The following is a 54,112-nucleotide window of genomic DNA, read 5'->3' as shown; positions in this document are numbered from 1 at the left end:
GAATATATATCAAATGGGGTAGTTAAACAAAATTTATCCTGCTTTTCAATATCATAGACTTTGAGACATTCACAAAAGCCTTTATATCTGTCCATGTTTGTTCTTGCGTAATGAATATCACCGATAAATCCAATTTCTCTAATGCCTTTTTTACTACCGACTCAGTAATATTATAAGTGGAATGGTATCCTTCAATTAGCAAAAGATCACCGTTTATATCGGCAAACGTAAGAGCAGGAACATTATCAAGGAAAAGGTATGAAGATTTATCAGGTTTATAGAAAACTGGTCAAATGACCACATAGGACAAAAACAGAGATATTAGTGTCCTCGCTGGGGTCTCTTTTTTGATTTTGTTGAATCCCTGAAAATAACCTCGGGACAGATGTAAATCAGTTCACGATTTGCCTTGGGGTGCTGGATTCTGTAGAGAGCCTGTTTTGCAAGCCTTAAACCAAAATTTTCACTACTTACATTTGCTGTGGTAAGAGGAACGGGATAGTTTATGTCTGATTGATTATCAAAGCCTGAAACCATGATGTCATCCGGTATGGAATAACCCTTTTCAGACAGGATGTTGCAAACGATGTTAGCGACAAAATCACTTGCGCAGACAAAAGCTTCGGGCATGTTGCTTATTCCGTTAAGGAAAGAAGATATTTCTTCTTTATAGGTGTCTGCTCCAATGGGGCTTGTCAGGCAAATATTTCCATCTATTTCCAAATTACTGCTTTTCATTGCTTCTTTGTAGCCGTAGTAACGCTCAAAGTTGGTTTGGGCATAATTGATATCACCAATGAAACCGATTCTGCTTTTACCCTGTGAGATAATGTGGTTGGTTATCTGGGAGACTGATGATCTACCCTCGATAAGAACCAGATCACCATTTAAACTTTCAAATGGATAATATGCAATGGTATCCATGAAAACTTTTGGAATAGGAAGTTCACTTAACTTTTTGATAAGATTCTTGTCATATACATTAAGGACTACCACGGCCTGTGTGCTGCCATCTGAGAGAGATGAAGGAAGTTCATAGTCTGATGACGCATCTTTTGGGAGATAGGTGTACATAACATTTGCGTTTGAATTGGAAGCTTCTCTTGCTATTTCGTGTATCATGTTAACCCAGAATACAGATGTTTCCGGCCTTGATACCGCAACGGAAATAGTCGCCTGCGGGGCTTCCGGTAATGAACCGTCGCTGTCAAAAAAACCGGTAGGCATGTTGTAGCCCATTTCAATCGCCTTAGATATTATTTTACTCCTAAGGTCATCTGAGACGCCTTCTCTGCCTGTAAAAACTTTCCAGACAGAAACTCTTGATATTCCAAGTGCGTCTGCAATGTCTTGAATTGTTACTTTTTTCATTTCTATACCCTCGACTTATTTACAGGTAAAGCTATCGTTTTGCCATCGGCATAAATTCTGACAGCTTTTTCATAATCGCTTGTAAAGGCTGATGCTTCAAAGAAAGTAGGAGTAACTGTAAGTTCGTAATCATCAAGCTTTATTTCAGATTCTTTTTCGCAGCGGGAACAGTCTTTGACGATAGTGCTTATTAATTCCTTATCATCAGTATAATATCCTTTTTTATCAAAAAAAGCATTTTCAGCATAATATATTTTTCTAAGTTCCCATTTGATAAGTTCTGTCTCGGGAATTACCGGGGTATCGGACTTATCATCACAGAAAAATACAAACCCCCATAGCTCCGGATAATGAATGTTTATTACACCTGTGGGAGACCATACCCAATTGTCCTCGGAAAGCGGCTTTCCGGTATTTATGTCCTTGATTTTCTTTGAAAAGATCGGTATACGGAGCGTCTTTCCAGAATTCTTTATCAAGATCGCCATCAAGCACGGGGGCAGAATCTGCTTTTGTGCAGGCATAGACTGGTGGATTAAAAGGAACTCTTGGGAAGGGAATCCTTAATGTGTTTTTGTTGATCATTACATACTCCTTATAATTATTTCTATAAACTTGTTAAGGGTTTCATATTATTACGACCATTATTATTGAGAAGTTTATTATGGGAAATTATATCATCAAAAAACAAACAAAAGCAATTTAGATTTAATATAAATTAACATTTTGTTTACATACATAAAAACGAGGGACTAAAAACGTCAAAGTGCATATATAACGTATAAAATTGACTTTTGCACTAGGAAAAATTTTTAAAAAAAGTTAGAATGTAAATGGATTGGCTTTAACAGGTGTTAATCATGGTATAAACGTTATTAAACATTCAGGATGATATGGAGGATAAACGCAGAATGGGAAACGAAGCGGTATATCTTGATCCCCAAAAAGCACCTTTGGACCGTGCGATGGATCTTTTATCAAAAATGACACTAAATGAAAAAGCAGGGCAGTTAAATCAAAGGCTTTATGGTTTTTCAATATATGAATATGAAGGAGAGAATTTTGTTCTCAGTCAGGAATTTAAAGATGAAGTGGAGAAATGGGGAGGCATTGGCACTTTATATGGCCTTTACAGAGCAGATCCCTGGTCCGGAAGAACTGAGGAAAACGGAATAACTCCGGATAAAAGTATGGATGCATATAACACCGTTCAGAGATATGTTATAGAGCATTCAAGGCTTAGGATTCCTGCACTTATGTCGACGGAATGCCCTCATGGACATCAGGCTCTTGGGGGAGGAATACTTCCTGTAAACACAGCAGCAGGATGCACGTTTGATGAAAAACTGCTTGAAGATGCATATGAAGCATGCGGACGACAGTTATCTGACGGACATGTGGACCTGGCTCTTATGTCCATGCTGGATGTTTTAAGGGATCCCAGATGGGGTAGGTGTGAAGAATGCTATTCTGAGGATCCTGTGCTGTCTTCAAAAATGGCTTTTGCTGCAGTAAAGGGTATGAAGAAAAGTGGAACAGGTGTTGTTGCCAAGCATTTTTGTGCACAGGGTGAAGGTACGGGCGGAGTTAATGCCAGTGCGGCAAGAATCGGTGAAAGGGAACTACGTGAGATACACCTGCCATCTACCGGGGCTGCTGTAAAAGCAGGATGTGACGGAATAATGGCAGCTTATAACGAGATAGATGGAATATACTGCCATGCCAATTCTCATCTTCTTAAAGATGTCCTTAGGAAAGAGATGGGCTTTAAGGGAGTGGTCATGGCGGATGGTTTTGCCATAGATAGTCTTGATAAGGTTACTGATGATAATGTTGAGAGTGGAGCACTGGCTTTGAAGAGTGGTGTGAACATAAGCCTATGGGATAAAGGGTTTACAGAGCTGGTTCAGGCAGTGGAGAGAGGAATCATATCTGAAAAGGATATAGATGAAGCGGTACTCCCTGTTTTACTTTTGAAGTTTGAAAGAGGGCTGTTTGAGAATCCGTATATGTCTAAAAATATGGAGTCTGAGAAATCCTACGGAATAGACAAACTATCGACCAAAATGGCTGAGGAATCTGTAGTAATGCTAAAAAACACGTCTGCTATTTTGCCTGCAAAAAAAGCAAAAAAGATAGCGGTGCTGGGAGAAAATGCAGACTCAGGATATGCGCTAATGGGTGATTACACACCTCCAAGATGTCCGGAGGAGATGGTAACAATATTACAGGGGTTAAAGAGGACGTATGGAAATGATGCTGTAGATGAGTTTGATTTTAATTCGCCTGAAGATAAGAAAAAACTGACAGAAGAAATAAATGAGTACGATATTTTGGTCTTTGTTACAGGAGGAAGCTCCTCCAGATATTCCGGAGCAGAATTTGATAAAAACGGTGCTGCAATCTCAAAAGGCGGGAGTATGGAATGCGGTGAAGGAATGGACAGGGCAGATATTGATGTTGGTTCAAAAGAGGCTAAATTCATCAGACAGGAATTAGGTGGAAAAATACCGGTAATAACGGTTTGCGTTGCAGGAAGACCGTATGCTGTTTCTGAAGTATCTCAAATAAGCGATGCCTTTCTTTACTCGTTTTACCCAGGACCATATGGCGGAGATGCGATTGCAAGAATTATAAAAGGAGAGATAAGTCCTGTGGGTAGATTGTCTGCATCGCTTCCTGTAAGTTCAGGTCAGCTTCCTGTCTATTACAATTTCAAGTCATCCTATGACGGAATGAAATACTGTGATCTGGAGAAAAAGGCGGCCTACAGCTTTGGAGAGGGACTTATGTATGCTGATATTTCCTATAAGGCTGTCCTGTTTAAACAAGTAAAAGAGCTTTCTTCAAAGATTTATGATCCTGGGAATGAAACGGTTAAAAGAAAAGAAGCCAATGAGGAGCTTGGTGAAGTGGTTCTCAGGGCAAAACTAAAGGTCAAAAATGAAGGAAATATAGAGGTCTGCGCAGTTCCGCAGTTGTATATAAGACGGCATGGAGGACTTGTTACTGCAAGAGAACTTGAGCTTAAAAAATTCAAGAGATACCGAATAATGCCTGGAGAAGAGGCAGAAATTGAGATGGAACTTACAGTCGGAGATTTTACATTTTATGACTATGAAATGAAGCTTTCCACTAAAGCAAAGAAATATGAGGTTATTCTTATGGATCAGGGAAAGGAAATAGCAAGAACGTTAATAAATGAAGGCGTTTTAAAGGAGGGTTAAAGATGAGTTATAAGAAAAACACATTTGAGTATTTGATACCAAGACCGGTTGAAATAAAGGAGGTAGAAGGGCAATTCAGAATTTCTTATGATACAAAAATTGTTCTTCTTGAAAGCACAGATTCTTCGGATTATAACAGCGCTTTAATACTTAAGGGTTATATAGAGGACAAGCTTGGAATCAGGCTTGAGATTACCAGAAGTGCAAGTGAAGAAGATGTTTCAAAGGTAATAATACTCGATAGGTCTGATGATATAAAAGAAGAGGAAGGATATAGTCTTAACATTAGTGATGACAAAGTAATTGTAAAGGCGAGAACAAAGAGAGGACTCTTATATGGTGTCGCTACATTCAGGCAATTGATAGCGTTAGGTGGCGCTTTGATTCCTGCCTGTGAAATCTCAGATAAGCCAGTACTTTCTAACAGAGGGTTTTATCATGATGCATCAAGGGGAAGAATACAGAAGCTTTCTTCATATAAAAAGCTGGCAGATCTTTGCAGCTATTTTAAACTGAATCAGCTTCAGCTATATGTAGAGCATTCATTTTTGTTTAAAGGATTTTCTGAAGTTTGTAGGGATGATACCCCGCTGACTGCTGAAGATATTCTGGAGCTTGATGAATACTGCGCAAAACTTGGAATAGAACTCATTCCTTCGATTTCAACCTTTGGACATCTCTATAAGGTGCTTAGAACAAAAACTTTTGAGGAGCTGTGTGAGCTTGATGATCCAAGAGACAGCGAGTTCTCTTTTGATCAGAGAATGCAGCATCATACCCTGGATGTGACAAATGAAAAATCCTTTGAATTTGTTAAAAAGGTGCTTGATGAATTCCTTCCGTTATTTAGAAGCGATTATGTAAATATATGTGCAGATGAGACCTTTGATCTTGGAAAAGGTAAGAGTAAAGAGCTTGCAGACAGGGAAGGTGTAGGAAAGGTTTATGTGGATTATGTAAACAGAATCATGGAGTATTGCATAAATAAGGGCAAAAAGCCAATGTTCTGGGGAGATATAATCGTGGGATTTCCTGAGTATGCAAAGCTGCTTCCCAAGGATGTAATCTGCCTTAACTGGGGCTACAGTGACTGCGAGAAAGAGGATAATACCAGAAAACTTGCCGATGTTCCTGTAAGACAGTATCTCTGTCCCGGGGTCCATGGCTGGAGGCATTTTATTAATCATTTTGAGATGGCATACAGAAACATATCTATCATGTGTGAATATGCAGGGAAGTATCATGCGGAAGGTCTCCTGAATACAGATTGGGGCGATTATGGACATTTACAGGATCCGCTTTTCTCAATACCGGGACTTATTTACGGCGCAGCTTTTTCCTGGTCAGGCGTTAGCGAAGAAACTGAGATAAACAGACAAATATCAAGGCTGTATTATGGGGATCGTGAAGAGGAACTAATGAGCGTTGCCAGAGACATAGGAATGCTTGAGGGCAACAGCTGGGATCAACTGGTTCAATTTATAGAACTTATTCGTAACAGACCTGCAGCACAGGAAGCAAAAGAGTTCTATGGCCGGCTTAAAGTAAATGAACCTGCAGAAAATAATAAGCGTATCGATGAAAAGCTGGATGATCTAAGACTCCTTATTACTGGCGTTAACGATGAGGGAAAAGCGTTAATTAATAGATTACTGCTATTTGCAGAAGGTCAAAAGCTTATGTGCAGAGCACTTTATCAGCTTGGATGCAAACTGTTTGACAAGGCTCAGAACCATGATGAATGCGTAAGGATAGCCGCAGAAATTGAAACATGGATGTATCACTATAAGAAAATATGGAGAATTACATCGAGAGAAAGTGAATTATATCGCGTGGAAGAGATCTTTTATCAGTGTGCGGATATTCTTAGAGAGCAAAATGTTAATTTGATCATCAAATAGTACTTAAATTTTATAAACACGGAGGGAGTTTATTATGAGTAAAATAATCGGAAAAGAGCTTAAGAATATTCCATGGCAGGAATGTCCTGAAAATGAGAAGGGACCTGTATGGAGATATTCAGAAAACCCGATAATAGGCAGGAATGAAATTCCTACTTCAAACAGTATATTTAACAGCGCTGCAGTGCCTTTTGAGGATGGTTTTGCGGGAGTGTTCAGATGCGATTCACTGGCTATAAGCATGGATATTTTCGCCGGATTCAGTAAGGACGGCATCCACTGGGAGATAAATCACGAGCCGATCCAGTTTGTCTGCGAGGACGGTGAAATAGCTAAGAGACAGTACAGATATGACCCAAGAGTTGTATTCATTGAGGACAGATATTATGTAACATGGTGCAACGGCTATCACGGACCTACTATCGGAATCGCCTATACATACGATTTCAAGACATTTGTTCAGCTTGAAAATGCATTCCTTCCTTATAACAGAAACGGAGTTCTTTTCCCAAGAAAAATAAATGGCAAATATGCAATGCTTAGCAGACCTTCTGATACCGGACACACACCTTTTGGAGATATTTTCTATAGCCAGAGTCCCGATCTTGAATACTGGGGACATCACAGATATGTAATGGGAACCTTTGGCGGCGACGCATCTGCATGGCAGTCAACAAAAATCGGTCCCGGACCTGTTCCGATTGAGACTGATGAAGGATGGCTTCTGATTTATCATGGTGTGCTTAATACATGTAACGGTTTTGTATATCGCATGGGTTGTGCAATTCTTGATAAGGATGAGCCATGGAAGGTTAAGTACAGATCAAAGTACTATATTCTTGCACCAAGAGAAATTTATGAACTTACGGGTGATGTACCAAACGTAGTATTCCCCTGTGCAGCACTTAGCGATGCAGCTACAGGAAGAATAGCTATTTACTATGGTTGTGCAGATACCGTGACAGGACTTGCATTTACAACTGTTGACAGACTTGTTAACTGGGCAAAAGAGAATAACCTGGAAGTTTGATTTATAGAATGATGTACTGATTGAATTGTTATAAAGATAAAGGATGCAAGAGATTACATTACACTTAAGTTTGTAGGAATATACGAGGTGATGGAATGAGCTATATAAGAGATGATAAAAAAGAAAAAGAAATAATAGCAGCAGTAAGAAAACTTTCAGATGAGCTTGGCGAAAAAATAAGGGAAAAAGGCGCAGATGACAGACTCTGTGAAATGTTTAAAAAATGTTTTGTAAATACTGCTGAAACAACGATGCAGTGTCTGGATGACAAAAAGGTGTTCCTTATCACCGGAGACATTGAGGCTATGTGGCTTAGGGACAGTAGTGCTCAGGTATGTCACTATGCACCGTTTATGATGGAGGACGGTTGTGAACCTATAAAGGATCTTGTAAAGGGAGTCATCAAGAAACAGTTTGAACAGATATGCATAGACCCTTATGCGAATGCATTTAATACAGAGGCGAATGGAAGATGCTGGGCTAAGGACAGAACTGATGACAATCCATGGGATTGGGAGAGAAAGTATGAGCTTGATTCTCTGTGCTATCCTGTTCGCCTTTTGAATCAATATCTTGAAATCACAGAGGATGAAAGTATTCTTGACGAAGAGGTAAAAAGAGGACTTGCGAAGATTCTGGAAGTTATGGAAACTGAACAGAATCATACAGAGAAGTCGGCGTACTTTTTTGAAAGAGATAACTGTCCGCCCTCAGATACACTTACAAATGGCGGAAAAGGAGAACCTGTTGCAACATGCGGACTTATATGGTCAGGGTTCAGACCAAGTGATGACGCATGCAAGTATGGATATCTTATTCCTTCAAATCTTTTTGCCAGGGAAGTACTTACTTACATGGAAAGGATTGCAGATAGAATAAGTGATGAAAACATGAAAAAGGCAGCGGTAATAATCAGAGAAAAGCTTGAAGCTGCAATTAAGGAACATGCATTTATTAAAAATGAAAATGGTGAAACTATATATGTATATGAAACTGATGGGCATGGAAATGTAAACAGGATGGATGATGCAAATGTTCCAAGCCTTTTATCGATTCCATGGATAACAGATATAGATAGAAAAGATCCTGTATATTTGCGCACCAGAGCAGATGTGCTTAGCAGCAATAATCCATATTTCTATGAAGGAAAGGCTGCAAAAGGTATAGGATCACCACATACACCGAAGGATTTTATATGGCATATAGCTCTTTCAATGCAGGGGCTTACCAGTGCAGATGAGAATGAGAGGAAAGAACTTCTTTCCATGTTGACTTCTACAGATGCAGGAACACTTTATATGCACGAAGGCTTCCATAAAGATGATCCATCCAAGTATACAAGGGACTGGTTTGCCTGGTCCAATTCATTGTTTGCACTTTTTGTGCTGGATTATTATGGACTGTGCAATTAAGTTATTTTAGATAATGAGAAATGAGGAATATCATGAGCGATAACGAAAATAAAGAAGTAGTAGAAAACGGCGTCCATAACTACAGCACTGAGGAAAGCTATGTCTGGCCTGAAGACGAGAAAGTAAAGGAAAAACTTGAGTGGTTCAGAGATCAGAAATTTGCACTGATGATGCATTGGGGACCCTATTCACAGATAGGTGTTGTGGAATCATGGGCTTTATCTGACGAGGATGGAGACTGGTCAAGGACAGAAATTGACTGGGCAGACGGAGAAGAATTTAAAAAGCAGTACTTTGATCTTAATAAGACTTTTAATCCAATAAGATTTGTTCCAAAGGATTGGGCAAAGGCAGCAAAAGAAGCAGGGTTTAAGTATTTCATTTTCACGACGAAGCACCATGATGGTTTCTGCATGTGGGACACAGCTTACACAGATTATAAAATTACGGGAAAAGACTGTCCCTTTAACACAAATAAAAGAGCAGATATTTTAAAGCATCTTTTCAATGAAATGAGAAATGAGGGAATAGGAATTACAGCATATTTTTCAAAAGCCGACTGGCACTGTCCGGATTATTGGTGCACCGGCTACGAAAAGGGAGATAAGACCTGGAGAGGCCCATCTTATGACATTGAAAAGCATCCTGAAAAGTGGGAAAGCTTTGAAAAGTATACCCATAATCAGGTTAAAGAGCTTGCCGATAATTACGGACCAATAGATGCATTTTGGTTCGATGCAGGCTGGGTATGCGAAAAAGAAGGAGAAGATATTCATCTTGGAAATCTTATGGATGAAATAAGGAAGAGCCATCCCGGAGTGCTTAGCGTAGACAGAACTGTTGGCGGAAAATATGAAAACTATGTTACTCCGGAGCAGTGTGTTCCTGATGAACCACTAAATATTCCATGGGAGAGTTGCATAACCATGGGCACATCCTTTTCATTCAAATATGAAGATAAATATAAGAGTGACAGGGAAATCATAACTCTTCTTACAAATATCGTTGCAAAGGGTGGAAATCTTGCACTTAATGTAGGACCGCAGCCTGACGGACGTATTCCTGAGGGCGCTCTTAAAGCCATGAAAAACATAGGAAAATGGCTTTCAAAATATGGAGAAGCTATATATGGCACAAGAGTTTGTGCGCCTTACAAGAAAGAAGACGTATGCTTTACCCAAAAAGCAAAAGAGAAAAAGGTATATGCAATAAAGCAGTATCCGGATGAAAACATGGAAGTTAAGAGAGATATTTTCATTCCATATGAAGGAAAGGTCGCTAAGGTTAAGGATCTATACTCAGGAAATGAAGTGAGATTTGAGAATGTTCCCGGTGGCTTAAACGTACATGTTAATGAGGTGGAAGAAGCTGCCATTGCACAGGTTTTTGAATTATCACTTTAAAGAGTAGGACTTTCTGAAGAGATTTGGGAAGTAATAACGACAATCAGGCGGAGAGAACCAGATGATTAACAATAATCTTGCAATTAAGATTAAAGATGAATTTGAAAAAAGAAAAGAATCACTTGGTCAAAAGAAGGACGAAATATCAGAAAAAATTGCCGGGGAAGATGAGTTTACAAAAACACTCATTATGTATATGTATGCAGCTCTTCCGCTGAGTGACCTTGGGGGATACGATTATGAGCTGTTTAAAAAATATGCAGAGCGATTGGGGAGGTACGACTAATGAAAATAATCAGGGCAAAAGATTACAATGATATGTCCAGAAAGGCTGCCAACATAATATCCGCACAGGTTATTATGAAACCGGGAGCAGTACTTGGACTTGCAACAGGGGCTACACCTATTGGAACATACAAACAGCTTATTGATTGGTACAATAAAGGGGACATTGATTTTTCGGAAGTAACTACAATAAACCTTGATGAATACAGGGGACTTCCAAAGACTCATAATCAGAGTTATTGGTATTTCATGCATGAGAATTTTTTCAATCATGTAAATATTCCGGAGGTTAACATTCATGTACCGGATGGAAGCAACCTTAACAGTGAAGAGGTTTGCAAAGAATATGAGGAGATTATAAAAAGAGCAGGTGGAATAGATTTACAGCTCCTTGGAATCGGAACAGACGGGCATATAGGTTTCAACGAACCTGGTGAGGCGTTTGAACTTCTGACACACTGCGTTGATCTGAACCAGAGTACTATCGATTCAAACCAGAAATTTTTCGGAGAGGAAGAAATGCCCAGACAGGCATATACTATGGGTGTTAAATCGATAATGCAGGCCAGGAAGGTGCTGATGGTTGTAAACGGTGAAGGTAAGGCTGATATAGTGAAAAAAGCATTATTTGGAAGAGTGACTCCTGAAATTCCTGCGTCAATTCTGCAGATGCACCCTGATTTTACAATAATCGGTGATGAAGCGGCGTTTTCCAAGATTTGACAATTTGAGGATCAAAGCGTAATTACACTGAATAATGCATTGAGGAGGCAGGATGAAAATATCAGGTGCTTTAGTATATACCAAAGATCATATATTTGAAGAGAAGGATATTTTTACGAAGGATCAGAGGATTTCAGAGACATCAGGCGATGAGACAGAGCTTGATGCAAAGGGGCTTTTGGCAATTCCGGGACTTGTGGATATCCATTTTCACGGAGCAGTGGGACATGACTTCTGCGACGGAGATAAGAAGGGGCTTGAGGAGATTGCAGAGTACGAAGCCCAAAATGGAGTACTTGCGATATGCCCTGCAACCATGACCTTTCCTGAGGAAGTTTTAAGTAATGTGGCTTTAAATGCCAAAAGTTATAAAGAAAGGATTGAAAGCGACAGAACTACACCGGATAACATTAAGAGGGCTGATCTTGTAGGCATAAACATGGAAGGGCCGTTTATCAGTCCTGATAAGATAGGAGCCCAGAATCCTGATTATCTGCAGCTCCCTGATATAGATATGTTTAGAAGACTGCAGGAAAAAAGCGGAGATTTATTTAAGCTGGTAGACATAGCTCCTGAGCTTCAGGGAAGTATGGAGTTTATCAAAGAACATTCAAGTGATGTTAAGATTTCACTGGCACATACCTGTAGCGATTATGACACGGCAATTAAAGCCTTCCAAAATGGAGCCGGTCATATGACACATCTTTTTAATGCAATGCCTGGTTTAAATCATAGGAATCCCGGTCCAATAGCTGCTGCTATCGAATGCAAAGCAGAGGCTGAACTTATCGCTGACGGTATTCATGTACATCCTGCAATGGTAAGGTTTGCCTTCAATGCATTTCCTGAGGATAAGATGATTCTAATCTCAGATTCCATGGAGGCAACAGGCCTTCCAGACGGAGAGTATCAGCTTGGCGGGCAAAAGGTTACTGTGATTGGAAATAAGGCAGTTTTAACAGATAAGCCCGATGTTATTGCAGGGTCAGTTACAAATCTTTTTGATTGTATGAAGAATGCTGTGAAAAACATGGGAATTTCTCTTGAAACGGCTGTCAGGGCAGCTTCTGAAAACCCTGCAAAATCTATCGGGATAGACGCTGACTACGGAAGTATAGAAGTAGGAAAATATGCAAATCTCATTCTTATGGATAAGGATTATAATATTAAACATATAGTAAACAGAGGACAACTGTTATAAGCCTGAAACTATAAAAGGAATAATACAGAATCCAAATGATATTCTGTAAAAGTATAGTGAAAATGCTCCCTAATCCAAACGGGTTAAGGAGCATTTTTTTAAATCGATACTACTTCCTGCTTAACTATGGAAAGAAGAGCGGTATCCAGTTCTTCATCGGTGTCACAGCACTTTGGAAGATAAGTACAGTTCTCAATTTGAGCATTTAATAATTTTTTCGCCCAGGTGCATGCAAGGGCATAGCGTCCATACAGGTAATGCATATGGAATCCGTCGCGGCATATGGATTTTCCACCCCTGGCTACATCGAATTCAGGATGCTTTCTGATATTCTGAATGACATCTCCGCAGGGGATAAGCGGAATATTATATTTATCTGCTATCGTATGATAATTTGCTCTGGAACGTCTGTACATCTCAAGCTGATCGCGATTGTAACGGATAAAACAACCGTGATCGCTGTCAATTTCATAAGCCCAGGTCTGCTGCATACATATCTGAGCGCCAGGGACCTCTTTCTTTATATAGTCAAACATAAGTCCTGCGAAAGGCTCGTATGTATCGAGCCAGCCACTGTCGTGGCTGGATTGCTGAGTTATAATATAATCCCATGGTTTACTATGAAGAATATCCTGTATGCTTACATATCTGTCTGTAACTACGCCGTTTTCCTGATACTGATATGCATGTTCATTTTTCTCTATATTCTCCCAATGACGTTCAAGGGGACATCCTCCTATATATAGATTTACTACATGAACGGGGATGTCCATGCTCTTGCAAACATCATAAAGATACGCTGTTGCATCACGGGAAAAACTGTTGCCAATTGCCAGAATGTAAGTAGTTTTCATATTGTCTCTCCATCAAATTAAAGTATTGTTGTCATTATTCAGATAAGCTTAATGGCAGAACCTTCTGTAATACCATTTTCATTAAAAGAATCGACTCTTACATAATAAGATTTATTCTTAATAAGCGCACCTATTTTCTGTTCATTGCCATAGGTGATACAGCTATGATACAGCTTATCCGGTGATGTTCCCCAGAGTATTGTATGCCCTGTTGCATCATCTTCATTAATTGTAACAATCATGTCAAGGTCACTTATTCTCTTTACGTTAAAGGATGAGGCCGCAGGAGCTTGTCCATTACCTATTCCAAAGACTCTTAAGCCTGAAATACATGGATTCTGGTCGTAGGGAACTTCAACTATGGTGAGCTTTATAAATCTAATATTCAGCCCTTCATTAAAAACTATAAAATCATGGGGGAGATCAGTTTCTGCGTCTGACTTGTCTTTCAAAATTACCCATGAAGTACCGTCAGTTGATCCTTCCAGAATCCATCTGGTTCTCAAGCTGCGTTCTTCTATATATCTTCCACTTTTATCAAAATCTCCCGGAACAGGGGCTGATAGTTTGTCATCTGAGAAATTAATCTGAACCGCATGTACAGTATGGGAACCCTGAAGGTCTATACAGATCCATTCGCCCTGTTTAGAGGATGATGCCTGCCACCATGTGCGAGAGTTTTCATCAACTGCATTTGAAGGGGGATTATTTCCTTTAGTGGAAGATGCAGTTACATTTTTGTTATAGCTTAGCAGATACCAGCATGGGGGAGCCCAGGGATCAGGATTTTCTGAAGATACCTCTCTTGGCCAGTCTGCATACCTTTGATTACAGAATAATTCTCCGTCCTTATCAAATCCGGCAGGCCATAGTCCAACCCTTCGTTCAAATGTGTGGTTTATGCTTATTCTCATGGTGGATGTATGCCAGAAATTACCATACGAATCTTCCAGAGTAGAACCGTGGCCTGCTCCTGTCATAAATCCACCCGGATTATAGGAAAAAGGATTATTGTCTGACGGCTCAAATGGACCAAGGGGACTGTCTGACACATAAACTCCGTCTGCATAAACATTGAATTCAGCGCCGGGACATGCATACTGTAGATAGTATTTTCCATTATGCTTTGTCATCCAGGCACCCTCTATATATGGACGATTACTAAACATATTTGTGACAGAGAGAAGCCTTTTTCTGGTTACGTCAGTGTCAGGTATATCATTTTCTTTAATGTATTTAAGGTATAGCTTTTCGATTTCTTCATCAGTTCTTGGCATAATACTGTGATCATCACCGATGCGTTCATATCCTTTAACTAAGGCATCTCCAAATATCAAAGCCTTTTTTTCATGAAGAGGTAGAAGAGTATCCGGATCAAGCTCTGCACCCCATATGGGATCTGTATTGGTGCATCCCCAGTAAAAATAAATTCGCCCGTCATCATCGACGAAAAGGTTTGGATCCCAGAAAGCAAAAGTTCCATCTATTTTCTCATAGGGGCCTTCTTCTATATTCTTTGTGCGGTAATAATCACAGTTATCGCCAAAACGTGATGCACAATAATAAACGTATTCGCCAATAACGCGCACATCCGGGGCATAGTCATAAAGGGGAAGATTGTCGGGAAGACGATGACTTTCCCAGGTAACAAGGTCATCTGAAGACCATACACTTAATTGCATGGATGCAAACAGATAATATCTGCCATTAAACATAATAAGTGAAGGATCAGCGGCTTCTCTGTTTAAGGTAACTCCCAAACCATCAGAAGTCTTATTGAACTGATAGCGGTAATCCACGTTAATGGGATTGCAATAGTATTTTGGAGATAATGAAGTTGAATTTTCTTTCTTGGTATTCATAAAGTATTCCTTTCCTGAATGTACTGATTATTTGAGTAAGAGTATAGACTCAATACAGGTAAAAGAGGAAACGTTTCCTCTTTTTGGACAATGATAATGCAGTATAAGATTGTTGTCAATTAGGTTTGGTTTGTGAAAAATCAACAGAAATCATAATGAAAAATTAGCAATATATCTGATGTTGACAAAGACAGATGCAGTGTTATAATTTGACACATCCAATAATTCATTCGGAGCAAGCCGGAGGAGTTAGCGGAATTTTTTATGACAATAAAGGGAAACGTTTCCATTTATTAAAGGAGGATAATCAATGAATAGTAAATTCAAAAAAGCTGCAAAGGAGATCAGGAAAAACTGGGTTCTTTTTTTGATGATCGCACCTGCACTTCTGTATTTTTTCATCTTCTGTTATCTGACGATGCCGGGGGCCTATGTAGCTTTTGTAAACTACAATCCAAATAAAGGAATATTCGGGAGTCCTTTTGTTGGATTGAAGAATTTTTCATTTCTTGTGAGAAATGGAGATTTGTTCAGGCTTACAAAAAATACGCTTCTGTATAATTTGGTCTTTTTAGTTTTGGGGCATGCAATACAGGTAGTTTTGGCAATTATGATCTCAGAGATTGGGAATAAGCTTTATAAAAAATTCTCTCAATCGGTAATACTTCTTCCTAATTTCATTTCATACATCATAGTCGGTGTTTTTGCTTACAGCTTTTTTAATACTGATTACGGATTCATAAACAACATGCTTTCTAAAGCCGGAATGGAAGAAATAGCGTTCTATTCAACGCCATGGATTTGGAAATATATCATTACTTTTTTCTATATATGGAAAACAACCGGATATGGAATGATCGTATATCTTGCGACAATAACCGGGATAAGTACAGAGATATATGAGGCTGCTTATGTAGATGGAGCCAATAAGATACAGAGGATAATACATATCACACTGCCTCTGCTGAAACAGACATTTATACTGCTTGTTTTATTTGGACTTGGAGGACTTTTAAGAGGTTCATTTGATCTGTTTTACAACCTTATCGGGAATAATTCTCTTTTATTTCCGCAGACAGATATTATTGATACTTATGTGTACAGAGGACTTTTGGGATCGTTTAATTTCTCTTCAAGTGCTGCCGTCGGGCTTTATCAGTCAGTATTTGGACTTGTGCTGGTACTTATAGTTAATGCGATTGTAAAAAAGGTTCAGCCTGAGAGCGCTTTGTTTTGAGAAAATAATTGGCAATTAATTCATGGGAAGGTTTTAGTATGAACGGAAAAAGAAATTCTTCAATAAAGATGGGCAGGAGTAATACCGCTCTATCGGTTGTGTGCTATGTGATTACAGGTATGTTTACGGTGATGTGTATATTTCCTTTTATTTTAGTTGTTACTTCGTCACTTATGACTGAGAAAGAGATACTTTCTGAAGGGTACAAACTGGTTCCTGACAGATGGACTTTTGCAGCCTATGAGTATCTATTTACCAAATCCTCTGATCTTATAAACGCATATGGTACGACCATTTTTATTACGCTTGTAGGTACACTTTCAGGGCTTTTGATTATGTCAATGGCAGGATATGTACTCAATAGAAAAGATTTTGCAATAAGGGAGAAGCTTTCATTTTTTATATATTTTACTACGTTGTTTAGCGGAGGACTGATACCGACATATATTTTATATGTACGATATCTAGGACTTAAAGATAATCTGCTCGCAATAATTCTTCCATGTATGGTAAGTGCATGGTCAATTTTCCTAATGAGAAATTTCATGAAATCCATACCGGATGAACTGTATGAATCAGCAATGATAGATGGTGCGGGTAATTTCACTATATACAGGAAAATATTTATGCCACTGGCGGGCCCAAGTCTGGCAACTATAGGCCTGTTTCTGGCTCTTGGATATTGGAATGAATGGTATAATGCAAGTCTTTATATCGAGACCTCTTCTAAATATCCTCTGCAGTATTTTCTTCAGAGAATGCTGAATCAGGCAGCTTCAGTAGATAAGCTTTCAAATTCAGGACATGCAATTGACGTTGTTGCACCGACACAATCGGTAAAAATGGCAGCTGCCGTACTTACTACAGGACCAATAATCCTTCTATATCCCTTTTTACAGAGATACTTTGTAAGTGGAATCACAATAGGCTCAGTAAAGGGATAAGGGTTTTGGAATATAAAAATATAACATGTATTTTAAGGAGGTTATTTATGAAAGGGAGAAGATTTATTAGCAGTTTATTGGCAGGGTCAGTAATGGCAACCACCTTTTTATCAGGGTGTGGGCAGAATTCTGATGCGTTGGATCAGGCTGCAAAAGCGTCTGCAGCAGTTACTAAGGACAATTCAGATGAAGAATATGGTGATGTGGATCTTTCTGAGCATGTAACACTTACAATGTATCTGTACGGGTCTGAGTCTGTGGCAGGTCCGCAGGTCATGGAAAAACTAAATGAGAAACTGACTGAGGATATGAATACTTCTCTGGAGATCAAGTATATTGACTGGGGAGATATAGCCACAAAATATCCCTTGCTATGGGCATCAGGCGAATATTTTGATATGGCATATGCGTCACAGGAGGCACCGGTTACTTTTAATACTCTGGCTACGCAAGGTTCACTATATGATTTGACAGATTTATTGGACAAATATGCACCTGTATTAAAGGAAAAAGAGGAAAGCGCAGGAAATATGGATGGAATCACAATAAATGGTTCCGTATATGGCATTTCAAGCCTTTCTCAAGGGTTCAATACGTATGGTTTTGTTTACAATAAAGCTTATTGTGATGAATGGGGAATAGATTACGTTACAAATCTTGCAAGCATGGAAGCATATTGTGATGCTTCAGTTGCTCATGGCATGTATCCGCTTAATTCAAATGCAGAACTTAGCGTATTACTTTATCGTATGCTTGTTGCTGAGACAGGAAAATGGGTTGATGCTCCCGGAATACCGATCAATCAGATGTATCTTGTAGCTGATTATGATGATTATGAGAATATTATTCATCCTGCATTTACAGAAGAATTCGAAAAATATGTGAAGCTGATGGATGAATGGGAAAAGAGAGGATACTGGCCTTCAGATATTCTTTCATCCACTACAGGCGGAAAAGATCAGTATAAGAATGGACAGACAACGGCGTACATAGCTCACATGCCTGACTGGACCGGCAGCTATGGCAGTGTGCACGGTGACCTTGAGAACCAGGATATTGACGCCTGGCATCCGGCAGAAGATAATAATAAGGTAATGGTAACCAATCCGTCACAGGATCTTACCGTAATCAATGCGAACTCTAAGTATCCGGAGAGATGCATGATGCTCATTGAAAAGCTAATGACAGATGAGTCTTATTATGATCTTTTCCAGTATGGTATAGAGGGTGTGCAGTTTGAAAACAAAGAGGGTTACCTGGAGAGACCTGAAGTTTATAACGATGAAACAGATGGATTTGGCCTGGCAGCATGGGCTTTTGGTAATTCCGATTTCACTCTTAAGCAGCATTCAGAGCATCCGGCAAGATATGAACTCAAAGGAAAATGGATGCAGAATCATATTAAAAATCCTTATGATGGTTTTGGGTATGATTCAGGGAATGTAAGTGCTGAGCTATCTGCAGTTGCGAATGTCAATGCTGAATTAGGGAATCAGCTGATGCTTGGAAAGACTGATGATGTTGATTCTGCACTTGAACAATATAGAAGTCAGCTTAAATCTGCAGGAATAGATGATATAATTGAAGATGTAAAGACACAACTTTCAACATATATTGCTTCAAAATAAGAAATGAATCCTATGTAACTTAGCTTTAAACAGCTGGTAAATAGAAAGAAAACAAAGGAAATAATTATTGTGACTGTTGGCATTAAAGAAATTGCAAAGTTATCAGGTGTGGGTATAGGCACAGTATCCCGTGTTATTAATAACACGGGGTACGTAAGTGATAAGACTCGGAAGAAGGTCCTTGATGTAATTGAGGAATATGGCTATGTTCCAAACGAAAGTGCAAGAAATCTTAAACTTACTAAATCTGATAACATTGGGGTATTTGTAAAAAGTATTGCCAATCCCTTTTTTTCAAAAATGATCGATGAACTGTATAGTGCAATGGAATCCAGAGGATATAAGCTTTTTGTCCGTTATGTTCCGGTTGGTGAAAATGAACTTGAGGTAATGATAAGCGAGTCCGTAAGAAACAATCTTTGCGGTGCTATACTTTTCGGGGTAGAGGAGAAGACCAGATATAAAGACAATAAGTTTGCTCAATTAGGTGCGCCTTGTGTTGTATTAACAGCGGATTTGCCGGAAGTAAACGATACAATTTATTCCAGCGTGAAAATAAATGATGAGAAGGAAGCCTATAAAGGGACGAAATACCTTATCGAAATGGGACATACAAGGATTGGTGTTTTCTATAATCCAGTTAAAGACACTCCGGATTATTTTAGATTTCAAGGCTATAGGAAGGCATTGGAAGAAAGCGGGATTCCTTATGATGAGAATCTTGTCGGAAGGATAAGCGTAAATTCGGGTGTAGGATACCGAGGTGCATTTCTTGCAATGAAACAGCTTATGCAGGCAAATCCTGACATGACTGCACTATTTGCATTTTCTGATATTTATGCAGTAGGAGCAGCCAAAGCAGTTGAAATGCTTGGAAAGAAAATACCTGATAATATATCCATAATAGGTTTTGATGGGATAGAAGCTACGGAATATTATTCTCCGGCAATTGATACGATATATCAGCCGGTAAAAGAAATGGCAGAGACAACCATTTCGCTTTTACATAGTATGATCAATGGTGAACAAGGGCAGCATATTGAATATGAAGCTGCAATTATCAAACGCGACTCAGTTAGAAGAATTACAAAATAATATGACTTTTTGTGGGCAAAAGCGGAAATCGCCCGCAAAAATCCTGCCTTCGGCAGGACACGCCCCTCGCTTCGCGAGGACCTGGTCCAATACGATTCCCGTTTTTCTGAGGAAAAACAGGAATCTATGACTTTAGCAGAGGAGGTTTCTATGCTTATAAAAGTCTCGGAAGGCACGGTAATTATCAGAGAAGGTGAAAACAATATGGATATGTATAAAATAGTATCCGGTCATGTCGAACTGTATTCAAAATATGGGACGAAGGATGAATCACTTCTGGGTATAAAGTCAAAAGATGATTATTTTGGAGAAATGGGTCTTTTTACAGGGGGAAAACCTGCGGTCTATACTGTTGTTGCTTACTCGGATTTGCTGCTTATGAGAATTACAAGTGCAGATGTCGATGAATTTATCGTCAATAATCATGTGGATGTATTCAAAATATTACAAAATATGGCTTCTACAATGTATAGCCTTCAGTATGGGATGAACATGATCATGAAGGATATGGAAGCTAAAAATTACGCTAATAATGCTCATTTAAAGGAATTTAGCGGATTTTACAGCAAAGTATTCGCAAAATATAATGTCGGTCCCGATAAAATGAAGGATCCGGGTTCAAAGCGCAAATAGATTATTTCCTGATTAAGAAAAGCTCCACCTGGCATAAAAATTGCCGGATGGAGCTTGTTTTATTCTGCTATAGGGATAAGAGAATTGGTAAAGTCATCTGTTCCTTCGGTAGAGCGAATATGCTTCGTGTCAAATGAAGCATTGTAAGGTTCATAGCCCTCAATTTCGAAAAGTGTATCATCTGTCGCAGGAATAAATTCCATTTCTTTTGTTGTCTTATTGTAATATTGATGGCATAGGTTGAAGTATTTTTCAGTGTCTTTCTTCAGCATGGCAGCGAATTCTTCGTCCTCCTCAAATTCATTGTCATCCCAGGTAACATCGGTTTCGTACCACCTATTATTTATTTTTACAGCATTCCATGCATGATCAGGCTGATCTTTCTCAGAGGAAGGAATTGTGTTGGCGCTTCCTGTAATGTAAGCACAGGGAATACCGGACTTTTGTAGCAGATATTCAAAGGCAAAGGCATAACCACTGCAAACTGCGTGGTTTGTTCTTCCGGCAGAGTCAGCCACAAGTGCGCCATATGCGGTATTTCCCAGATCCCACTGATAGTCATCCTTATCCATTGATTCAAGTATTTCGGAGTCATATGTGACAGTATCCAGGAGCTTATCGTGAATCGCCAGTTCAATTTCTTCATCAGATGCGGTGATATCTATATCTTTAAGAAAATCGTCAGTTGCCTGTTCAAGTTTTTTTACCATAGGATCTTCGTCTGTAGCGGTATCTTTCATATTGAATATATAGGTTATGTAATCATTTTTCTCTACGGTATAGCATTCAACCATAGAAGGATCAATGAGAAGGTAGAAGTATTCCGGGTGGTCATAGCACATGGCATAAAAGACATTCCATAAATAATCGTCGCCAAGCTCTGTGTTTTTTGTTTCAGATATAGAGACTGCGCTTTCATATTTTTCAATATTTTTATTCTCTACGAGATCAAGGAACATATTATATACGCATTTATCGGCATCGTTCAGAGATGAATATAACACGTAAATATCTTCTCTTTTGGAGGGAACATCAGGGGTATCATAGACAAAGTATTTTCCGGTGATCTCTGAACGAATTGATGCAGGGACAATACTGTTATCATCTTCAATAAACAGGACATATATAGCGATTATTAACACAATAAAAATAAGTGTTTTAAAGGGAAATCCTTTTTTGTGTTTTTTAGATGATTTTCTATCCTCAGATAAGTATGAGGTATTTTCGTTATGATTTATAGTTTGCATTCTTGTAAATCTCCGTCTTTTAGCTATTCCAAATATTATACGACGATTTTATGAATCAGGATAATAAAAAACAAATATTAGATTTTTTTTTATTTAATAATTTGTTATCGTTATTCGAACACAAAAAAAGCAGGATAATGATAATGTATATAGTAGGATTTGGGTTTTATTCAATATTGGAGGGACAAAAGGAAGAATGAAGTCAAGAAAGGAATTTATAATGTGGTAATGGATAATTGTACCGTGGATGACAAGGAAAGTGTAAGTGGAGCTATCATTACGATGGCTGACATAAATAATTCTGTTGATATAAAGAATCTTTATGATAAAGCAATGATAAAACAGACAGAGCTTGAGAAGAAGATAAACGGTGATTCAAGCCTTGATCAGCAGACTCTTAATTCTCTTTCATATGAAAAGTTCTATCTATGGGATGCACTTATAAATAAGATCTGGTCATATCTGGGTAATACCCTTGATGAGGAGGATATGACCAAGCTCACGGAAGAGCAGCGTAAATGGATCAATGATAAACAGGCTGCAGCTCAGGATGATGTCATAGAGAATAAAGGTTGACAACTTGGTCTATTTAGAGTAAACTCAGAATATGAAGTCTACACAGAATAGACCAAGGAGGTAAATATGGCAGTTGAATTAGGGGAAGTTCAGATGCAGTTTGCCAGGCTTATATGGGAGAAGGAGCCTGTTGGTTCGGGAGAGCTTGTAAAGCTTTGCACCGATGAATTCGGGTGGAAGAAATCTACCACCTACACAGTTCTTAAGAAACTCTGCGAGAAGGGGTTATTTCAAAATGAGGATGGAGTTGTCTCATCCAAAATCTCACAGGAAGAATTTTATACGAGAAAGAGCGAGGAGTTTGTAGAGGAAACATTTGGGGGATCCTTACCTGCTTTTCTTGCAGCTTTCACTTCTCGTCAGAAGCTCTCAAAAAAGGAGCTTGATGAGATTAGGGAAATCATTGATAAGGCGAAGGATTAAATGCTTGCTTTTGTTGGGATATGGTGCAGGAAAATAAATGAATTACAGAAATAGGTGCTTTCACAGTACCTGGATTACTTGAAAATTGGAGGGAAATGTATGGGGACAGTTTTTATTAAAATTCTTGAGATGAGCATAACAGCCTCATTTCTCATGATAGCAGTTATTCTTTTGAGGTTTCCTTTAAAGAAGGCACCTAAGTGGTTTATGGGTGTGCTTTGGGCTATTGTAGCATTAAAGCTCATCATGCCTTTTCAGGTTGAATCACAGTTTGGGATTTTCCCGGATGTGAATGGGGCAGTAGAATCTCTTTTGCTTGGAGATAACAAAGATGAAGAAGTGCCTGAGGTTACTTATCATGACTACACTCCGGCTTCTGAAGTGGGAGCTGCGTCTATAGGTGGCGATAATATGATAGTGCCTTCTGATGCAGAGTATGACTATCTGCCAAATGAACAGATCATAGCCACCAGCGCAAATAGTGGAGCGCTGGAGGTTTTGTCTGTAAGAAGTGAAATTCTTGCATGGCTTTGGATGGTATGGATTATCGGCGTTTTTGCAGTGGCTTTATATGCAGTTGTGAGCTTTATTTCAATTAAAAAAGATATAAATGTTTCTATTAAACTTGGTAAGAACAATGAGTGTGGGGATGGTGCAAAAGCAGCAGGGAAAGCACATGATGATGTTTTCGTGTGTGATGCTATAGATACTCCCTTTATTCTTGGATTTATAAAGCCTGCAATTTATCTGCCTTCAGGTCTTGATGAGGAGACTGTCGGTAATGTGCTTTTACATGAGAGAGCGCATATTGCAAGGTATGACCACATTAGAAAGCTTATAGGCTTTATTCTTCTTGGAATTCACTGGTTTAATCCTCTTGTGTGGATTTCCTTTACACTGTTTTGTAAGGACATTGAACTTGCCTGCGACGAGCGCGTGATAAAGAATATGTCACTTGAAGAGAAGAAGTCCTATGCTACATCACTCTTAAATTGCAGTACACATAGAAGATATGCCCTCACATATTCACTTGCTTTTGGAGAGGTGGGAGTAAAAACAAGAATTAAACAGATATTCAATTATAGAAAGCCTTCCTTCTGGCTTATCACAATGTTGATCGCGGTAAGCGTTGCTCTCTATGGATGCTTCTTTACAAGTGCTTCTGGTGGAAATGAAAAGAGTGATGATTACTCTGAAAGAGCGGCGTATGATGAACTGCTTTCTAACTGGATTAATGACTTCGAAGACAGGAATGCGGATGCAATTGTTTCTTATTCAAATGAGAAGGCAATGCAGAATCTGATGGACGAGGAGCTTTTGTTTTTTGATGCGGATGGATCCATATCCTTTGGATATTCAAGCCCATGGCCCAGTATGTTTGGAAGTGAGGGAATTCCCAATAAAACAATAATCGATACAGATGATTATAATAAGGCAGAGGTGCACTACTATGCTGCAGATTCAGAGCCTCACGTATATGTATGGCAGGAGACTTTGGAATTTGCCAAGGACAGAGAAGGTGTAGTAATGGTGGACTCCGAGGAGATGAACTTCTGCGAAAATATCGAATCAGTAAAGGATTTTAACAAAGCTTATTGCGAGCATCCTGAGGATTTCAATGCTGTTAATTACACTAAGAACGGCCTTGGTGAAATCCTTAACGGAATCGCAAAGCAGGATACAAACGGATACTACAGTAAGTTGTTTGATCCCAGTGCTTCTGCAAGATATCTTCTCAACCTTTCAGATGATGAAACAAAAGTTAAGATTGAGATTCAAGAGGAGACAGAACAAGGAGTTGTCATTAATCTGCTTTTCCCTGATGGTGCTTTCTATGAAAGCTACGTCATGGTTCAACCTTGGGGCAGTGATGGCATCTATGTTCCTGTAATTACCGGTGGTTATGATTTAGGAGAGGAAGATGAACTTGAAAACCACCCTGTAGAAGATGATACTGATGGATTTATCAACCTGCCTTATGTGGAAGGCTCAGATGATACTGATAATAATGATGTAACAGAGCATATTATAGAACCTGAAGAACATGATGCTATGGATCCTTGAGCATGAAAATGGCTCAGGGTCCGATATATTCTCCAATCAAGTAGATGGTGATAGAATATACATTGGCTATCATTACATAACCATAAAAATTGTCGGAGGGAGAGGAACTACATCATGTTTTGGGACAAAATATCACCACTCTATGATCTATTTGAGAATGTATATAATTACAAGGTTTACTCTGGTACAGGAAAAAGAGTAGCAGAGTTTATTGATGAAAATGATGAAGTGCTTGAATGTGCCTGCGGTACTGGGGCAATAAGCCAGTATATAGCAGAAAAATGTAAGAGCCTTGTGGCAACAGATTTTTCAGAGGGAATGCTCAAGCAGGCAGCCAGAAAGTGCAGCCTTTATCGGAACATCAGCTTCAAGAAGGCTGACATTACAAACATTAAGTGCAAAGATGGAAGGTTCGACAAGGTTGTAGCTGGGAATGTAATTCATCTTTTGCCGGATCCGGGTAAAGCTCTTGCTGAGCTTGAACGTGTAGTAAAGCCTGGTGGAAAAATAATCATTCCAACCTATATAAATAAGTCGAAGAATTCTGCAGGAATTGCAGTGAAGTTTGTAGAAATTCTGGGAGCTGAATTCAAACAGCAATTTGACTTCAATTCCTACAAGGCATTCTTTGAGGATATGGGATATTCAGACGTAGAATATCATATCGTCGATGGAAGAATGCCCTGCGCAATAGCTGTAATCACAAAGAAATAATGAAATCACAGATTGTCCTCACCCCACTTCTTTAATTGCAAAAGAATTGGGATGAGGCTTTTTGCTTTATCAGTGAGATTGTACTCAACACGTACAGGCATCTCGTCATACTGTGTTCTTTCAACGAGGCCATCTGCCTCAAGCTCTTTAAGTGAAGTTGCAAGCATGGTGTTGGTAATTCCGCTGACAGCGCGGCTAAGCTCGCCGTATCTAACAACCTCTTTATTGTCGATGACACAGAGAATCATAATCTTCCATTTGCCTCCGACAATATCAAGGACCTTCTTAAGGCCGCATCCTTTTCCTGCAATTTCTTCACATAATGGTTCTTTTTTTTGCTATTTTACTCATGGTATGGTTTTCCTTACTATGTTTGGAACTATGGTATTTCAGACCTATATGGTATTCTCAGGTGCTGAACATTAAGAAAAGCCGTCATGCATTGTTTTTTTGTGGCAGTGCATCATCTTTTTTTCTATAATTAAGGGGGAGGATTCTTAAATATCACAATCGAAAATATGCTTGCGCGCCAGAGTGATATGGAAGGAGCAACATCATTTACGTCACTGAGGCTGACGTTCCAAGAATGGAGAAGAATGGAATTAATAGAATATCCGGTCACCTATGGGATAATCGGAATAAATGTCATAGTTTTCATACTTTTAAATATTAAAGTACTTAGTATTCAAAGCGTTGGATCTTCTTATATAAATACACTACAAGAGAGACAATATTACAGAATCATATCCAGTGCGTTTTCGCAGAAGGATTTTCTGCATCTTGTTTGCAATATGTACTCCCTATACAACATAGGGCAGGCTTTGGAGTATGCGCTAAAGTCCGGGCTATATGCAATCTGTTATTTTCTCATCATGATTTTGGGTGGAACAGTTTCGGCAAGAATTCACAAAAAGAATTCGCCATTTACCTTTAGTATTGGCGCTTCAGGTGTAATATGCGGACTTCTTGGCATATATATGGTGATCGTTGTTTCCATGAGGGGGATTGCGTCATTAAAAGCCATGATTCCAACAATAGTTTTGCTAGTGATTATGACAACCTCAAAAAAGATAGATTCTATTGGGCATTTTTCCGGACTAATAACAGGATTGATCGCAGGCCTTGTAATAGTTAATATCTACAGATTTGGGTAAGGATTAAAAAGGGGATATGGTATGAGTATGATAAAAAGCGAAGACAGAGCAGTTTTTTATGTAAACCTTGTACTGGTGGTACTTGAAATTTTAGCATTTATCCACGATATTTATGCCTTCCGGTTTGGACTTTTTACATGGTATACAGTTGACAGCAATGTAATGCAGATGGTTGTTTCAGGGCTTGTTATTTACTATGTTGTGAAGGGAAGAACATTTCCAAAGCTTCTTACCGTAGCTCATTTCATAAGTGCAGTGGCGCTCACGGTCACATTTTTGATAGCGGCTTTTGTTTTAGCTCCCGAGGGAGGAGTCGCATATTACTTTTTTAATGACGTTGCACCAATCAACCATTTTATCGGACCTCTATTGTCAGTAATCTCTCTTCTTTTTTTAGAAAAGTCAGAGAAGCTACCATTTTTCACAATAATCTGGCCGGCGGCAGCAAGTCTTCTTTATGGAGTGATTGCTCTTGTGCTGAATGCTGCACGGATAATGGACGGACCATATTTCTTTTTGAAGGTACATGAGCAGCCTGCAGTTACTATTATCACATGGTTTGCGATAATCGCTGTGCTATGTTTTGCGCTTGCTTTTTTGTATTATAAGGTTAAGTGGAGGAACAAAGAATATGTATGACTTTGACTGTCTAACAGACAGAAATACCCCTGATGACATTAAATATACGAAAATAGACGGAATAGATGATCTGATTCCCATGTGGGTTGCGGATATGGATTTTAAATGTCCACCTGAGGTATCAGACGAATTGGTTCGTGTCGCCTCCACCGGATTATATGGCTATTCGGAGGCAGATGACGCATACGATGAAGCCGTAGTAAATTGGTTTGGTAAGCGCTTTGATTGGAGTATAACAAGTGATCAGATACTCAAACTCCCGGGAGTTGTGCTTGCAATTTCTTACGCTGTCCGAGTGCTTACTGATCCTGATGACCATGTTATGATTTTCGAGCCGGTGTACGGACCTTTTAGGCGTTGCGTTGAGGGTAACGGCAGAAAGCTCACAATAGAGTCCCTTAAAAATAACGACGGTCATTACGAAGTGGATTTTGAGGATATGGAAAAAAGGATCATTGAGGATAAGGTCAGAATCCTCGTATGGTGTTCACCTCACAATCCGGGAGGACGTGTCTGGACTAAAGAAGAGCTTCAAAAGGTATCAGAAATCTGCAAAAGTCATAATGTTTTCATTGTAAGTGACGAAATCCACTCTGACCTCATTTTATATGAAAACAGTCATATTCCTATGGCAAAAATTGCCGGCGATAACTGCGTGGTACTTACTGCTCCCACAAAAACCTTCAATATAGCAGGGATTCAGGCTGCTAATATAATATCTTCAAACAAAGAAATACTCAGAAAAATTAAAAGAGAGGCCTATGTAACTGGCGCCTTCGGGCTTAACAAGATGGGAATTGCTGCCACAAAAGCAGCCTATAACTATGGTGAGAAATGGCTTACAGAGCTTCTTTCATATATAGAAGGCAATATGGAGCTTCTTCGAAAAGAACTGGAAGGCACAAAGCTTGTCATGATGAAGCCTGAGGGAACTTATCTTGCATGGATAGATTGTTCCGCTTATGAGGACTTTGCTAATAAGCTACTCAAAGAGGCACATATACGTGTCTCAGAAGGAACTGACTTTGGTAAGGGAGGAGAGGGCTTTATAAGACTTAATGTCGCCTGTCCCAGAAGCGTCCTTGCAGAAGCGCTTGAACGCATAAAAACAATAATGTGACTAATAGATACTAGTTTCTAATTTCTAAAAATATTATCAAAATTGTTGTTAGCGCGAGGGGGAGAAACAGAAGCTTGTTGTTAAGGATGGAGGCAAAAAGTAAACGTTAATAAGCTTAAATTTAAAGTGGATAATTCTTATTATGCTAAAGTAAATAAAAAGGGTGTAATTACAGCTAAAAAATCAGGCAAGGTAAAAATCTACGTTACATTAAAGAATAGTAATAAAAAATGTAATGTAACTTTGAAAATAAAGGCTCCTGTATCCTTTTCACATCTACATAATCACGATTTCGCCACCTTCATGAATGCCGTACTTATCACGCTATAAATCAGATATGTGATGAGTGTTCCAAAACATACATCAGTCAAAAAATGATTAGTCATATGAATACGGTTATAGCCATAGACAATTACAAATATGCAGGCGATCACAAAAGCTACTATGTTCTTTCTTTCGCTTCTGTTTTTAAATACATCAGTCAGCATCGGAAGGGCAAACATCATACTGGCTATGGTCATGTTTCCACTGGGCCAGCTCTTGTAGCTGTCATCACTTCCCGCCAGGTTAGGTACCATCTGCCACCAGTTCCTGAATTCACTCATAGGATCATCAAGAGTTATCAGATATTTGTATCTGGGTCTTGAACCAACCTGCTTAAGCCACAGATTTACATTATCAGCTGCAATACCGGCTACAATGATGGCAGCTCCTACAGCAATAAGCTTATCCGGATCCGCATCGTCAAGTAGCCTTACTACCACAAAAGGCACCCATCCATAAAGCACTGCCCAGAACAGCCAGCTGAGAATAGACAGAAACGGTGAACTTTCACCTGCTGTATAGTTAAAAAGAGCTCTTACAGTTTTTCCGTTGTAACTGTTTGAATAATATACAGCCATAAACCAGCACAAAATAACAAGCACCCATGCCAGCATGTTATATTTCTCACCTTTTTTCTTTAGTCCCACAAAAAAACATGCTCCGGCAGCCGGATACAGACAGTAAGAAAAGTAGGAACCGTATGTTGCAAAAAAAGCTCCAATATCAGTTTTATTGGCAAGTGCCACATTGATGTTAAAATCCCATACCGAACCAATAATTATACCAAGAATACAGACAATAACTACGCTCCAAAAGAATTTCATTGGCATTGTCATAATCTTTTTCTCTTCCATAGCCCTGATCCTTTCTGCTCATACGCTAATCTTTCAGATTTCACATTTTTCTATTCTATCGATGACTCTTCATTAAAATCCTGCTTATGCCGATTAAGCTCAGCTCTTGTTTCTTCAGCAAAAGAATATTGAATCATGTATTTACCATTAAAAGCATGGGTTACTCCCGGATCACCCTCCAGAAACCTGTAATAATCACAGTCCACCTTAGAAATATCAATTCCTACACCCACACGGTCTTTATGTCGTATAATGTCCTCTATACCAACTGAGGCAAACGTATCCCTCAGATCCTTAACATATTTTCTTATTCTTGCCTTGGTCTGTTGATTAGCCGGTTCATCCGGCCAGAGGCAACCAATCATTGTATCATTAGAACACATAGCTCCATGTCGATCCACCAGACAGGCAAGAAGTTCCTTACTCTTGGAATAAGAAAAGTCTACCGGAACTCCGTTATGGAAAACCTCAAAAGTACCAAAACATCTGATTCTAACCTTTCCCCCTGGCTTTCCCTCTTCCTTATTCTCCTGTTCAAATCTCAGCACTGACAGTTGATGCTCCACTGCGCCTTCGGTTATAGGTTTAAGCAAGTACCCGCTTGCGTCCAGTTCAAAAGCTTCTATGGCATATTCCTTATGTCCTGTGATAATGACAATGTTAAGCTTTGGGTAAATCTGCCTAAGCCTTCGTCCCAGGTCAAGGCCATTAACCTCCCCCGGCATTTCAACATCAAGAAATGCTACATCAACTTGTCGGTCTTTTATCTGTCTAAGTGCCTCTTCAGGACTTGTGGCACCTATATGTGTTCCTTTCGGATCAAGTTTTCGCAATATCGAAAGCAATAGTTTGACCGTCAGTTCGCGGTCATCTACAGTGAGCGTGTACATTTACTTCCTCCCCTTTTGTGGAATCATTATTACCACCTTTGTTCCCTGACTATCTGAACTGATTGACAAGCTCCCATCACATAGTGCCTGAAGGCGTTTCTTTGTATTACTGATACCAATTCCTTTTTTCTGCTTCTGAGCATCAGTCAGGTCCACATGTTCAGGTCCATTATCAGTAATAACAATCTGAATATAATCACCCAACATATCCGTAGACATAAACACTTTTCCAGTACCATCGCGATGCACAAGTGCTCCATGCTTTACCGCATTTTCTACCAAGGTTTGAACACATAATGGTGGTACGGAAAAATCCCTGACATTAAGCTCATAATCAAAAGAAAAACTCTGTGACGGATCGGCATGCTCCAATGCTACGTACTGATGAATATGTCGCATCTCTTCGTCAAAGGGTATCAAGCCCTCACAGGAAAGCGCATCAATATTGCCCCTAAGATACCCTGCCAGATTATCAATGCTTTCTTCTGCAGCCTCCGGATCTGTACGACATAATGTTTTAATGGAAGACAACGTATTAAAAACAAAATGAGGCTGCATCTGAATTGCCATCTGAGCCGCCCTGGATAACTCAAGCTTTCTCTCTTTCTCTTCAAGCCGCTCCTGCGTATCTATAAGGTTCATATAGTAGATCAGATTAAGTGAAACAGACCATGCAACAGAGTATAAATGCAGTTTAGGGAGAAAAAGAGATATGCAGAAAGCAAATATCATTGGAATTACCATGCATGCTATCTGCCTTACCGGAATATCACATCCATGAGGAATTGTTAGATTACTATTCTCATCGCAAAATATACTTACTGCTATTATCGCAACAGAAAAATATATAAAAATTCGCGACATTGCGTCACATACAATCTCAACCTGCTTCGCATCGGCAAAAAATATACATAGGTTCCCTATCAGATTGATAAATAAGACATAGTAATGGACCGCCATGGCATATATAAGAAATCGCCCTCTAAGATTATTCTTTTCGCCGATATTTTTCTTAACATATGCCGGTATCAGAAGAAGCAGCAGGATCAATATACCGCAGCTGTCCAGTATCAAATTGCAAGCTATTATTGCATTCATGATATGACCTCTTCAGAGATAACAGAAACTATCCTTGCTACTTCCCTGGCACATAAACATCCCCGTAAATATGCTATAAACGTATATATCCAGACAAAAACCATAAAAACAAAAACGACTACTGTGACCCCCAACGGCATTTCCGGAGCAAAATGGTCAGCTAGAATTACGATTCCGAGTATAGGAAAAGAAATAGCAACTCTCATAGAGAGGGTCTGATTTCGATACACTGCCACTTCCTCTCCTATGCTGCGAAGCACATCCATGTTTCCACGAAGCAACATAAATAAAGAGGCTCCAAGGACTATCTTTATCAGAAAATCTATAACTGCATACAGCGATTCAGACCATGCATAGAAGTCCCCTTCACCGGTTATCAAAGATACTATTTTAATTGTAAGTGCAATTGCATTTACCAGGATCAGCGTAAGAAAGCCTCTTCTGGAATTATTATACGAGGCAGAAAGTTTTAATACCTCATCGAGTCCGCTTATAACAAGTAAATAGCAAAGCGCTGACCCACAGTACCTGAAGATTTCAATTACATAGAGAAACTTTGTAGTCACGCTGGAATACTGCGTCACGCTGCTCATAGTAATCTCACTTGCAGCATACCCGTCATCAATCATCTGATAATTGAGGAGCTGCCCAAACAACAATATTAATAAAGGACTTACCATCATAATAATAATATCAAATAGCAGCCCTTTATGTATTCGCCTAAAATTCGATGCCACTAAACCTTTCAAAAGAATCACCTCTATGATCTAATTATCATAGTACAATTGTACAACATTGACACTTTAAATCGTCAATCATTTAGTATTTAGTTATTGTGGATGCGCCACCGTAGTCTGATACCATCATCAGTGTCCTGTTTAGGTACCTTCTGCCTTTCAACTATGGTTCTTGGCATATCATTCCAGCCTCGAAGGACTGCTTTTTCTGTCAATCTGATATACATTTCCCCGTTCCTAGGTTTAAATATCGAATCTTTAGTAAAACACAGGGCGTTTCCCCTATGTATTAATTCCACATCTGGTAAACGCCCATTTTTGTCATCATTAATTGTTACACAATATTACCCATTTAATTTCTTTATCGTATTGGCAGCTATAAAGATCAGTATAGAAAGTGCAACACCAACTATTGCACCGGCAACACCTTTTGTATCATCTCCAATGCTTGATATGAGAGTTACAATACTGCCTATAACTCCCAAAATTGCAAATATCCATGCCGGCATGATTTTGGCGTTGTCCTTTGAAGCCCTAACTGAGAACCATCCCTCAAGAATCTCAACTATACTGGATATCAATAAAATTATACCAACAATAAGAGATGTCGCCCCCATACCAACTGCAGCTGCTGCTTCCTCTTCGCCAGGTGCTACATCAGCAACAGCGCCAAGAGCACGTGCTCCTATGATAAGTACGATTCCCGCAATCACACCGAGAATTCCAAAGATCAAAGTGATAATACCCGTTACTTTTAATATCTTATTACTGGTTTCAATACTCATGATGCTTTCCTCCTTAAATGGTGCTTTCTGCAAGCTTCTTTAATATAGAGTGTATAGAACCAAGCGTTCCGTATGTGTGAATAAATGTAAAGATTTTGACTACTTATTGTAAAATTTTTATAAAATCAAAAAATCCTCAAATACTATTGTTAAGCTCCAACTCCAAGTTTATTAAGCAGCTCGTCAACTCTTTTCTTCCATCCACCTCTAAAAAACTCACATGCGACCATATCTTTACCTAAATAGTCATCAGGAGTTGTATTCAAGGCCACGGCCCGGCAGCCTCCGCAACACATTTCTGGTCTGATGATATCCTTTCGGAACTTTTCTTCATCAAAGTCACATCCTGTCTGTAGTACTACATAGAACACTCTGATAGCCTTACATGCAACTGCTATCTTTGCCTGCATTCCTCCAAGAGGATTTCTTGTTCTGTTCCTGTAGTAAAGGAACACGTCTTGGAACGCAGGATTCCAGTTCATCAGTGCACGCGCAGATTCATACATTGTTCTTCGTAACTTTCTTCTGCCCCTCTTACTGATTCTTGGCTGTCCTTTTTTCTTACCAGAGCTCTTTTTGACTATCTCTAGTCCTACGAGCTTCTGTATCTGCTTTGGATCGGTGAAACGTCCGATATCACCAACCTCTGCTATAAAGCCAATCACAGTACTCATCCCTCTCTGTAAAGGCATCATCACTTACGTTTTCAGAAAAGGATATAAGTCTTAATCAGGGACAATCACACAGACTCATTGCAACTGTTCTGCCTGATAATACAAGCGATAAAAGTATTGAGTGGGAATCTAGCAATCCATTAGTTGCTTTTGTATCAAATGATGGAACTGTGACAGGAATAAGCAGCGGTAGTACTACAATATGGGCATATAATAGAGTAAATGGAGCATATGTAAGTGATTGCTGCGATGTAAAAGTAAATGCGGCTGTAAATGAGAGTGGATCAGCAGGAGCAAACATAACATACACAGTTACTGGTTATGAGAATGACCTCATACTTTCATTCTATGGCTATGGAAATATGAGAAATTATGATGGTAATTCCCCAGTACCGTGGGATAAACATAAGGATCAGATTACGAGAATTAATGTAGGAGCAGGTATTACATCCATTGGAGACTATGCATTTGGATTTATGGATAAACTTGTAGATGTTTCTTTGCCTAATACTATTACTAGGATTGGTGACTGTGCTTTTACAATGAATGATAGTTTGGCAACAGTAGGAATTCCATCTTCTGTAACATCTATAGGGAATAAAGCATTTTGGGATAGCGATGGATTGACATCGATTACTCTTACGGCAAATCTTACTCATATTGAAGGAGATACTTTTTTGATGTGCGCAAACCTGACAACAGCTACCATATTTTGCGATATAAGTAGTTTGCCAAGTGGGATGTTTGGTTACTGTAAAAATCTTATTAGAGTGAGAATTCCTGCAGTATCCAGAATTGAGTATGGAGTTTTTACTAATTGTCCTAATCTAACGACTATTTATTATGGTGGTACACAGAAACAGTGGAATAATATGGTTGTAGAAAGCTACAATGGTCATTGTCAGGGCAAACTATCATATTTAATTCATAACATATATTTAGAATGAGCGGCATTGTGGTATTCACCATGATGTCGTTTTTACATTAGCATACCATTCGACCAGGCATTTTTATCGCCCTTGATAATTGATAAAATTAGACTGTAGGCTTATTGGAGAAAAAAGGAATATGCATTCTATGGATGTAACTCTCTTACTGAGATCATTGGTGGAAGCGGTCTTAATGAAGTATGCGCTTCAGCATTTACTGCTACTGCTCCATATAGTGCGACAAATATGCTTGATACTTCCTTAAGAACAAGTTCATCAGAGCTCGAAGATTATTACTGGGCTGGTTCAAACAGAAGACTGGGAATTACAGGAACATATACAGTTTCCTTGCCGGCTCTTGTTGAACTTTCCTACAACGAAAATGGATATTGTGCAGAAATGCCAGTTGCAGTTGATGTGTCATACCTTGAATCAGGAGATAAAGTATCTGTTACAGCAGATAATGGGATTTCCCTTACAGGTTCAAACGGAAATACAATTACTGTTGCAACATCCCAGGATAAAACAGTGTGGGATAGCGATAATGCAAGTGATGGCATGGTGTCAATCATCGGAACTGCTTCTGATGAAGTGGATGGAGAGACATTCTCAGGCACACTTACACTTACGATATCATCTGAAAAATCTTTCTCATAATAATCTACAGAGATGCCGTCAGCTCAAAATGCTGGCGGTATTTCTTTGTGTAGTATCGGAGTCATATGTAAGAAAACAATTTTCAAAGTCCCAGTGATTCGATAACAAGTATAGAAATAATTGAGAGGAATAATCGCTGATTTTGTTTGTTATTAGTTAGTATATACATGCTATAATTTAAGAAACTAACAATGTCTTTTGGGGGAATAATATGAATATAAGAAAAGTCTTGGGGATTATTCTGTCTACAGCTATGCTTACTTCAAACATGGTTTCTTATGCTGCGGTTGATGAACCGTTGGCTTCTGAAGAAAATTCAATAATGTCAGAAAAAACTGAAGATGAAACGCAATCAGGACCTACTGATGATAGTACTGAAAAATCCGACGAAAAACAAAATGAAACAGCTGATGTTCCCGCTTCTGATGAAACTGAAGATGATTCAGACAACGCACCTGCACCGGAATACAGTGAAGAAGCTACTGAACCAATTGTTTCTGAAACTCAGGATAGTTCAGACAGCACAACCGCGCCTGAAAGTGACGAGGATGCCAATGATGTTTCAGCAGATAATTCTGAAGAGGAAATAAATATAGATAATAATGATCCAGAAGACCCTCAAAATACAGATAACGAGGAACAGGTTGTCAATGAAGAAAATAAGGAAGAAGTATCTGAGCAGGAACAATCAGAAGAAACCGTAACAGAAATATCTACAACCACGGAAAACCTTGAAATAGTAGTAAAGGGAGATAATCTGTCTGGAATAACTGTTCAGGCTAAAGAAATAGAGCTTTCTGATGAGATATTTGCTGATTATGGGGAGCAAAGTAAGAGTGTAACGATATTACAGGCGGTTGATATTATACTTCTTGACGAAGAGGGCAATGAATGGCAACCAATAGAATATGGTAAGACGGTTAATGTAGAGATAAAGGGAATTAGTCTGCCTGATAGTAATGAAGATATAAGCGTTGTCAGGATAGATGATGATGTCATAGAAGGAAGAGAAAAAGCAAACGAAGACAATATAGAAGTAGTAATTTCAGAAGTATTAGAGGAAACCGAAAGTGTTGAATTTGAGGCTGAGCACTTTACTGTTTATGCAGTATTAAACAATGGGCCATCCATAACTTTTTCGGGAGGAGAAGGAACAAAAGATAATCCTTATATAATTGTAACTCCCGATGATTTTTATAATATTAGAAACAATCTCGGTTCATATTTTGTTCTTGCTAATGATATTAGCTTAAGTGGTTATACAAGCTGGTCTCCAATTGGAAATGCTGATACTCCGTTTACGGGCAATATTAATGGTAATGGGCATGTTATATCAGGATTGACTTTTTCAACGGGATCTTTACAGTCATCTACTTCAAACGCAAACAGTTATGATGTGGGATTGTTTGGCTGTATTGGTAATAAAGTTCACATAGAGAATCTTAAATTGTCAGATGTAAACAGTGTTTTTACTACTGATAAAAAGGTCTCATTTGGTGCTTTAATTGGAAGATTATCTGTCGCCAATGTATCAGATGTTGTAATACAGAATTGCAGTGTTTCTGGTAATATTCAGATTACAATTACTGATCAGAAGAATTCAAGTTCAGATATTGGAGGACTTATCGGGTATATATATACTGGATGTTCGATAATTAACTGTGTCAATAGGTGTCCAATAAATGTCAGTTCAACAAATAGTACTTCTTATGGGATATATGTAGGAGGTATATCTGGAACATCCAATACAGAATTTAATAAGTGCATAAACTATGGAAATATTGAGTGTCATACTTCAAGAGGAGTAGATGCTGGTGGAATTACAGGTGGTGCCTTATATTCAAATATTTATGAATGCACTAATTATGGAGATATATATGCTCAAAACTCATATACGGGGTCATTATGGAATTATTGGGGATTTTGTGATGTTGGAGGAATAGCTGGGCATACAGGGAGTGAAATAAATGAGTGTCGAAATTACGGAAACATATCTTCTGTTGGCAATGAAAAAAATAATAAGCCCTTTGCAGGAGGAATTTGTGGTTACAGGAGGGAGTATGCTCAAAATACGATCGAAAATAATATAAATTACTGTTCAGATATAGTTGCCAGTGAAGAATATTCTGGAAGAATTTGTGGATATATGGTTGGTGGAGGTGGCTTACAAAATAATTACTCTATAGCAACCACCAAGATTAATGGAGTAGCACCTTCAAATGAAATAGGTGTTAACGACAGAAATGGCGCTGATCTTAATTCAATAACCAAAGTAGGAGTAATAAAACTGGTAGATTCGTGGTCACTTGTTTTTACAAATGGAGAAACGTACAGTTTTCAGGAAGACAATAATAGTTCAAACCAGAAATTAATTGATAAGGCAAATAAACTGATAGGGAGAAAAGTCAGATTAACCTTACAAAATGAATTGATAATATCGATTGAAGACTTTTCTTCAACAAATTCCTATGGATCTACCAATAGTAATCAATTGTCAAAAGAAAAAATAGTGCAGAAGGAATTAGAAAACTATGATAAATCAATCTCTGATTATCTAAAAACTTTATCAGACTCTGCAAAAGATGATTATAAAAAGACTAATAGTAAAACAACCAGTGTTGGAAAATCACTAAGAGCTATTGATGAGTCAGATAATACAACAAGAATGATAATGATGACAGCTAATACCCCTTCTGATGCTGTCGACGCAGTCTACGAAATTTTAGCGCAATACTTTGGTGAATGTGTTACTACTGCATCAAATCTGGGTAAAATCAGTCTGTCTGATAATGCTGTGCAAATAGATGCCAAAATAGTAAAAAAAGTAGTTAATAATATGAACATAAAGGAATACACGGGGCGGTATGGCAAATATAGAGTTAAATTTAATACAATAGGATATGGTTCATCATATGCAGGAAGCGTTACGGTTTACGGACCTTCTTATAAACAATATATGGGGACAATTACATCTGGATACAAAGAGAGCGCAGCTGTAATGACTAGATATGTCAATGAGGTATCCGATTTGGCTAAAAATACTTATAGAGAAGCACTTTTAGCTGTTGTTGAGGAATTTGCTTCAAACACTTATATTGGAGAGTTTACACAGGATGAAATTAATAGTTTTATAAGTAGCAGACAGTCTATACTAGAAGCAAAAGGATACGGAAATCTTTCAAATACATTGGGAGTAATGAAAAAGAGCTTTGACAAACTCTATAAGTTATTTAAAGCTGAGGATGAGGATGTCTTTACTACAGAATTAAAAGATGGACAGAAGTATTATGATGCTCTTAAATCATATGATCTGGTGGATGAAAACGTATCAATAAAGAAATTAAAAGATAAAATAGACAAGGTAAAGTATGCCAAATCAAATCTTGAAAACGCATTATTTGATTATCTTTATGATAACAATCTATATCACGAATCATTATGGAATAAAATAAAAAAAGTGTTTATCAATTGCCCAGTTGATGTAACGGTAACTGACGCAGAAGGGAATATACTTGCATATACTTCCGATGATATTGCTTATGTGAATGATAGAGTAAATATAGAAGTAAATGGAGACCAAAAAATCATATATATTCCAAATGATGGAGAGGAATACACTATCAAAATTGATGCTACTGACGATGGTATCATGAACTATACTGTTGAGGAAATTAATAATTTTGAAGTGGTTGGACGCTTGAATTATTACGGGATAGAATTAATATCAGGTAAAAGCTTTTCGCAGACGCTTGATGATAATTGGAATGAATCTGTAAATGATTTTCCAATAGTCGGTGATAACACTATCCTAGCAAGTGAATACATCAAGGCATCAGATGAAAATGCATGCTTTAATATAACATATAACAAAACAGGGGAAGGAACTGTCTTGGGAAGTGGGAAGTATCCCAAAGGCGATCCTGTGACATTAATAGCCTGCCCAGACGAAGGATATACATTCGACGGATGGTATGATGGAGATTATTTATTAGAAACTGATTCAGTGTATAGATTTGCGGCATGCAACGATATTTGTGTCTCCGCTAAATTTAGGAATATACCCTTAAAAGATACCACAAAAACTATAGTTCTAAATGGGATATATGATGAATTTGCAGATGTAAGTGTATATAAGTCTTCAGGGGAACTGTCGAACTTGTGTATTTCTGCTTTTGGAGCAGATAATCTAGCTGTTTTAAACAGCATCACGATAAAACATTTTGATAAAGATAAAAAAATAATATCTGATGAAACTAACAATAGTCAGATTGAAGAAAATGCGTTGTTTTGGTTGTATGATAAAAATTTGAGCAATTCAATATCGGAATTGTACGATTCTAGTGAAACATTAATAGCAACTATTTACAACGGAGATATCCCCACAAATGAACCAGGAACAGATCCTTCAAATGGGGAAGGAGAGCAAGGTGATCCAGGTGGAAATGAATCAGGGAATGATTCACACCAAGAAAGCCCTTCAAATAATAATGAAGAACAAAGTAAACCAGGAGGGGGAGAGTCGGAATCTGAAACAAAACAGGAAGACTCCTCAAATAATTCTAAGCTGGTTAACACCATTTCACTCAATTATTCAAAATTGACATTGGGCAAAGGTGGAAAGTTTACTCTTCAAGCAACTCTATCACCAGATGGCAGTACTACATTAACATGGAAGAGTAGTAACACAAAAGTTGCAACTGTAAATAAAAATGGAACAATTACAGCAAAGAAAAAGGGAAATTGTAATATCACGGTGTCAACTACGGATGGTAAAGTGTCAGCAACATGCAAACTTACTGTGAAAAAGGATCCCATCAAGGTTAAGAAGGCATCTGTGAATAAAAAGAAAGTCACGCTGAAAAAGGGAAAGAGTTATTCCCTGGTGGCAGGCTTTAAACCCTTCAATGCAACTATTAAGAGTATTTCGTATAAAACAAGTAATAAGAAAATAGCTACCGTTTCAAAAAAAGGAGTTATTAAAGGGAAAAAGAAGGGAACTTGTACCATAACAGTAACGGTTAAGGATAAAGCCGGTAAGAGTAAGACGGCTAAATGTAAAGTAACAGTGAAATAGTGAGAAAAACACTGCTGATGGGAGGTAATCTCGTCAGCAGTGTTTCTTAAGAGCAGGTGGCTTAAGGTTGCCAAGAGTTACCAGATCGTAACACCTGATACATATCCAGAATGAGTATCGTTATTATAAAAGATATAACCCTGAGCAACACATTTTCCGGCATTTGTATGTGCATATGGTATTAGGCTGTATTTCATCATCTACTAATAACCGAATGTATTTGTCTAATTCAGTGCGGAATCTTTCAGATTTTATCCTGTTGGCAACAGCATTCCCAGGTTTTCTGGAAGTATCTACGTCACCATTTTCAATGAAAGACTTGATCAGGTTTACAACGCGGATTCTTTGCCGCTGTTTTAAAACTGAAAATTCACCAGTATATACATTATTACAGTCTTTCAGATATTCACTGAATAGCTTATCAGTGGGCTCTTGGATATCTAAGCTTTGCGCCAACTTATTAAGTACATTAAATTTTCGCCTATATCGGCGAATAGTTTCTTCGCTATACTCTTTTTCTCTCAATGACTTCAAAGTTTTTCGGAGTATTTCCTGGATTTTAGTTTCATTATGCATAGAAATATACCTCCTTAAGGCAAGTATATATCATGCAAAAATTTATGCCGATATTTTTCTGAATGAGTAGTAATCATCAGTAGTTTCAGTAAATATCGGCATAATTATTTTATCGGTATAAGTCGTGTAAAAGGCAGTTCTTACATCCATCGAGAACTTGAAAATCGGGGTGATTACATCCCAGTTGTCGTGCCAGCGATTCATTGCATGAGGATAAAGAGGTTGCCAGTTCTTGGCTACTTCATCTAAGCGCTTGAGAGCAGATTTTTCATCAGCAGCGGTATAAATTGTCTTAAGATCTTTAGCAAAGGCTTTCATGTCCTTATTGGCAACATACTTGAGAGTATTTCTTACCATGTGGACAATACAGCGCTGATGCTCTGTGCTAGGAAAAGCAGCCTGAATAGCTTCTTTAAGCCCTGTGAGACCATCTGAACAAAGGATAAGGATATCCTGCACTCCACGGTTTTTTAGGCTGTTTAAAACACTAAGCCAGTACTTGCTGCTTTCATTTTCTCCAATCTCAATGGAAAGAACCTCTTTCATTCCATCTTCGTTAATTCCTAAAACTATGTATGCAGCAAGTTTGCTGACAATTCCGTCATTGCGGACAGAAAAGTGAATAGCATCAATGAAAACAATGGGATAAACAGCAGATAATGGGCGATTTTGCCAATCTTCAATCTGAGGCATCATCTTATCAGTGATGTCCGAAACCATGCCTTCACTTATCTCAAAGCCATAGATTGACTCAATCATTTCAGATATCTGAGTAGTGGTCATTCCCACTTGGCATACATTGCAATAGCCTGATCTTCAATTCCGGAAATATCTTTCTGCCTTTTTTTTACCACAGTAGGCTCGAATGTACTATTGTTAGCGTCGGGGGACTTTGACCATTCAGCATCGGACTATTTTGACCAATAATCATCGATTCCAAATAGCCAATGGTGGTTAATCCCCTTTTTATGTTGTTACTACATGCCAAATAACCGGATTAACAAATCCGCAGGATTTGTATAATGTATAAGGATTACTTTTATTAGCCACACGTCCTGACACAGTGACAAAATCTGCCTTATTTTCCAGTCTTATCAGCAATTTGCATACTATGTATTTACTTAATCCCAGTTTTCGATAATCGGATGAAACTTGTATCCATTCCAAGACACCTTCTCCAATACGGGTATCCAACTCGGCAATACCGGTCGCGACTATCTTTTTACTGTCTGATTCAATTACAGAAACCCATAAATCATGATCATAAACCGGATGTGATTTGTATGCTAACATTTCTTTAATCGACATGTGTTCATGCTCGTAGCAGGAATTTATGTGTTCTGCGTAAGATTTCTCTTCACATTGAACAAGTTCAAATCTGTCAGGAAGAACTGCTTCTTTAAGATTTTTTAAATCATGTATAAGTCTAAAATACTGATCATCAAAGCCATCATATTTACAGTTGGAAAACTCATCATCCCGCAATACTTTCATATGTTCCGGAATGTTTATCGTTTCTGCTTTCCAAAATGGCAATGATGAGGCTTTGCATGGATCTGCAAGATATTCTTTGGCGTTCATCGAAATGCTCCTAAAGTCTGGTTATATATAAATAAACTCTGCTCCGAATTGTACCATAAATAAAGCAGATACTGTTTTTAAAGCCAGCACATCATGCAAAAATGTTACTTTGTCTTTACCGCTTGCTGCTTACTTCTGCTGGTCTCTATGGCTATGGTTTCCAGCTTTCTGCCCCTATAGCTTTCCCCTTTTATCATGAATACTGTGGCATCATCAAAAATACGATCAAGTGCACATAGAAGAGAAGAATCTTCACTGAAGAACTCGCCCCACTTATCAGGGCTCTTGTTACTCGCAAAGATCATAGTGTTTGGACCTTCTTTATTGTATCTTCGGTCAACCATGTCAAAAAACATACGGGTACTTTCTTTATTGAACACACATTTTCCTATCTCATCAATGATGAGGCATGATGGTTTGACAAGTCCGTTAATTGTAGATTCTTCGTGCCCGAATTTAACAGCATCCACAAATTTCTGGTTCAGCTCCGTGGCTTTAATGAAGTAGGATTTTAGACGGTTATTACAGCATTCCCTTCCATATGCCATTGCAAGGTGTGTTTTGCCCACTCCCTGAGGTCCTATAAAAGCAAGGTTTTTTCTTGCATATACAGCACTCAGAGATTTCAGGTTTTTCAGTGCATCCATCTGTTTGCCATGGATTATCGTGTAATCAAAGCTTTCAAAAGTTTTCGGCTCCTTTAATGGAAGGCGGCTCATTTTCAGCAATGTCGCTATGATGGTCTCATTCTTCTGCTTGCAGAGGTGGCTAAGTACTTTGTCTACTGCCTCAAGCTCTTCAGGGCTCATGTTCTCGGAATCTATGAAGCCCGGAAGATTTGATGCATAAGTACCTATCTTTAGTTCATCCGCATGTGAAAAGATGCTTTCAATCAGAGATTCACTCATTCCACAGTCCATCCCCAAAGTTGTATTTTGAGAATCCCGGATCCGGCTCTGACTCCCTGGTTTCAAGCTCAAACATCTTGGCGGTTACCGGCATTGATGGATGTTCTTCAGGCTGTGAAATGGCATCATGTATGTCAGCAAGCAGATGTGGGGGCAGTAGCTATCTCTGTTGGTATGTCTTTTGGGGCATTCCTCATAACTTTTGCTGCAGTTGCTGTTGGAATGGCACTTGAGGGGATTGGTGACAAAATAGGAGAAATAATTGCTTCATGACTGGAGAAGTGGTGAAAATATAAAATATCAAGAGTTGGAATTTGTTTATAAAGGTTTAATAATTTTCAAACGTAATGCAACGATATCCGAAATTAAATGATGATATAATGATATGCGAAAGGGGACTAGAGCTTCCTTTCTTTTTTAGATGGAAAAGATTATGAAGTAAGTGCAAATAAAGAAATGAACTGGTTTTGGATATAAGATTTTTTTTGGAGGCAACATTGGAAAATATTTCTACATTAAGTGCGGATAATATCGTTGTAAAGGCAGAGCAGACACCTGGTCAAGTTAGTTTTTATAATTTTGATGAAATAAAGCAATATATGGACAAAGGACTATCTGTATATAAGACTACTGAATATACAGTGAATAACCTGAAACAGGCCGAGCATGATCTTAAAGAACTCAAGGCAATTAAGAAAAAACTTACAGATAAGAAAAAAGAACTTGAAACAGCTTATACCATGCCAATTGAAGTAGTAAAGAAACAACTGGAAGAGCTGATTGATATGGTAAAGGTTCCACTCAATGCCATAGATAGCTTGATTAAGGAGAACGCCAAAGCTGCCAAAGAACAAGAGATAATGCAATATGCAACATCACATGCATCAGTGCTTGGAGAAAATGCGGATAAGATAATTGGAAGCACTGCTTTTTTTAATCAGAGGTGGCTAAATGCAACATATAAAACAAAAGATTGGCAAGCAGATATAGATACAATCATAAAGGATGCTTCTGATGCTTTAGAAACTATAGAGAGTGTTGGTGGAGAACAAAAATCAGCATTAAGGGCTTTTTATTTTGATAAATTATCTTTAGATGGTGCGGACAAGTTTTTAAAGGAAGCAGCTTCAGATACCAGTGAAGCGGATATCGCTACTGTGGAAGATGAGGATGCTGTTATTGGATATAAGACGTTAAAAATATATGGCACAGAAAGACAAATAAGGCAGGTAATGACGCAATTGGTTCTTTCTGATATTGATTTTGAAGAGATTGAGGATGGAATGCCCAAAGATATGGACGAGATTACCAATCCTGACTTTTCTACCTTTGTGTGTTTTGATATAGAACATACAGGAACTTATGGCATTAACAAAGGAGATGCCGAATCGGAAATAATTGAGATAGGGGCAGTTAAGTTTGTTGATGGGCAGCTTGTTGAAAAGTTTGATATGTTGGCAAATCCTGGCAGGAAAATTGTTCCACGTATTGCTAAACTGACACATATTACTGATGAAATGGTGGCAAATGAACCACCGGTAGATGATGTTATTCGTAAGTTCAAGGAGTTTGTCGGCGATAGTATCTTGATTGGCCATAATATAAAGAGCTGTGATATTCCTCATATTTCAAGAGCTGCCAAGCGCGCAGGAGTTTCTTTTGAAAACAAATATCTTGATACTAAGGTTCTGGCAAAGAAAATCAAGGATAAGAAGGGATGGGACAGCTTAAAACTCCCCTATTTGTCTGAGTACTACGGTATAAGCCAGCAGGAGGCACATAGGGCATGGTGTGATGCTGAAGCGAATGCCTATGTTTATCTTAAACTTATGAACGAACTAGGCGGCAAATTATGAGCCAGTATAATTCTAGATTGCTTGTTATGGTAAATGGAGCATCTGTTTGGAAGAAATTAGAAATATATTGAATTGTAAAATAACTTTACTAGGGGGCTGACATTATGAGTGTATCTGATTACGATAGTGAAAAGCTCAAAAGCGCAATTGAAAGTGAATTATTAGGGGCATATTTCGGAGGAGGATATGGAGCTGCCCTTGTTGAGACTCCTGATTTGGATAGAATGACAGAAAAGGAACTGATAGAAACAGCAAAAATGCTTGGTATCGATGTTTCCAAATATAAACAAAATTAAGCGGGATGGTACAGATGATGGCTGTTGATAATAACCAAAAGTACAGAAATTATAAGGAACAAATTGGAAGGCTTAATAAAGCTATTAAGTATGGTTTCCTCATAGAAGCGGTTGCTATAGAATACGCTATAATGGAAGACAGACTTGAATCGGTGTTAATACATGAGGGTGTATTTAATCACGATAAACACGGGACTTTAGTCAGGAAGCTAAATCGCATACGAGAATTACAGCGGAGAAAGGGGAGTTTGGAAAACAAATATTTATCCGTGGAACTTTTGGATTCTATCGCCTCTTGGAAAGATGAACGTAATGCACTTATACATGCTTTATTAAAACAAAATATTTCTACGCAGGAACTGTCTGATACAGCGGCAAGAGGGAATGATATTGTTAAGCAGCTTACTAGCAAGGTTACCTCAATAAGGAGAAAATTGGAGAAAGACAACTCAAAGAGGACTGAAAGGTAGAGAGGTATATCGTTAATAATATGCAAGTATGATTAAGGAGGCTTTAATGATGAAGAAACAACAGTTTTATATTTCTGAGGACAAAAAATTTTTTTATTCAGCGGAGAGCCGAGATATGTATAATACTGCGCTGAGCTCTAGCGATGAACCATTAAAAAGTATCAAAGCAGAGAAGGACATTCTATTTAATAACGCTTCTCTTTATGTCTATAGAAAAAATGATGAAGTAATTGATTACAAAGACGGAGAATTAAGCATATACGAATCAGGTCCCCTTTGGAACGGGACGGTTCATGTAAGATATTTTTGTAATATTGATTTAGCTAAAGACTATCAATCGAAATCACAAAATATCTGTGACAAGTTTGTGAATTATAATAAAAACTTACTTCCTCAGCTTACTCTTAGCAGTACTACTATTACTAAAAAGTATAAAGAAGCCATGCAGGAAATGGGATGGATTATGTGGAAGGATGAGAAACCACAGATAGGGGATGTTATTATATTTAACAAGCAGCTGGTTGATATTAGTAGAATGGACGATTGTATTTCTTTGCAGCATTTTAATGGGAAGAAATTTGATAATGGGTATATATATATCTCTGATGTATTAGCATGGAAAAATGCTCCGTCCGATTATCCTGGAAGCCCCGTTGGTTATTGGGATGAATTTTGCCAAGAAAACAATCTAATCCAAGAGAAACTTGAGGGATATAGGAAATATCATTTTGCTACAGGTGAAAAAGGATCAACTGGAATAGAATATGACGAAGGTGTCGAGGAGACTGAAGTATAAATAGTGCATACATAATAAACCACAGTGGCGCCTATAATCTGCCGAAACTGTGGATTGTTATGTTGTATGAGGATTGGAATGGTGGCGGAAAAGATGGTTAATGAAAGTAACCAAATTGATATAGATAAGCTTAGAAAAGATATGAGAGAAGAGAGCCTTGGTGCATATTTGGGAGGTGGTTTTGGGGCAGCACTAATAGAATCTTTTGATGTTGATAACGCATCGGATGATGAACTGATAAAAATGGCTCAGATTAAAGGGATTAGACAATATTATTACAAGAAATAGCATTGTGTATTATATAGATATGACTTAAGGAGTCGGTTTTATGGAAATGTATCTTGGAGAGATTAGTGGAGAAAACGGAGCATTGACGATTAATGGTGTCGTCATTCATCGTAATCTTACGAAGGGTAAGTTAAAAAAGGCTGAGTGGAATTAAGTGATGAGGTGCAGGATTCTAATAATCCAAACACTTCTACTTTTTTCTTGAAGAGAACTGTAAAGCTGTTTGATGAAGATATGGTAGTTCAGTTATCGTATGAAGGTATGGTATTAAAGATGATAACCGCTGAGCCCGCTGAATTATTTAATAAAAGAAATATGATTAAAATGACAGGCGGTAACATGGATGAGCAGATGATTTCGAGCGCATTCAATAGGTTGAAAACTTCGCTTAAAAATGTCATGAACAAAGAAGGAGAGTCTATAGAGGAAGATAACGTTCACTATTATCTTTATGAAAGAGAAGAATTTGGAATTATGGTAGTGAATGATACTAATATTGATAGGGTATCCTTGGTGATTGCATATTAATTTACTTGAACGGGAGACATATTTTTATTAATTGGAGGTAGATCCGTGGCAAAAAAGAACAAAATTATGTTTGCATTGATGAATGTGTTAATACAAGGCAAGGCTGTATCCATTCAGAATGCTCTGTCAAAACTTGATTCTGATTCATATGAACTAAAGGAGTTTTCCTATCACCCTGATAAAGTAGACGAAAAGGATAATACAATAGTAAAAACAGGGGTTGTATTTAATACTTTATTTGAAGATTTTATTTCACCAGAGGATATACCATTTGCAAATATGCCAGAAATAAAGTTCATTGGACTTGGAAATGGAGGCGATGGTTCACGTTCAGACGGAACATATGTCTTTTTTAAAGATTATGGGGATATAGGCATTTCGGATTATTTCAAGTTTTCTAATGTTAATCCCCAAATGGAGGAGTTTGAAGGCCAATGGGATGTTCTTGAAAAGGTGCACAATTCTTTCATGGATCGAGAATGGCAATATAAATATGAGGATTATTCATGTGGAGAATATTGTCCATGGGAGTTCAAAGGTGAAAAAGCCAGGGAACTTATAAATAAATGGGAAAGTCTGGAAAAAGATAACTTCAGTGCCGTTCCTTTGAGTAGAGAAGCGACTTCGAAATCAGCTTCTAAGCCAAAAAAAACTAATGAAATTAAAATTGATTCTTTAAAGAGTCTTAGTATCGGAGATTCTTTTTATTTTGGTAGATATCCACAAAAAAGTAAAAATAAATTAGAGCCGATAGAATGGATTATATTAGAAAAAAATTCTTCAGCAATTCTGCTTATTAGTAAGTATGTGCTTGATAACCAACCTTTCCATGAATGTAAGAAGTCAACTCCATGGGGTGAGAGCCTTATTAGAGAATGGCTTGAAAATACTTTTATACCCAAGGCATTTGATGAGGAAGAACAAAAATTTATTGTGCCAACCAAGATAGTAGAACCAGATAATGTAGGTACCAAATATACTTCACAGGATAGAGTTTTTTTACTTTCAGAAAAAGAAGTTAAAAAGTACTTGGCTGATTCTGAGTATAAGACAACTATAGGAACTCGTTATGCGGATAATTGTCATTGGGGGTTGCGCTCTTATAAGAAAGGGGCTGAAAGTTTTCAATATTGTACATCAATGAGTGGAAGAATTATGAGTAATAAATTTGGAGATGAGTCGGAATCATTCCATCATAATTATAATTGTACACTTGGAGTGCGCCCAGCAATGTGGATAAAGATAAATATATAAATATCAGCTGCAGACATGTATAACTGTTGAAAAGTACAAAATCGAATATTCCGTGGGTGAATAATGAGGATTGGAAATTTTTAAGAGACTTGTACAACAAAGAAAAAGCGGTGTCAAAAACGTGGATTATAAGTCAATTAGCGATAGCGATGATTTGTGCAATATATGATATAATCAGAACAAATGGGGACCATGCGTTCCCATTTTTATTTAAAAATACAACTTAAGGAAGTATTAAAATGCAAGAAAATTTTGAACTGGTACAACGAGGATTTAGAATCCTGGTGTCATCGATGTCAGGTTATATAGGTCAGGAGTTAAATAAAACATATAAGAATAATTGGTGGAATGAAGTTCTTACAACTCTTTATGACCAGCGTGATTTACCTAGTGGCGGAAACTATGGTGATTTGGTGGATTCACTTGACATAGCTAATTGTATTAGGCTACTTGATCGCAGATGGCATGATGTGTTTAGGAATGTCCTGCCTCAGAACTGCCGAACCTGGGCAAGAGAATTGATGGGAGTTCGTAATATTGTAGCGCATATTGGCCAGCAAGACCTGGAACAACCCATGGCTGAGCGTGCATTAGATACGATGGCGCTTCTTTGCAAGGAAATGGATTCCGAAGGGGCAGAAGAAATCCGTGAAATATATAGAAGCGTAAGAGCAAGAGCGGGTGAGCAACCGATACAGGTTGAGTTTTCGGGTCTGGCACAGCCTGCATCCGATTCCAAACGTGGGGCGTTAACGGAGGGAAGTCTATTACAGCTTGTTGATACTGAAATAGTTCAGAAAACAACGTTAACTAGAAAGGTAACATATGGGGGAAAGACAGTAGTTTACCCAGTTTACCGTGTAAGGTTGGATTATCTTTACTATAATGACCAAAATGATCGTATCTCAACATGGATCACCCGTTATGAATCTGAAAATGGAACAGAGTCTCTCAGCGATCTTAATGTAGATATTTACAACAGGATAATTGAAAATTTTATCTGTGAAAGTAATCCGGAGGCTATTAAGAAAACTCAAAAGAATATTGCTTTGGTAGGGCAGCGCGAACCAGGGGTTACATTGGCAGATGGGCGTATTGTGGATGGTAATCGCAGATATACGTGCCTGCGCAAAATACAGAGAGAGACGTCTGAGCCGATTTATTTTGAAACTGTCATCATGGATATGGATATCCGAGAGGACAAGAAGCAGATAAAACTACTTGAGCTTGCTATTCAGCACGGAGAAGAAAAGAAAGTTGATTACGATCTAATAGATTATGCTGTTGGAACATATAGGGATGTTGTGCAGACAAAGCTACTCACAGTTGAAGAATATGCTACGAGTACGAATGAAGCTGTCGCTGATGTAAAAAAAAGAATAGAGATTGCTGGTGTAATATGTGAATTTCTTGATTATCTTAAATTGCCCGAGCAATATCATGTTGCAAGGGAATATCAGGTATATAGCTTATTCCAGGAAATGATGGCACCTTTGAGGCAGTTGGATGATGATGGTAAGCAGCAGCTAAAAAGAATTGCATTTAATAATGCTATGATGAAAGCTATTCCCGATCAGAGAAAATTTATACGAGATATAAAAGGGCTAATAAAGAATGGTACCTATAATACATACTTTGAAGAACAGCAAGAGTTAGGAAAAATAATCAAAGAAAAATTCGATCAGATTGTGGTGCATGCAAAAGAAGATGTAGACAAATTTGCTGAAGAAAATATCTCTATTGGGGATGAACTTCAGTTATCCATGGAAAGGGCTTTGTTGAAATCCCGTTCGCAGCTACTACGAAATAAGCCTTCGGAAAATGTTTCAAAAAGCATTGCGCTTTTGACAGATGTAGATTCCCGCCTTTTTAGCAAGATGGATGTTGAAGATAAGGAAGAGCTAAAGGCTGGGCTCGATGAATTAGCTAATATTGTTGATAGTTTTAGAAAGATGCTTTAAAGGTAAGAAATATGGATGTAAATATGATATCTATTGATACGATAGGATTGTCTGTTCGTTCAATAAATGCACTTCATCGCGCTGATATACATACAGTGGGAGACATGCTTGAATGTAACGAAGATTCGTTGAACGAAATCAGAAATCTCGGGAAGAAATCAATAGATGAAATTTTGCAGAAAATAGAAGAATATCAGGAAAAAGCTAATGCGAGCGACATAAATGCAGATAATATGGATGATAATGAAGAGGTTATAATTCCTGAAGATTTCAACGCATGGCTACTTAAAGATGATAATAGACAGCTTATAATAGACTGGCTTAAGGAAAAAGATATTAAGACGGAAATGCTGGAACTATTATCTGCAAGAGCCTTTAATCTGTTGATGTTTAACGGGTATAACTACGTTTATCAGATTGCATTTATGCCTGGCGACAAATTAATAGAAATACCAAGGATGGATATGGCATCAGCTACAGAAATTGAAAGGGTTACTACCAGCTTTATTCGTGCTCTAGAGAGCAAATTCTTTCAGGAGTTGTCAGAAAAGAAAAAAGCAGCTGCTGTGAAGAAGAAATCAATTTTTGAAATACTCTATATCCCGGAATACCATGATGCTATTCTTGCATATGTAAAGGCTAATAATATTTCTATTGAAAAAATGGTCTTATCAAATCGTCCGAAAAACCGGCTTATAAGTAATGGATATAACGAATTAAGCGACGTGTTGTTTTTGACAAGGTCAGAAATGATGAGAATTCCTGCCATGGGTGCGGGATCAGTTGATGAGATAGTTAGTGTAATAAACAATTATCTTACAGAAAATGAAAAAAGAATGATGGCAGTAATCAGTGGAGATGAGTCAGCTATTTGGGATGATACTGCCATTCGAAATATGGTTTTAAATCAGTACAAGGATATACCGTTTAAGGGGTTAAGCCTAAATGAAATGCTGGAGAGGCTCTGCTTACCAGAACATATAACGGTTGAACGACTAAAAAAAATAATTGGACAGCTTATTGCTGAAAAGAAATTAGAATATGTGGATTATAGGTGCTACAGGGTTTATTCGAAATTTGAAGATTATTTAGAAACATGCTCAGATATTGGAGATAGGGAAAGAGATTTTATAAATAAGCGTTTAAATGGTTTAACGTTGGAGGCTATTGCGCAGGAATATGGACTAACACGAGAACGTGTAAGGCAGTTAGTAAAACGAAGTATTGAGAATGTTCGTAATATATATTCTTCTGAAATAGGTATATCTCTGTTTGATGAAGACTATTATCGATATTTATATGAAACATATTCATTTGAGAAAAAGGACGGAACTGAATGGTTAGGTATCCCAACATATGTATGGAATTATCTAGCACTAAATGATATAAAACCTGGTAAAAAGGATCTTCTCTATGCTCTCGAAGATGTAAAAGGTTTAGATGCAGGATTGCGTCTGAAGATAAAGAACTATCTCAACCGTAACAAGCTCTTTATTGATGGTAAGTGGATTGAAAAAAAGAGAGCAGACCTTGAACAGGTTGTAGTAAGAAAATTCTGCAAAGAAGATGTTACTTTCAACGAGTTTTATCATATTTATAATGAATTCCTTGAGCAGGAAGACATACCATATGATGAGGGTATTTACTATACCGAGGCTGTTTTAAGATCAAGAAAAAATCATCTTGCTGATAGTAGGTTTTTACTATGGAAACAAAATGAACAGATCAGGTATTACGACATAGATGGCCGTGATTATTCAGAACTATTTGATGTATTAAATCTTGATTCATATGAGAATATTGAGCTTTCTACTTTGAAGTTTGTAAGAGATTATCCGGATATCATGAAAAAATACGATATACGGGACCAATATGAATTGCATAACTTACTTAGAAAGATTGTTCCAGATGGGAGTTTTCATGATTTTCATTGCTGTCGAATGCCAGATATTAGGTTTGGGACATTTGATCGTGATTCTGCTATCCTTGAAATACTCATTGACAGTGCACCAATAAATATGAAGGATTTAGCTGAACTTGTTAGCGAGGAATATGGATATGATCCAACTGTAGTAATGGCCAATTACCTTCAGAGTCTTACACCATATTATCATCAGGGTATTTATTCAATTGATCAAAAGATGATGAGTCAGGAAAATAGAGACTCTTTGAAGATAATTTTGACGGATGATTTCTATTATATAGATGAAATTAAGAAAATATATGGGAAAATGGCTCCGGATGCAGATGCCGATGAAATTAATCCATATAATCTGAAACTAATGGGGTTTGCTGTTTTTTCCAGATATGCTATTCAGAACCATTCTTCTGCTGAGGCTTTTTTCTATAACCTGCTTACAAAAGAAGATATGATGGATATATCAGAGTACAGAAAGCGCTTTGCTTATTTACAAGTGTTTTATCAAACGCTCCTGGGATTAAAGAGAGACCTGGAAGTAGTAGAGTTTGAGCCAAATCAGATAATTAACTTAAACTTCGCACATAAAAAAGTGCTTTAGAACCTTGATAATTCAATAAGAACTGGCATTTTTAAAGGCGTGAAACCTCTGCATTTGGTATAATTTAAGTACCACCAAAAACCATCCCAAAGGAGACTCACGCCTTGTCTAAAATTATATCACAGAACGACTACGATTCTAAGCAGATTACTGATTCTATCAGATACTTTTTTGAACGTTTTCATTTATCAGCTGTTCTCAAAGCATCCAATGCAAAGAAGTCGAAAGGCGTCACACCGCTCCAGATCGTGAGTTATGCCTTTGCTTTGGTTTTTAGAAACAAATCTATGTACATGGACATGGTTCTCGGAAAT

At 38.1% G+C, this 54,112-nt stretch carries 49 protein-coding genes and 4 pseudogenes; 36 read left to right on the top strand and 17 right to left on the bottom strand.

The window, feature by feature from the left end; genetic code table 11:
• Positions 1-321: 321 nt before the first annotated feature.
• The gene (locus G622_RS23350) at positions 322-1,371 is read right to left on the bottom strand and encodes a LacI family DNA-binding transcriptional regulator (protein ID WP_044957919.1); all 1,050 of its coding nucleotides are present in this window, start codon (positions 1,369-1,371) and stop codon (positions 322-324) included.
• Positions 1,372-1,373: 2 nt separating this feature from the next.
• Positions 1,374-1,850, bottom strand: coding sequence for a hypothetical protein (locus tag G622_RS23345; protein ID WP_155831533.1), 477 nt, complete (start codon positions 1,848-1,850; stop codon positions 1,374-1,376).
• A gap of 432 nt (positions 1,851-2,282) precedes the next feature.
• On the opposite strand from G622_RS23345, the gene G622_RS0116545 reads away from it, so the two are divergent.
• From G622_RS0116545 to nagA, 8 genes are all read left to right on the top strand, one after another.
• Positions 2,283-4,598: a glycoside hydrolase family 3 protein gene (locus G622_RS0116545; RefSeq protein ID WP_026511629.1), complete on the top strand. Its 2,316-nt coding sequence runs from the start codon at positions 2,283-2,285 to the stop codon at positions 4,596-4,598.
• 2 nt (positions 4,599-4,600) lie between these two features.
• Entirely contained in the window at positions 4,601-6,499 is a 1,899-nt protein-coding gene (locus G622_RS0116540) for a glycoside hydrolase family 20 zincin-like fold domain-containing protein (RefSeq protein ID WP_026511628.1), read from the top strand.
• 34 nt (positions 6,500-6,533) lie between these two features.
• Complete coding sequence (locus G622_RS0116535; RefSeq protein WP_026511627.1) at positions 6,534-7,529, top strand: glycoside hydrolase family 130 protein; 996 nt, start codon at positions 6,534-6,536, stop codon at positions 7,527-7,529.
• A 95-nt stretch (positions 7,530-7,624) separates the two neighbouring features.
• Positions 7,625-8,941: a glycoside hydrolase family 125 protein gene (locus G622_RS0116530; RefSeq protein ID WP_026511626.1), complete on the top strand. Its 1,317-nt coding sequence runs from the start codon at positions 7,625-7,627 to the stop codon at positions 8,939-8,941.
• A 32-nt stretch (positions 8,942-8,973) separates the two neighbouring features.
• Positions 8,974-10,344, top strand: a complete 1,371-nt coding sequence (locus tag G622_RS0116525) for an alpha-L-fucosidase (protein ID WP_026511625.1) — start codon at positions 8,974-8,976, stop codon at positions 10,342-10,344.
• Positions 10,345-10,405: 61 nt separating this feature from the next.
• Positions 10,406-10,630 carry a hypothetical protein gene (locus G622_RS0116520; protein WP_026511624.1) on the top strand — a complete coding sequence of 75 codons (225 nt, stop codon included), beginning with the start codon at positions 10,406-10,408 and terminating at the stop codon, positions 10,628-10,630.
• Positions 10,630-11,352, top strand: coding sequence for a glucosamine-6-phosphate deaminase (gene nagB, locus G622_RS0116515; RefSeq protein WP_026511623.1), 723 nt, complete (start codon positions 10,630-10,632; stop codon positions 11,350-11,352). Before G622_RS0116520 ends, nagB begins: the two co-directional genes overlap by 1 nt.
• Positions 11,353-11,404: 52 nt before the next feature.
• On the top strand, positions 11,405-12,553 hold the full coding sequence (nagA, locus tag G622_RS0116510) for an N-acetylglucosamine-6-phosphate deacetylase (RefSeq protein ID WP_026511622.1): 1,149 nt from the start codon (positions 11,405-11,407) through the stop codon (positions 12,551-12,553).
• Between the two features lie 98 nt (positions 12,554-12,651).
• Here the strand turns inward: nagA and G622_RS0116505 are convergent, their stop codons facing one another.
• A complete protein-coding gene (locus tag G622_RS0116505) occupies positions 12,652-13,407 on the bottom strand; it encodes a DUF4886 domain-containing protein (RefSeq protein ID WP_026511621.1) in 756 nt (251 codons plus the stop codon).
• Between the two features lie 38 nt (positions 13,408-13,445).
• The gene (locus tag G622_RS0116500; RefSeq protein WP_044957918.1) at positions 13,446-15,269 is read right to left on the bottom strand and encodes a family 43 glycosylhydrolase; all 1,824 of its coding nucleotides are present in this window, start codon (positions 15,267-15,269) and stop codon (positions 13,446-13,448) included.
• Between the two features lie 310 nt (positions 15,270-15,579).
• Between G622_RS0116500 and G622_RS0116495 the strand changes: the two genes are divergently transcribed.
• From G622_RS0116495 to G622_RS0116475, 5 genes are all read left to right on the top strand, one after another.
• Positions 15,580-16,506: an ABC transporter permease gene (locus G622_RS0116495; protein WP_026511619.1), complete on the top strand. Its 927-nt coding sequence runs from the start codon at positions 15,580-15,582 to the stop codon at positions 16,504-16,506.
• 38 nt (positions 16,507-16,544) lie between these two features.
• Positions 16,545-17,450 (top strand): carbohydrate ABC transporter permease, encoded by a 906-nt coding sequence (locus G622_RS0116490; RefSeq protein ID WP_026511618.1) that lies wholly within the window; start codon positions 16,545-16,547, stop codon positions 17,448-17,450.
• Between the two features lie 47 nt (positions 17,451-17,497).
• Complete coding sequence (locus tag G622_RS0116485) at positions 17,498-19,078, top strand: ABC transporter substrate-binding protein (RefSeq protein ID WP_026511617.1); 1,581 nt, start codon at positions 17,498-17,500, stop codon at positions 19,076-19,078.
• A gap of 69 nt (positions 19,079-19,147) precedes the next feature.
• On the top strand, positions 19,148-20,173 hold the full coding sequence (locus G622_RS0116480) for a LacI family DNA-binding transcriptional regulator (protein WP_044957917.1): 1,026 nt from the start codon (positions 19,148-19,150) through the stop codon (positions 20,171-20,173).
• Positions 20,174-20,323: 150 nt separating this feature from the next.
• The gene (locus G622_RS0116475; RefSeq protein WP_026511615.1) at positions 20,324-20,806 is read left to right on the top strand and encodes a cyclic nucleotide-binding domain-containing protein; all 483 of its coding nucleotides are present in this window, start codon (positions 20,324-20,326) and stop codon (positions 20,804-20,806) included.
• 59 nt (positions 20,807-20,865) lie between these two features.
• Here the strand turns inward: G622_RS0116475 and G622_RS0116470 are convergent, their stop codons facing one another.
• Positions 20,866-22,053 (bottom strand): transglutaminase domain-containing protein, encoded by a 1,188-nt coding sequence (locus G622_RS0116470; RefSeq protein ID WP_026511614.1) that lies wholly within the window; start codon positions 22,051-22,053, stop codon positions 20,866-20,868.
• Between the two features lie 228 nt (positions 22,054-22,281).
• Here G622_RS0116470 and G622_RS0116465 point away from each other — a divergent pair, with 228 nt between their 5' ends.
• The 4 genes from G622_RS0116465 (at position 22,282) to G622_RS0116450 (ending at position 25,830) form a co-directional block, all read left to right on the top strand.
• Positions 22,282-22,629 carry a lysozyme inhibitor LprI family protein gene (locus G622_RS0116465; protein WP_026511613.1) on the top strand — a complete coding sequence of 116 codons (348 nt, stop codon included), beginning with the start codon at positions 22,282-22,284 and terminating at the stop codon, positions 22,627-22,629.
• A 66-nt stretch (positions 22,630-22,695) separates the two neighbouring features.
• Entirely contained in the window at positions 22,696-23,052 is a 357-nt protein-coding gene (locus tag G622_RS0116460; protein WP_026511612.1) for a BlaI/MecI/CopY family transcriptional regulator, read from the top strand.
• Positions 23,053-23,151: 99 nt separating this feature from the next.
• On the top strand, positions 23,152-25,116 hold the full coding sequence (locus G622_RS24855) for a M56 family metallopeptidase (protein WP_049945916.1): 1,965 nt from the start codon (positions 23,152-23,154) through the stop codon (positions 25,114-25,116).
• 114 nt (positions 25,117-25,230) lie between these two features.
• Positions 25,231-25,830 carry a class I SAM-dependent methyltransferase gene (locus G622_RS0116450; protein WP_026511611.1) on the top strand — a complete coding sequence of 200 codons (600 nt, stop codon included), beginning with the start codon at positions 25,231-25,233 and terminating at the stop codon, positions 25,828-25,830.
• Positions 25,831-25,835: 5 nt separating this feature from the next.
• On the opposite strand, the gene G622_RS0116445 is transcribed toward G622_RS0116450, so the two are convergent.
• The gene (locus G622_RS0116445) at positions 25,836-26,102 is read right to left on the bottom strand and encodes a winged helix-turn-helix transcriptional regulator (RefSeq protein WP_330363627.1); all 267 of its coding nucleotides are present in this window, start codon (positions 26,100-26,102) and stop codon (positions 25,836-25,838) included.
• A 324-nt stretch (positions 26,103-26,426) separates the two neighbouring features.
• On the opposite strand from G622_RS0116445, the gene G622_RS0116440 reads away from it, so the two are divergent.
• The 4 genes and pseudogenes from G622_RS0116440 to G622_RS27175 all read left to right on the top strand — a co-directional run.
• Positions 26,427-26,984, top strand: coding sequence for a rhomboid family intramembrane serine protease (locus tag G622_RS0116440; protein ID WP_196814232.1), 558 nt, complete (start codon positions 26,427-26,429; stop codon positions 26,982-26,984).
• Positions 26,985-27,005: 21 nt separating this feature from the next.
• A complete protein-coding gene (locus tag G622_RS0116435) occupies positions 27,006-27,623 on the top strand; it encodes a hypothetical protein (RefSeq protein ID WP_026511608.1) in 618 nt (205 codons plus the stop codon).
• Entirely contained in the window at positions 27,616-28,743 is a 1,128-nt protein-coding gene (locus tag G622_RS0116430) for a MalY/PatB family protein (RefSeq protein WP_026511607.1), read from the top strand. Before G622_RS0116435 ends, G622_RS0116430 begins: the two co-directional genes overlap by 8 nt.
• A gap of 114 nt (positions 28,744-28,857) precedes the next feature.
• A pseudogene (locus tag G622_RS27175) lies at positions 28,858-29,073 on the top strand (Ig-like domain-containing protein); the annotation flags it as partial.
• Here G622_RS27175 and G622_RS0116425 read toward each other — a convergent pair.
• The 7 genes from G622_RS0116425 to G622_RS23335 all read right to left on the bottom strand — a co-directional run bounded on the left by G622_RS0116425 (position 29,028) and on the right by G622_RS23335 (position 34,096).
• A complete protein-coding gene (locus tag G622_RS0116425) occupies positions 29,028-29,921 on the bottom strand; it encodes a phosphatase PAP2 family protein (protein ID WP_044957916.1) in 894 nt (297 codons plus the stop codon). The pseudogene G622_RS27175 and the gene G622_RS0116425 sit on opposite strands and share 46 nt — an antisense overlap.
• A 50-nt stretch (positions 29,922-29,971) precedes the next feature.
• A complete protein-coding gene (locus G622_RS0116420; protein ID WP_026511605.1) occupies positions 29,972-30,811 on the bottom strand; it encodes a response regulator in 840 nt (279 codons plus the stop codon).
• The gene (locus G622_RS0116415) at positions 30,812-31,909 is read right to left on the bottom strand and encodes a sensor histidine kinase (RefSeq protein ID WP_026511604.1); all 1,098 of its coding nucleotides are present in this window, start codon (positions 31,907-31,909) and stop codon (positions 30,812-30,814) included.
• Complete coding sequence (locus G622_RS0116410; RefSeq protein WP_155831530.1) at positions 31,906-32,658, bottom strand: hypothetical protein; 753 nt, start codon at positions 32,656-32,658, stop codon at positions 31,906-31,908. The genes G622_RS0116415 and G622_RS0116410 overlap by 4 nt, the downstream gene beginning before the upstream one ends.
• A 77-nt stretch (positions 32,659-32,735) precedes the next feature.
• The gene (locus G622_RS25915; RefSeq protein ID WP_155831529.1) at positions 32,736-32,873 is read right to left on the bottom strand and encodes a hypothetical protein; all 138 of its coding nucleotides are present in this window, start codon (positions 32,871-32,873) and stop codon (positions 32,736-32,738) included.
• Positions 32,874-32,990: 117 nt separating this feature from the next.
• A complete protein-coding gene (locus tag G622_RS0116405) occupies positions 32,991-33,431 on the bottom strand; it encodes a hypothetical protein (protein ID WP_026511602.1) in 441 nt (146 codons plus the stop codon).
• A 149-nt stretch (positions 33,432-33,580) separates the two neighbouring features.
• A complete protein-coding gene (locus tag G622_RS23335) occupies positions 33,581-34,096 on the bottom strand; it encodes an IS110 family transposase (protein ID WP_049945915.1) in 516 nt (171 codons plus the stop codon).
• Positions 34,097-34,137: 41 nt separating this feature from the next.
• Between G622_RS23335 and G622_RS26720 the strand changes: the two are divergent.
• The 4 genes and pseudogenes from G622_RS26720 to G622_RS0116385 form a co-directional block, all read left to right on the top strand.
• Positions 34,138-34,302 (top strand): annotated as a pseudogene (locus tag G622_RS26720) (Ig-like domain-containing protein); the annotation flags it as partial.
• 165 nt (positions 34,303-34,467) lie between these two features.
• Entirely contained in the window at positions 34,468-35,052 is a 585-nt protein-coding gene (locus G622_RS23330) for a leucine-rich repeat domain-containing protein (RefSeq protein ID WP_256374528.1), read from the top strand.
• A 228-nt stretch (positions 35,053-35,280) separates the two neighbouring features.
• Entirely contained in the window at positions 35,281-35,691 is a 411-nt protein-coding gene (locus G622_RS0116390) for a hypothetical protein (RefSeq protein WP_026511601.1), read from the top strand.
• 211 nt (positions 35,692-35,902) lie between these two features.
• On the top strand, positions 35,903-40,765 hold the full coding sequence (locus G622_RS0116385; RefSeq protein ID WP_026511600.1) for an Ig-like domain-containing protein: 4,863 nt from the start codon (positions 35,903-35,905) through the stop codon (positions 40,763-40,765).
• Between the two features lie 123 nt (positions 40,766-40,888).
• On the opposite strand, the gene G622_RS0116380 is transcribed toward G622_RS0116385, so the two are convergent.
• The 4 genes and pseudogenes from G622_RS0116380 to G622_RS23320 form a co-directional block, all read right to left on the bottom strand.
• Positions 40,889-41,341: a hypothetical protein gene (locus G622_RS0116380; protein WP_026511599.1), complete on the bottom strand. Its 453-nt coding sequence runs from the start codon at positions 41,339-41,341 to the stop codon at positions 40,889-40,891.
• Between the two features lie 114 nt (positions 41,342-41,455).
• A pseudogene (locus G622_RS23325) lies at positions 41,456-42,228 on the bottom strand (IS256 family transposase); the annotation flags it as partial.
• 79 nt (positions 42,229-42,307) lie between these two features.
• Positions 42,308-42,922 (bottom strand): GNAT family N-acetyltransferase, encoded by a 615-nt coding sequence (locus G622_RS0116370; RefSeq protein ID WP_026511598.1) that lies wholly within the window; start codon positions 42,920-42,922, stop codon positions 42,308-42,310.
• 104 nt (positions 42,923-43,026) lie between these two features.
• A complete protein-coding gene (locus tag G622_RS23320; RefSeq protein ID WP_196814231.1) occupies positions 43,027-43,830 on the bottom strand; it encodes an ATP-binding protein in 804 nt (267 codons plus the stop codon).
• A gap of 93 nt (positions 43,831-43,923) precedes the next feature.
• On the opposite strand from G622_RS23320, the gene G622_RS25910 reads away from it, so the two are divergent.
• The 11 genes and pseudogenes from G622_RS25910 to G622_RS23310 form a co-directional block, all read left to right on the top strand.
• Entirely contained in the window at positions 43,924-44,103 is a 180-nt protein-coding gene (locus tag G622_RS25910; RefSeq protein ID WP_026511597.1) for a hypothetical protein, read from the top strand.
• Positions 44,104-44,327: 224 nt separating this feature from the next.
• Entirely contained in the window at positions 44,328-45,686 is a 1,359-nt protein-coding gene (locus tag G622_RS24850) for an exonuclease domain-containing protein (protein ID WP_026511596.1), read from the top strand.
• Positions 45,687-45,790: 104 nt separating this feature from the next.
• Positions 45,791-45,982 carry a hypothetical protein gene (locus tag G622_RS0116340; RefSeq protein ID WP_026511595.1) on the top strand — a complete coding sequence of 64 codons (192 nt, stop codon included), beginning with the start codon at positions 45,791-45,793 and terminating at the stop codon, positions 45,980-45,982.
• 14 nt (positions 45,983-45,996) lie between these two features.
• Positions 45,997-46,452: a hypothetical protein gene (locus tag G622_RS0116335; protein WP_026511594.1), complete on the top strand. Its 456-nt coding sequence runs from the start codon at positions 45,997-45,999 to the stop codon at positions 46,450-46,452.
• Positions 46,453-46,498: 46 nt separating this feature from the next.
• Positions 46,499-47,248 carry a hypothetical protein gene (locus G622_RS0116330; RefSeq protein WP_026511593.1) on the top strand — a complete coding sequence of 250 codons (750 nt, stop codon included), beginning with the start codon at positions 46,499-46,501 and terminating at the stop codon, positions 47,246-47,248.
• 78 nt (positions 47,249-47,326) lie between these two features.
• A complete protein-coding gene (locus G622_RS0116325) occupies positions 47,327-47,536 on the top strand; it encodes a hypothetical protein (RefSeq protein WP_026511592.1) in 210 nt (69 codons plus the stop codon).
• 144 nt (positions 47,537-47,680) lie between these two features.
• Positions 47,681-48,064, top strand: coding sequence for a hypothetical protein (locus G622_RS0116315; RefSeq protein WP_026511591.1), 384 nt, complete (start codon positions 47,681-47,683; stop codon positions 48,062-48,064).
• 45 nt (positions 48,065-48,109) lie between these two features.
• Positions 48,110-49,318, top strand: coding sequence for a DUF6273 domain-containing protein (locus G622_RS0116310; protein WP_026511590.1), 1,209 nt, complete (start codon positions 48,110-48,112; stop codon positions 49,316-49,318).
• 239 nt (positions 49,319-49,557) lie between these two features.
• Entirely contained in the window at positions 49,558-51,279 is a 1,722-nt protein-coding gene (locus tag G622_RS0116305; RefSeq protein ID WP_049945913.1) for a Swt1 family HEPN domain-containing protein, read from the top strand.
• A gap of 23 nt (positions 51,280-51,302) precedes the next feature.
• On the top strand, positions 51,303-53,798 hold the full coding sequence (locus G622_RS0116300) for a DNA-directed RNA polymerase subunit alpha C-terminal domain-containing protein (protein WP_196814230.1): 2,496 nt from the start codon (positions 51,303-51,305) through the stop codon (positions 53,796-53,798).
• Between the two features lie 104 nt (positions 53,799-53,902).
• Positions 53,903-54,112: pseudogene (locus G622_RS23310) on the top strand (IS4 family transposase); the annotation flags it as partial.

Origin of the sequence: Butyrivibrio sp. LC3010 (assembly GCF_000424385.1) — a bacterium.
GTDB lineage: Bacteria > Bacillota > Clostridia > Lachnospirales > Lachnospiraceae > Butyrivibrio.
The sequence above is the reverse complement of the archived record's forward strand: the minus strand, read 5'-3'. Positions and strand labels throughout refer to the sequence as shown.

Bases quoted from the DNA above. Each gene is read 5' to 3' on its own strand.
- G622_RS23350 (WP_044957919.1), bottom strand. From the start codon at position 1,371: ATGAAAAAAGTAACAATTCAAGACATTGCAGACGCACTTGGAATATCA.
- G622_RS0116545 (WP_026511629.1), top strand. From the start codon at position 2,283: ATGGGAAACGAAGCGGTATATCTTGATCCCCAAAAAGCACCTTTGGAC.
- G622_RS0116540 (WP_026511628.1), top strand. From the start codon at position 4,601: ATGAGTTATAAGAAAAACACATTTGAGTATTTGATACCAAGACCGGTT.
- G622_RS0116535 (WP_026511627.1), top strand. From the start codon at position 6,534: ATGAGTAAAATAATCGGAAAAGAGCTTAAGAATATTCCATGGCAGGAA.
- G622_RS0116530 (WP_026511626.1), top strand. From the start codon at position 7,625: ATGAGCTATATAAGAGATGATAAAAAAGAAAAAGAAATAATAGCAGCA.
- G622_RS0116525 (WP_026511625.1), top strand. From the start codon at position 8,974: ATGAGCGATAACGAAAATAAAGAAGTAGTAGAAAACGGCGTCCATAAC.
- G622_RS0116520 (WP_026511624.1), top strand. From the start codon at position 10,406: ATGATTAACAATAATCTTGCAATTAAGATTAAAGATGAATTTGAAAAA.
- nagB (WP_026511623.1), top strand. From the start codon at position 10,630: ATGAAAATAATCAGGGCAAAAGATTACAATGATATGTCCAGAAAGGCT.
- nagA (WP_026511622.1), top strand. From the start codon at position 11,405: ATGAAAATATCAGGTGCTTTAGTATATACCAAAGATCATATATTTGAA.
- G622_RS0116505 (WP_026511621.1), bottom strand. From the start codon at position 13,407: ATGAAAACTACTTACATTCTGGCAATTGGCAACAGTTTTTCCCGTGAT.
- G622_RS0116500 (WP_044957918.1), bottom strand. From the start codon at position 15,269: ATGAATACCAAGAAAGAAAATTCAACTTCATTATCTCCAAAATACTAT.
- G622_RS0116495 (WP_026511619.1), top strand. From the start codon at position 15,580: ATGAATAGTAAATTCAAAAAAGCTGCAAAGGAGATCAGGAAAAACTGG.
- G622_RS0116490 (WP_026511618.1), top strand. From the start codon at position 16,545: ATGAACGGAAAAAGAAATTCTTCAATAAAGATGGGCAGGAGTAATACC.
- G622_RS0116485 (WP_026511617.1), top strand. From the start codon at position 17,498: ATGAAAGGGAGAAGATTTATTAGCAGTTTATTGGCAGGGTCAGTAATG.
- G622_RS0116475 (WP_026511615.1), top strand. From the start codon at position 20,324: ATGCTTATAAAAGTCTCGGAAGGCACGGTAATTATCAGAGAAGGTGAA.
- G622_RS0116470 (WP_026511614.1), bottom strand. From the start codon at position 22,053: ATGCAAACTATAAATCATAACGAAAATACCTCATACTTATCTGAGGAT.
- G622_RS0116465 (WP_026511613.1), top strand. From the start codon at position 22,282: ATGGATAATTGTACCGTGGATGACAAGGAAAGTGTAAGTGGAGCTATC.
- G622_RS0116460 (WP_026511612.1), top strand. From the start codon at position 22,696: ATGGCAGTTGAATTAGGGGAAGTTCAGATGCAGTTTGCCAGGCTTATA.
- G622_RS24855 (WP_049945916.1), top strand. From the start codon at position 23,152: ATGGGGACAGTTTTTATTAAAATTCTTGAGATGAGCATAACAGCCTCA.
- G622_RS0116450 (WP_026511611.1), top strand. From the start codon at position 25,231: ATGTTTTGGGACAAAATATCACCACTCTATGATCTATTTGAGAATGTA.
- G622_RS0116440 (WP_196814232.1), top strand. From the start codon at position 26,427: ATGGAATTAATAGAATATCCGGTCACCTATGGGATAATCGGAATAAAT.
- G622_RS0116435 (WP_026511608.1), top strand. From the start codon at position 27,006: ATGAGTATGATAAAAAGCGAAGACAGAGCAGTTTTTTATGTAAACCTT.
- G622_RS0116430 (WP_026511607.1), top strand. From the start codon at position 27,616: ATGTATGACTTTGACTGTCTAACAGACAGAAATACCCCTGATGACATT.
- G622_RS0116425 (WP_044957916.1), bottom strand. From the start codon at position 29,921: ATGGAAGAGAAAAAGATTATGACAATGCCAATGAAATTCTTTTGGAGC.
- G622_RS0116420 (WP_026511605.1), bottom strand. From the start codon at position 30,811: ATGTACACGCTCACTGTAGATGACCGCGAACTGACGGTCAAACTATTG.
- G622_RS0116415 (WP_026511604.1), bottom strand. From the start codon at position 31,909: ATGAATGCAATAATAGCTTGCAATTTGATACTGGACAGCTGCGGTATA.
- G622_RS25915 (WP_155831529.1), bottom strand. From the start codon at position 32,873: ATGTATATCAGATTGACAGAAAAAGCAGTCCTTCGAGGCTGGAATGAT.
- G622_RS0116405 (WP_026511602.1), bottom strand. From the start codon at position 33,431: ATGAGTATTGAAACCAGTAATAAGATATTAAAAGTAACGGGTATTATC.
- G622_RS23330 (WP_256374528.1), top strand. From the start codon at position 34,468: ATGAGAAATTATGATGGTAATTCCCCAGTACCGTGGGATAAACATAAG.
- G622_RS0116390 (WP_026511601.1), top strand. From the start codon at position 35,281: ATGCTTGATACTTCCTTAAGAACAAGTTCATCAGAGCTCGAAGATTAT.
- G622_RS0116385 (WP_026511600.1), top strand. From the start codon at position 35,903: ATGAATATAAGAAAAGTCTTGGGGATTATTCTGTCTACAGCTATGCTT.
- G622_RS0116380 (WP_026511599.1), bottom strand. From the start codon at position 41,341: ATGCATAATGAAACTAAAATCCAGGAAATACTCCGAAAAACTTTGAAG.
- G622_RS0116370 (WP_026511598.1), bottom strand. From the start codon at position 42,922: ATGAACGCCAAAGAATATCTTGCAGATCCATGCAAAGCCTCATCATTG.
- G622_RS23320 (WP_196814231.1), bottom strand. From the start codon at position 43,830: ATGAGTGAATCTCTGATTGAAAGCATCTTTTCACATGCGGATGAACTA.
- G622_RS0116340 (WP_026511595.1), top strand. From the start codon at position 45,791: ATGAGTGTATCTGATTACGATAGTGAAAAGCTCAAAAGCGCAATTGAA.
- G622_RS0116335 (WP_026511594.1), top strand. From the start codon at position 45,997: ATGATGGCTGTTGATAATAACCAAAAGTACAGAAATTATAAGGAACAA.
- G622_RS0116330 (WP_026511593.1), top strand. From the start codon at position 46,499: ATGATGAAGAAACAACAGTTTTATATTTCTGAGGACAAAAAATTTTTT.
- G622_RS0116325 (WP_026511592.1), top strand. From the start codon at position 47,327: ATGGTGGCGGAAAAGATGGTTAATGAAAGTAACCAAATTGATATAGAT.
- G622_RS0116305 (WP_049945913.1), top strand. From the start codon at position 49,558: ATGCAAGAAAATTTTGAACTGGTACAACGAGGATTTAGAATCCTGGTG.
- G622_RS0116300 (WP_196814230.1), top strand. From the start codon at position 51,303: ATGATATCTATTGATACGATAGGATTGTCTGTTCGTTCAATAAATGCA.